The sequence below is a fragment of the Agrobacterium sp. 22117 genome (assembly GCF_052045735.1).
In the GTDB taxonomy this organism is placed as follows: Bacteria; Pseudomonadota; Alphaproteobacteria; order Rhizobiales; family Rhizobiaceae; genus Agrobacterium; species Agrobacterium cavarae.
This window is the reverse complement of record NZ_JBQEPP010000004.1, coordinates 57,342-115,012: the sequence shown is the minus strand read 5'-3', so window position 1 is coordinate 115,012 and position 57,671 is coordinate 57,342. Positions and strand designations below refer to the sequence as shown.

Sequence of the window (57,671 nt, the reverse complement as noted above, 5' to 3'; positions counted from 1 at the left end):
ATTCGGCGAAAGCCGTCACGACATGGACCTTGAGCGCGTTTTGCGCGCCGGTTCGATTGCGAATTATTCGAGGATTGTCTCATGACCTGCAAACTCTCGCTTGCAACGCTTGATCAGGCAAAGGCCACCGCCCAGGTTCCCTCCTATGTGCGGAGCGACCTTTCGGCCGGCATCGTTCACTTCGGCGTCGGCAACTTTCACCGTGCGCATCAGGCCATCTATCTCGACGATCTTTTCAACACCGGTGCCGATCATGATTTTGCGATCATCGGGGCTGGCGTGCTGCCCTCGGATGCTGTCATGCGCGAGAAGCTCGCCGATCAGGATTTCCTGACGACGGTCGTCGAGCAGGACAATAACCGAACAGGCGCCCGCGTTACCGGACCGATGATCGACATCCTGCCGGTCGGCGACGCCAAAGCGATTATCGAGGCACTTGCCGACCCGAAGATCCGCATCGTCTCGATGACCATCACCGAGGGCGGCTACTTCATCGATGCGTCCGGCGCGTTCAATCCGCAGCATCCAGCCATTGCCGAGGACGGCAAGAACCCGGCAGCACCGAAGACGGTGTTCGGCCTCATCGTTGCTGGTTTAAGAGCACGCCGCGACAGAGGCATCCCGGCCTTCACGGTCATGTCCTGTGACAACATTCCTCACAACGGCAAGGTCACGAAGAATGCCGTGGTCGGCCTTGCGGCCCTGTCCGATCCAGCCTTCGCCACCTGGATCGGTGAGAACGTTTCCTTCCCCAATTCCATGGTGGATCGCATCACGCCGGCCACCGGCGATCGCGAGCGCTCCATTGCCCGCGACGACTTCGGCATTGAGGATAACTGGCCGGTCTTCTGCGAAGAGTTCAAGCAATGGGTCATGGAGGACAATTTCCCCGCCGGTCGCCCGGCGCTGGAGAAAGTTGGCGTTCAGTTCGTGTCCGACGTGGCGCCATATGAACACATGAAGATCCGCATCCTGAACGGCGGCCATGCGGCTATTGCCTATCCCGCAGCACTTCTTGATGTTCACTTCGTCCATGAGGCGATGGAGCATCCATTGATCCGCGCCTTCCTCGCGAAGCTCGAAAAGGAAGAGATCATCCCGATCATTCCGCCGGTGCCGGACACCAATCTCAACGAATATTTCGAGCTGATCGAGCGCCGTTTCCTCAACCCGAAGATTGGCGACACCATTCCGCGCCTGGCGCAAGACGGCTCCAACCGCCAACCAAAATTCATCCTGCCTTCGACTTCGGATCGTCTCGCCCAAGGCCTCGATATTGTCGGTCTGTCGCTGGTCTCGGCATTGTGGTGCCGCTACTTCTACGGCACCTCGGACAGCGGGAAGCAGATCGTCTTCAACGATGCGAGTGCCGAGCGCCTGCAGGCCGCAGCGATCAAGGCAAAGGACGACCCGATGGCGTTCCTTGCACTGAGCGACATTTTCAGCGACGTTGCCGACTCCGACCTCTTCCGCAAGCGCTTTGCCCATGCTCTAAAGACATTGTGGCAGCAGGGAACGGCAAAGACGCTGCAACTCTATCTGGACGATAAACTCATCGAAAGCTGACATCATGCCAACCGGAACCGGCCCCTTGGTGATCTTCGACTGCGATGGCGTTCTCGTCGATAGTGAGCCGGTCTCAGTTGCCGTGCTGATCGACATGCTGGCGCATCTGGGTGTTCAGATGACCGAGGAAGAGGCCTATCAACGGTTTCTCGGCCGCAGCCTCGCCAACATGACTGCAACGCTTTGGGAAGAATACGGTATCGAGACCGATATCGACTTCCTCGAACACATGCGAAGCGCGCTTTTCGAACGCTTTCGCCTCGAATTAAAGGCCATCGAAGGCATTGCCGAAACCTTGGACCGGCTCGACGTGCCTCGCTGCGTGGCCTCGTCCAGTCAGCCGGAACGCATACGCTACTCGTTGGGCCTTACGGGACTCATCGAAAAATTCGAGCCGCATATTTTCAGCGCGACCATGGTGAAGAACGGCAAGCCGGCACCCGATCTCTTCCTGCATGCCGCGCACGAAATGGGCGCGGAGCCCGCCAATTGCATCGTCATTGAAGACAGTCCGGCCGGTATTGCGGCAGCTAAGGCTGCTGGCATGTGCGTTTTTGCTTTTACAGGAGGCTCTCACGCACGCTTCCCCGCATTCCGCCAACAGATCGCAGCGCTTGAGCCAGATCTCGTGTTTGACGCGATGCCGGATTTGGTCCACCTTGTGCGCGACCGAAAGGGCCGCCAAGGCTCAAGAGCAGAGGCTGGTTGACGTGCAGGTGAAGACACGGAACGGTTCTCTCCCGGTTTTCGGCAAAACAGGGATGGGAAACTAGCTTCATGCGCCAATATCTCGTTGCGGTCGATGTCGGAACAGGCAGCGCGCGCGCCGGGGTGTTCGATCGTAATGGTGCAATGCTGTCTCGCGCCACTCATCCCATCCTGATGCAAAGGCCGAGGGAAAACCACGCCGAGCACGATTCCGAGAACATATGGAAGGCGGTCTGCCTTTCGGTGCGGTCTGCCATGGCGGACGCGGCGATCGATCCGGCGCGTGTGGCTGCTATCGGGTTTGATGCCACATGTTCGCTGGTTGCGCGCGGCAAGTCTGGCGAGCAGGTGTCGGTCTCGACCACCGGCGAAGACCGGTTCGACACGGTGGTTTGGCTTGATCATCGCGCCATCAACGAGGCGGATTTTCTCACCGCGTCGCATCATCCGGTTCTGGATTTCGCCGGCGGATCGATATCTCCCGAAATGCAGATACCGAAGCTTATGTGGTTGAAGAAACACCTGCCTCAAAGCTGGTCGAGAGCCGCTTACTTCTTCGACCTTGCCGACTTTCTCACATGGAAGGCAAGCGGCAGTGCTGCGCGCTCCAACTGTACATTGACGGCAAAATGGAATTTTCTGGCGCATGAACAGCAAGGCTGGCGCAACGACTATCTTGAAATTGCCGGTATCGGCGATCTGAAAGAACGTGCCTCGCTGCCTGCAAGCGCCGTAGCACCAGGTCAGGCCGTTGGTACCCTCTCGGCCAAGGCTGCCGATGAATTGGGGCTAGATACGCAATGCCGGGTCGCGACCGGCATGATCGACGCCTATGCGGGCGCGCTTGGTGCGCTTGGCGGGAGCCTCGACAACCATGTGGAAAACAACGTCGCGCTGATCGCTGGCACATCCAGTTGCCTTGTGGCGCTGACGCCCAATCGCATTCATGGTCGCAGCCTGTGGGGACCCTACTGGCAAGCTGTTTTGCCGGATCACTGGCTGGTCGAGGGCGGACAATCGGCAACGGGTGCGCTGCTCGACCATATCGTGCGCATGCATGCCGCGGGGGGAGAGCCGGATGCGGCACTTCACCGTCGCATCGTCGACCGCGTCATGGTGTTGCGGGCAGGGGAGGGAGAGGGATTTGCCAGCCGTCTGCATGTCCTACCGGATTTTCATGGCAACAGATCGCCGCTTGCCGATCCGCATGCCAGAGGTGTGATCAGTGGCCTGACACTCGATACCTCGTTCGACAGCCTCTGTGCACTGTACTGGCGCACGGCTGTGTCGATCGCGCTCAGCACGCGCCACGTTCTGGATGCGATGGAAGGGTTCGGATATCGCACCACCACGCTTCACGTCGCGGGTGGGCACATCCACAATCCGCTGCTGATGGAACTCTATGCCGACGCGACAGGCAAACGGGTCGTGGTGCCACAGACCAGCGATGCTGTTCTTCTCGGAACGGCCATGACCGCTGCTGCAGCGGGCGGCGTCTATGACAGCCTGGCGAAGGCGGGTGCTGCCATGTATCCCGGCTGTGAGGAGCGCCAGCCGGATCGATCACGCGCATCCGTCTATGAGCGCGATTACAATAAATTCCTCGCAATGTATCGACATCGCGAGGAACTGGATCGCCTTTGAGGGACGTGAGACTGCGCGGTTTTGGACGCGTCCCTCAGATCACCGGATAGAGCGACCAGAAGAACAGATCATGTTCCTGATCGCGATCGCGCTGCTCGGACTCGTCGCGCGTGACCTGGTCCTTTTTCGATCCGCTCTCACGCTTGAGCTTTTCTTCCTGTGCCCGACGGCCAAGGCCGAAGAGATCGAAGGAAAGCATGTTGAAACCAGCAACCATTTTCATTCCTCCTGTCACCAAACTTAACAATGTGTAAAGTTTCGCGCTTTGCCACGATTTCGTCAAGATTGCGGGAGGGATTCCTGTGTCACTGCTGTGGACGGGAGGGAAAGATCCTTCCAATAGCAGCGTTTCAGTGAGAGCATTTTTTCACAGGGCCTGGAAGGCGGTCCAACGCGCCCTCACAAAGAATAGATGGCATCCAGCGCCTTAAAGGCTTTTTCGACCGGTCTTGAGTGGCCCTGGAATTGCAGGGCGTGGGCGAAGGCTTTGATGTTGGCACGCACCGCCTCCTTGCTGGCACGCTGGCCGGTATGGTTGAGGCGGACCAGTCGATCTGAGCCCGGTCCGACCGCTGCGCCAATATCTGCCCCATTTAGCCTCGCGGCCTGGAGAAAATTGCTATGGTCGATGTTCGCCGGAAGCTTGACGGCTGTCACCAGTGCCGAAGCGAGATGGTCGTCGACCCAGACCTCGGCACCGAGCGCGCGCAAAGCGTCTCGCGTCGCCTTCGCCGCCAGACGATGCCGCGCTTCAACCGCATTGATGCCTTCGGCTTCCAGACGCTCGAGTGCGGCGTCTAGCGCGAAGAATTCGAGCGGCGAAGGTGTGCCGGGCAGAGCGCCTCTGCCGGTCTCGAGCCATTGCTCTTTCTGATCGAGAAGGGACAGCATCGAATTGCGTGGCGCGCCCTCATGCTGCAGCATCGCCCAGGCGCGGTCGCTGACCGAGATTGCCGAGACGCCCGCCGGCCCTGCGAGCGATTTTTGCGGACCGATCACGACGATATCGATGCCGTCTCCATCCACATTGAGAGCATGGCCGCCAATCGATGCGACCGCATCCACAATCGTAAGCACACTTCTTTCACTTGCAAGCCGAACGATATCTTCCAGCGGATTGAGAATGCCGGTGGCGGATTCGGCATGGACCAGTGACAGCACAGAGATATCGTGATGTTGGTCCAGGTGCTGTCGCACAGCCTCTATCGCGACCGGTCGTCCGGGCTCCGCCACGAGATTGATGACATCGCTGCCCCCGCGCTTCAGCCAGTTGCCGAACCATGCACCATAGGGGCTCGTCACGATGTTCAGCGCTTTCAGGCCAGTTCGCGCAAGGCTGGTGGCGACGGCTTCCAGCGCCAAGACTGCCTCGGCCTGAATGAGAAGCACATCGTTACGTGTCTTCATAAGGGCCGCCAATCGGTCTGCAAGCTTTGCGTAACGCTCCGAAGGAAAGGCGGGCACGTCGAGCAGATGGCTCCAGTTGCGATCAGGCATGGCTTTGGTCCTTACGAAGTGTGGGAACGGCGGCGATCAGCCGTCTTGCTGTATCCGACTGTGGGTTCGAGATCACGCTGTCCGTCTCTCCCTGTTCGACGACGCGCCCCATCTCCATGACGGCAACGCGATGGCAGACGGCACGAATGACCGCGAGATCATGCGAGACGAACAGACAGGAAAGGCCGGTCTCGCTTTGAAGGGATACCAGCAATTCGAGGATCTGGGCGCGGACGGAAACGTCGAGCGCGGAAACGGCCTCATCCATCACCAACAGGGACGGGCGGCAGGCGATGGCCCGGGCGATTGCGACACGCTGTCGCTGGCCGCCCGACAGTTGGAGAACAGGACGTGCAGCGTAGTCCGCGCCAAGCCCAACCCGCTCCAACAGCCGGACGATCTCGGCTTGTCGATCGCGGGGCGCGACGATCCTGTGGATTCGTAACGGTTCACCGATCGCATCTGCCACCGTGGCGCGCGGATTGAACGCGCCATGGGTATCCTGAAACACCATCTGCACATGGCGACGGGCGGCTCTCAGCTCCTGACCCGAAAGGGCCAGCCAGTTCTGGCCTTGAAAGCGCACCTCGCCGCCATCTGCGGGCGAAAGCCGCATGATAATGCGCGCGAGCGTCGATTTCCCGCACCCGGACGGGCCTGCCAGCCCAAGCGTTTCGCCGCGCGCCAGCGTGAAGGAAACATCGTCGAGTGCTTGGACCGTTCGTCCGCGCGCTTGGTAGCGCTTGGAGAGGTGGTTGACGGAGAAGAAAGGCTCCATCAACTAGCCCTCCGGATCTGCGGTGGGGTGGTCAGATCAAGGTGCGATGAGAGGAGACGTTTGGTATCGCCGCTTGCCGGATTCGAGAGCACATCCTGCGCCTTGCCCGACTCTATAAGTCGGCCCGATTGGAACACCGCGATCTCGTCCGCAAGGCTGGAGGCCAGCGCGATATCGTGGGTAATGAAAATCAGCGTCATGCCATTGGCGCTGACAAGGCGGCCGAGAAGCCGGGCGATCGCCGCTTGCGTGATTGTGTCGAGCGCGCTGGTGGCCTCATCGGCAATAAGGATTTTGGGCGCTGCGGAGATGGCGGCCGCAATTGCCACACGTTGCCGCTGCCCGCCGGAGATTTGATGCGGATAGGCCGACAGCAAGGCATCAGGGTTCGGCAGTTGTACCTCTGTCAGCAAATCCCGGGCGTGAGCCCGCGCCTGTTTTCGGGTGAGGCGAAGATGACGGATCGCAGCCTCGGCCACCTGTTCGCCAATCGTCAGTACCGGGTTGAGGCTGGCGCTCGGGTCTTGAAAGATATAGGCGATATCGCGGCCCGGCGTTGGGAATCGTGCTTGGTGGCTCTTATCGGGGTGTCCATTCCAGATCAGCTGACCTTCGGTTTTGGCTCCGCGCGGCAACAAGCCGGCGATGCAGCGTGCCAACGTGCTTTTGCCCGATCCGCTTTCGCCGATGATCGCCAGGCGCTGCTTTTCCTGAAGCTGAAGCGATACGTTGCGCAAGGACGGTTGCGCGGCGCAGTGGTAGGTGACGCTGAGCCCTTCGATTTTCAGAAGCGGGGCAAGGCTCATCGCGCAGCCCCTTGACCGGCGAACGCCTTGTTGATGCCCTCACCCAGCAGATAGACCCCAAGGACAGTAGCGAGCAGAGCCATGCCGGGGATAATGGAGAGGTAGGCCGCCGAGCGAAGCACGTTTCTCCCCTCGGCAATCATCCCACCCCAGGTCACGATGTTCGGGTCTCCAAGTCCGAGAAAGGAGAGCGCGGCTTCGGTGAGTATTGCCGCAGCGACGATGATGGCGGCGAGCGCCATAACCGGCGGCAAGGCGTTGGGGAGAATTTGGCGGAAGGCAATTTCCATTGGGTGCATGCCGATGGTGCGCGCCGAGGCCACATAGTCGCGCTCGCGGATCGACAGCACCTGCGCGCGTGTCAATCGCGCCGGGTCGGCCCAGGCGCCGAGCGCGATGGCAATGACCACGATGGGCAGCGATGGACCGATGGTGCTGACGAAGGCAAGTGCCAGAAGAAAGCTCGGCACGATCTGAAAGGCATCGGTGATCCGCATCAACGCCTCATCGATGATACCGCCAGCAAAGCCCGCAAGCGTTCCCATGACGGTGCCGATCAGAAGGGCTGCGGCGGCAGCGCAGAGACCGACGAGCAGCGAACTGCGCGCAGCGTGGAACAGGCAGGCCAGAACATCGCGTCCAAGCGTATCGGTTCCGAGCGGCAGGGCGCGGTCGGTGAATGGCGGAATGAGTGGCGCGGCGACGATGGAAAGCGGATCGTTGGGAAAGACAAAAGGCGCTGAAAGGCCAGAAGCTGCCACGACGAAAAGGATTGCGAGACCGACCAGGCCTTCGCGGCTGCGGAACACTTGGCTAAGAACCGTCACGCCGTTTCCTCCCCGGCGCCGATACGCGGATCGAGAAGCGCGTAGAGCAAGTCGACGATCAGATTGACGAGGATGACGAAAACGGCGCTGACGAGGATGATTCCCATCAGCAAGGGTGTATCCCGCCCTGCCACCGCCTCCTGCGCCAATCTGCCGAAGCCCGGAATGGCGAAGACGCTTTCTATCACAACGGAGCCGCCCAGCATCATAGCGGATTGAAGGCCAAGCACGGTGAGAAGGGGAAGGGCGGCATTGCGGGCAACATGACGCAGCACCACCCGCGCGCGTGACAGTCCTTTCGATTGGGCAAAGGAGACGAACTCCATCCGCCAGATCTCGCCCATGGCGCTTCGCATCACGCGCAGGAAAAGACCGAGATAGATCAGGCCAAGGCTCGCAACGGGAAGAACGAGATGCCGCGCAATGTCGAGGGCGCGTGCGAAACCTTGCTTACCGGAAGCGATGGTTTCCAGACCGGATGTAGGGAGCCAGCGAAGCTTGACTGCGAAGACGAGCACCAGGACGAGACCGAGCCAGAACCCTGGAACGGCATACAGTGCAAGTGATACAGATGATAGCGCACGGTCCAGCAGGCTTCCCGGCTTTGCTCCAGCGACAATCCCCAGAGCAGTGCCAAGAATGAAGGACAAGAGCGTCGCGCTTCCCATCAAAAGCAGCGTGTTCGGCAAACGCTCCATAATCAGCGACAGCACAGGGCGGTCGAAGGCGACCGACCAGCCGAGATCGAGTTTCAGGACGGAGGTGGCGTAAAGCCACAGCCGCCATAGGGCCGAGTGATCCAGCCCATATTGCGTCCGCAGGCTGTCTCGCAGGCTGGCATCTCCGCCACCAATCGACACCAGATAGGCGTCGACTGCGTCGCCCGACGCATTTTCCAACAGCAGGAAGGTGAAGAGGAGCACGATGATCAGCACCGGAATGGCGCTGATCAGCCTGCGACGGAGAATGCGGCCTGCGCCTCCCACCTCACTCCTCGATGGCGGTGTCCGCCCAGTTTGAAACCGCCCATCTTGGATTGCTGGCGACGTTCTTCACCGTATTGCGGGCCACGGTGATGAAGCCCCACTCGGCCACGTTGATGATCGGCAGGTCCTCTTTGACCTTCTGCTGGAACACCTTGTAGAGTTCGGTACGCTGCTTTTCGTCCACCGTTTGCGCCGCCTTGTCGATGATGGCGTCGAGTTCCTTGTTCTCGTAACCGCCCTGGTTGGAGAAGGGCACGCCGGCGGGTGTTCCTGATTTTACCAGGATGGTGGTGGATATGGCGGGATCGCCGCGGAAGACGGTGGGTGCTACCGCGAGATCGAAGGCGTGATCCGTATAGACCGCCTTCTGATGCGCGGCCGCATCGTTGTTCACCAGCTGCGCATCGATGCCAATGGCAGACAGTGCTTGGCGAAGATAGGCGCCGAACTGTTTGGTTTCGTTGAAATACGGCGCGGGCAACAGTTTGAGCGAGAAGCGGTTGCCATCGGCGCCACGCGGATAGCCTGCTTCATCGAGAAGGGCATTTGCTTTGTCGACATTGAAGTCGTAGAGTTTCACGTCAGGCGTATAGAACTGCGGCGCGTTCTTCGGCACGGGACCGGTGGAATTGGTAGCGTAGCCCAGGAACACCGTATCGACGACGAGCTTCTTGTCGATCGCATGGGCAATGGCCTGCCGAACCTTGAGATCGGCAAGCTCCTTGCGACGGTGGTTGATCTCCACCACGAGCTGGTAGGTCAGCGCCTCATAGCCATCGGCGATGACCTTGATACCGGGTTCCTTGGAAATGCGGGCAAGATCCGTCAGCGGCACGGCGGAGAAGGCCGCGAGCTGGATCTCGCCGGCTTCCAGCGCGGTTGCGGCACCTGCTCGGTCCGGAAGCACGCGATAGATGATCTCGTCCAGTTTCGGCTGACCCTTGCCCCAGTATTTTTCGTTGCGCGTCAACCGGTAATATTCGCCGGGCTTGTACTCGGCAAAAACAAAAGGCCCGGTACCGACCGGCTTGGTGTTCAATGGGTTGGTGGCAATATCGGTGCCGTCATACAGGTGCTTCGGCAGCACACTCGTCACCACCGGAAGCGCGTTGCGGATCAACTGGAACGACGTCGGCTTGGAGAAGTGGAAGATGGCGGTATGCTCATCTGGCGTATCGACACTCTCCAGATTGGCAAAGACCAGACGCCCGAGGTTCTGAAGCGGTTTCCAGACGGAGAGGGCCGAGAAGGCCACATCGGCCGAGGTGAAGGGTTTGCCGTCATGCCAGGTCACGCCCTCGCGCAGTCTAAAGGTCGCGCTCAAACCGTCCTGCGATCCTTCCCAGGACGTCGCAAGACGCGGTTCCAAACCGTTCCTGCCGCTGAACGATGCTTCCGCCAAGGGCTCCACGATCTTGCTGGAGATGTAGAATACGCCGTTGGAGGCAACGATCGCCGGATTGAGGTTCTTAGGCTCCGAATCTGCCGCCACGACCAGTCGTTCGCCGCTGCCTGCCGCCCAGGCCAGATCGGTCCGCATCAGCGTGGTGGAGGCTGCGAGCAAGGCTGCGGTTTTTAAAAGAGAGCGGCGCGAAAGGGGGGACGGCGGCATGAGGGACTCCGGGTTCGGATTGTGGGCGGCGTCAAGGTGCCATTTAGGACCATGACGGCTTCAGTGTCCATGGGAAGCCATTGCATTGACAGCAATGTTTTCACGCCGCCTCAAATCCGCGAGGCAAATCTTTTCATCATCATCCAAGAGGCCGCGAAAATCGTTCGCGGCATCAAAGAGGCATGGTCGAGGGCAGAAGGAGCCGACGCCTTATCGCGGCCCCGCTGTCTTGATGGCCAGTGCCTTCAGCACGCTGTCGGCTTCGTAAATCGCGCAGACGATATGATAGAAGGTGCTGGCCGGTGCCGGTTCGTCGATCATCGGTGCATCGGCGGGCCACTTGTCGAACCAGAGGCCTTTCACTGGTGTGTCGAGGAAGGGCCGGATCGCCATCACCGCCCGCGATGCGGAGGTGATATAGCGATGCCGCTCTTCGCCTTCGGTGGCACTGGCCAGGCGAACGGCGGCCTTCAGCCATTCGGTTTGCGGCCAGAAACGAGCCAGGCGATCATGCATGCTGAAATCGTCGAGAAGGCTCATCACCGCGACTTTGCGGCGTAGGCAGATGCCATGGTTCTCCCCGATGTCGAACATCCGCTTTGCCTTTTGAATGGCATCGAAGCTGTTGCGCAAAAGCCCCCATCTGACCAGAAGCCAGGCCCATTCGAACTGATGGCCAGGCTCCATGATGCGGCCTTTTTCGCCGGGTGCTGGGGTCCAATCCTTGTCGAAGAATTCGCGCAGGCCGCCATTCTCCTGATCGATGAAACGCGTCATCGCGAGATTTGCAATCTCATCGGCGACAGCCGTCCAGGGGCCGGTTGGATCGACCGTCTCCCAGGCCAGCATGGCCTCGAAAAGATGCATATGCGGGTTGGAGCAGAGCGGATAGCGAGACGGACTGTCTTCCTCGAAGCCCTGTTCGGAATGGGCATAACGCTCTTTGAGGAGCGAGAGGATGCCGAGCGCGCGCTCGCGCATCTCGTGCTTCCTCTCCGGCAACGCCATCGCCGTTTGGGCCGCAGCAAAGAGGGCGAAAGCCTGATTGTAAAGATCGAAGGACGGATCGATCAGCTTTCCAGATGCATCGGCAAGATTGCCGTAAAGTCCGCTCTCCAGAAGATAGACTTTGTCAAACCAGTCGAGACCGTGATTGATGGCGCGCTGCCAGTCGCCGGTCCAGCCGTTTTCGCCGGCTGCCGCGTAGCAATAGGCCTGGCGGGGCTGCACGCGGGCGCGACGATTATCGCCAAGAACCGGCTTTCCGTCCTGATCGACCCTTTCATGAAAGCCGCCGTCGGGTTTTGCTGCTCCGGCCTCCCACCACAGCGGCAAAGCAGCCTCCTCCAGCCATCGACGCAATGCGGTGATTTCGTCCGTCAGTTGTGTTGTGGCGCTCAAGGTCTGCTCTTCCATGCTGTTTCTCTTTCCGTATTTTGATTCCCTCGCGCCGTCCGTCAAGTCGTCATAGCGGCCGTCGCCCAAGTAGAGAACCATCCGCCCAATCTTGGTCAGACGATAAAGTTCCCGTGAGCCGATCGAGGATCGCGCCGCGACATGCGGCATCACTCTATGCCATCGACAATTCGGATTGCTAATTCATCGCGCTCACGTATTTCGTAACTATGATTGTGCCACATGTGATTCGCGATGTTCGATCCCGGTCAAAGGGGCGTGGTGGGGTGATGAACACCGCCACTGCGACAGCATTGGCATGTGGCATGGCGCTGGCGCTCTCAGGTTGCAATACGCCGGCCGGCGTGCAGCAATCCGGCGGGCCGAAGATGTTGGCGCCGGAAGAAGCACTGATCTTTCCGCCGCCCGGCGGCCCGGAAGTCCTCACCGTTATCAACCGCAATTACGCCAATGCCGTTCAGCAGGACGTGATCCTGCGCTCGGATGCGGCGACCCCTGGTCAGAACTATCTGAAGGTGCAGCTTTTCGGGCCGCAAAAGGCAGAGGATACCGGAAGGGGCGGGCTGTCGGAAAGCAGTCTGCGTGTTTCTTCGATCTCGCGGGAGATCAGGAGCGCATTTCCCGGTGTGGCGATGGCGACGTCTGCCGAATATCTGCAGAACAATTACGGCACGTTTTCCTATGCCTCAGGCAGAGGTTATGGCAACGATGCCTGCATTTACGGATGGCAGCAGATCAGGTCGCCGGAAAGCGCGCGCCAAAGCTTCAAGAATCTCGGTCGCATCAATGTGACGCTGCGGCTCTGCCAGTCGGGTGTCACGACGCGCGATCTCCTGGCGGTGATGTATAACTACACGATTACCGGCAATTATCTGTCCACCAACTGGAATCCTTACGGAACCGCACAGGACCCAGACAAGAGCCTCGGACGTGCCGGCAATCCTATCTATCCCGTATCGGGTGCCGTGCCCATGCAGCCGGGAACGCAGACGCCCATCTCGGCTCCGGTTCGTTCGCAGCCGCGACCTGCGGTGACAGCCTCGCCCGCAGCGGCGCCGGTCGTTGTGCAGCCGCAGCCCACCGTATCCTCCAGGCCGGCTGTCCTCATCCCGTCGCCGGCAGCGCCAAGGGCGGCTGGCAGCAGACCGGCAGACGTGCCCCCGCCAGCGCGGCGTATCGAAACGAAACAGGTCGCCATTCCTTCGCCTGCCTGCGTTGCCGGTCAGGCGAACGGACAAACCTGCAATTAACTGTTTCAGGTGTAACTGATCCACTTGGTCTCTTCGTCGCAGTCAGGGGCCAGTGGCATGAGGCCAGGGAGCGGTCCGCTTCTTATCGACTTGATGTAAAGGTTTGCTGATGAGCAAGGTCATCGCTTTCACCCTCTGGCTGTTCGTGTCAGCCTGTGTCTTGCTGATCATCACATTGCCCGTCAGCTTACAGACGCATCTCATCGCCACGGCGATTTCGCTGGCCTTGCTTGCCACCATCAAGTCTCTGAACGGCAAGGGCGCCTGGCGGCTCATCGGTCTTGGCTTCGGTACGGCCATTGTTCTGCGCTACGTGTATTGGCGCACGACCAGCACCTTGCCGCCCGTCAACCAGCTCGAGAACTTCATCCCGGGCTTCCTGCTCTATCTCGCCGAAATGTACAGCGTGGTGATGCTGGCGCTCAGCCTTGTCATTGTCTCGATGCCGTTGCCGTCGCGAAAGGGCCGTCCTGGTTCGCCCGGCTATGTGCCGACGGTCGACGTATTCGTGCCAACATATAACGAGGATGCGGAGCTTCTCGCCAACACGCTGGCGGCTGCGAAGAACATGGATTATCCGGCGGACAGGTTCACCGTCTGGCTGCTGGATGATGGCGGCACGGTGCAGAAACGCAATGCGCCGAACGGGCTGGAAGCGCAAGCCGCGACCCGGCGCCACGCGGAATTGCAAAAGCTCTGCGCCGATCTCGGCGTCAACTATCTGACGCGTGAGCGCAACGTCCATGCCAAGGCTGGCAATCTGAACAATGGTCTGGATCATTCGACGGGTGAACTGGTCACCGTTTTCGACGCCGACCATGCGCCCGCGCGCGATTTTCTTCTCGAAACGGTTGGCTATTTTGGGGAAGATCCAAGGCTCTTTCTCGTCCAGACGCCGCATTTCTTCGTCAATCCGGACCCGATCGAGCGCAATCTGCGCACCTTCGAAACCATGCCGAGCGAGAACGAAATGTTCTACGGCATCATCCAGCGCGGCTTGGACAAATGGAACGGTGCCTTCTTCTGCGGATCGGCAGCGGTTCTGCGGCGCGAGGCGCTCAAAGAAACCGATGGCTTCAGCGGCGTCAGCATTACCGAGGATTGCGAGACGGCACTTGCGCTTCATTCGCGCGGCTGGAACAGCCTTTATGTCGATAAGCCCCTGATTGCCGGTCTGCAGCCCGCGACCTTCACCAGCTTCATCGGCCAGCGAAGCCGCTGGGCGCAAGGCATGATGCAGATCCTGATCTTCCGCCAGCCGCTTTTCCGCCGAGGGCTCTCCTTCCCCCAGCGGCTCTGCTACATGTCCTCGACATTGTTCTGGCTCTTCCCGTTCCCGCGCACCATCTTCCTCTTCGCGCCGCTCTTCTATCTCTTCTTCGACCTGCAGATCTTCGTTGCATCCGGGGGCGAGTTCCTGGCCTATACGGCGGCCTACATGCTGGTGAACCTGATGATACAGAACTTCCTCTATGGAAGTTTCCGCTGGCCGTGGATTTCCGAGCTTTATGAATATGTGCAGACGGTGCATCTCTTGCCTGCCGTGGTCTCGGTGCTGTTCAACCCCAGCAAGCCGACCTTCAAGGTGACGGCGAAGGACGAATCCATCAGCGAAGCCCGCCTGTCGGAAATCAGCCGGCCGTTCTTCGTCATCTTCTTCGTGCTGGTCATCGCAATGATCTTTGCGATCTATCGCATCTATGCCGAGCCCTATAAGGCGGACGTCACGCTCGTCGTTGGCGGCTGGAACCTGCTCAACATCATCTTTGCCGGCTGTGCTCTCGGCGTTGTGTCCGAACGCGGAGAGAAATCCGCGTCGCGGCGCATCACCGTCAAGCGCCGATGCGAATTGCAGTTGCAGGAAGACGGCCCCTGGTTGCCGGCAACGGTTCAGAACGTGTCCGTCCACGGCATGCTGATCAACATTTTCGAAAAGGATCTGGATGTCGTCGAGAAGGGCCGCCCCGCGATTATTCGCGTCGACCCCTATAGCCCTGGGGCGCCCTCGTCGATGACGATCGATATCGTCCGAACCGTCAAGCAGCAGGGCTTTACCTCGGTCGGCTGCACCTTTGCGCCAAAGGAAAATATCGAACACCGCCTGATAGCGGATCTGATCTTCGCCAATTCAGAGCAATGGACCGAATTTCAGCGCGCACGCAGGGGTAATCCCGGCCTGATCCGGGGCACGATCACCTTCATGGGCATCGCGCTTTTCCAGACACAACGCGGCCTGTTTTATTTCATGCGCTCCTTCCGATCGAGAGCGCGACAGAAGGCTGCGGCAGGAGTTGCCAAGTGATGAGAAAGCCGCTCCTCCTCGTAAGCTTTTACGCCATGTTGTCGGCAAGCGCGTTTGGGCAAAGCGCACCCTTTGACATGTCTCCCGAGCGCCCGGCGAACCCGCCTGCGGCAAGGTCGGCTCCGGTGCAGCCCGCGCCACAGCCAGTGCCAAACGCACCGTCCATGCCGCAAATCCCGGCTGCGCCGCCCGCTGTTTCGCCGCCTGCAATGGTGCCTCCTGCACAGCAGCCGGCACCGGCACGGCTCTCGCCCGTTCCGGTCACTCCCGCGCCATCTCCACCATCTTATCCCCAAGGTGCGCCATCACAACCGCAGACCCAGGCTCAGCCGACGCAGGCGCCATCGCTACCCGTCCAGACATCCGTCGATCCGCGCCGCCGTTACATATTGCCGTTCAGCGAACTCAGCCTGTCCGGTGAGATCGATCAGCGGCAATGGACGATCTACCTGACAGAGCAGCAGGCGCAGGCGGCGCAGGCCGTCACGATCGCGTATCAAAACGCCGTGGTGGTTGCGCCGGAAAGCTCGAGCCTGGAGATCGCGATCAACAATGTGCCGTTGGAGAAAAAGAGCATCGCGTCTCCCGATGCGGAGGGAAGCGTCTCGATTCCCATCCCGCCAGGCACGCTTCAGGCGGGCGCCAATGTCGTGACACTTGGCGTCAAGCAGCGTCACAGGACCGATTGCACGGTCGAATCCACCTATGATCTGTGGACTGATATCAATCCCGCCGGCACCTTCATCACGCTCAATGCCGATGTTGCCAACCGTTTCGAGACGATCGAGGACATCCAGGCGATCGGCGCTGGCAGCGAAGGCCTCACCTCCATCGATATCGTGGCTCCCGGCCTGGCGAACCCGGTGATGGCGGAGTCGTTGCTGAAGCTGTCGCAGGCGCTGGCGCTGCGCACGCAGATGCCCAATCAGCAAATCGCCTTCCACACGACGGTGCCGAAGGAGCGGAAGGCGGGTTCGCTGATCGTGCTGGCCGGCACATCGCGCGAAATCGCCGCTGTCGCAAGTTCCGTTCCGCCGGAAGTCCTGGCTGGCCCGTATGCCGGCTTTGAGAGCAACATCGTCAGCAATCTTTCAGCATTGATCGTCGGAGGCCCGACACCTCAAGCGCTACAAACGGCGATCGACAGTCTCGTTGCCTCGGCCGAACGTCCGGCCGGATCGGTGCGTTCGTTTCTGTCTACACGCAACTGGCACACCCCGGATGCGCCACTGGTTGTCGGAAACCGCCGCCTGGTGCTCTCGTCGCTTGGCGTCAAAAGTGCGGAATTTTCGGGACGGCGCTTCCGCACCGATTTCACCATTGGCATTCCGGCTGATTTCTACGCTGCCGCCTATGGTGAAGCGACGCTGCTTTTGGACGCGGCCTATGCCAGCGACGTGCTTCCCGGGAGCCATATCGATGTCTATGTGAACGGCAATATTGCCTCCACCGTGCCGATTTCGAACCGCGGCGGTGGCATCTTCCGACACCTGCCGATCAAGGTCACGTTGCGGCATTTCGTGCCGGGCGCCAACACGGTTGCCATTGAGGCCGTCATACAGACGCAGGCGGATTCGGATTGCTTGCCGGGAACGACGGCAAGCGGGACACCGCGTTTTGCGCTGTTCGACACGTCCGAATTCCACATGCCCAATTTCGCGAGAATTGGTCGCGCCCCAGATTTGGCCGCCAATCGTGGTGTGATACAGCCCTATCACGCCTCGCAGCAGCCCGTTGCGGTCTATATGGAGCGGATCGATCCGGACGTCATGTCGTCTGCGGCGACGCTTCTCGGCCGTATGTCACTCGCTGCCGGTCAGCCACTCGCGATCGATCTCGTCAGCTCCATTGCTGCCGTGGGAGACAGAGACGCGGTCTTCATCGGTACGCTGGCCCAGATACCGCCAGCACTGGCTGCCCAATTCAACATCGCTCTGGCCAGCCAGACGAGTTGGGGTGAGGGAGGGCGCGCAACGCCACCCGTCGAGCAGACCGATCAGTTGTTTGAAAACTGGCGCGAGCGCGTGGATGGCGGTGTCTGGCAAGGGCAGATATCCTCCTTCGAGGAGTGGATCAGGCGCAACTTCGATATCAGCAGGGACACTCTCCGGTTTCTTCCAGGCGCGGAGCAAGTCTACACACCGCCAGGAAATGTCAGCTTCATGCTGGCGCAGGGGTTGAGCCCCGGTGGCGAGGGTGTGTGGACGCTTGCCACGGCACCGGCCATCGACACTTTGAGATCCGGCGTCAAATCGATGACGGAACTGAAGCGATGGAGCGGGCTCTCTGGACGTATTGCCACCTTTGATCCTGCTGCCGACAAGGTTGAGACGATCGTCGCCCAACAGCAGACCTTCTTCGACACCGGCCCGGCGACGTTTTCCAATTGGCGGCTGATTGCAGCCAACTGGCTGTCCAGCAACACGCTTTCCTACGCGCTGGTGTTCATCGGCTTTTTGTCAGTGCTCGGATGGGTTACCTTCATCCTTCTGAGGCTGTTGGGACGCAAGCCGTGATGACATTTGCCAGATCACTGACAAGAATGGTGTTGTTGCTGGGGGTGCTGATGATCCCGCTGAGCGTCAAGGCAGCCTCCATCAACGCGGCGGACTGGCAGAGCTATCGAGCCGCCTTTCTCGACCCGTCCGGGCGCATCATCGATACAGGCAATAACGGGATCAGCCACAGCGAAGGCCAGGGTTACGGCATGTGGCTCGCCGTTCTTGCCGACGACCAGGCGAATTTCGAGCTGATCTGGTCTTTTACCAAGACCGAACTTCTGGTGCGAGACGATGGTCTTGCTGCCTGGAAATGGGATCCGCAATCGACGCCCCATGTCTCGGACATCAACAATGCCACGGACGGCGATATTCTGATCGCGCAGGCGCTGGCGCTCGCTGCCCGACAATGGGGACGCCAGGACCTTGCAGACGCCGGTCGAGGAATCGCCAAGGCGGTGCTCGACAAGGCGGTGGTGGAGCGCGGCGGTCGAACCCTTCTTCTTCCAGCCGCCTCCGGCTTTGCCGATAGCGACCGGCCGGATGGGCCTGTCGTCAATCCATCCTACTATATTTTTGAAGCCTTTCCGCTTCTCAACGAGCTTTCGCCGTCACCTCTATGGGGCAAGCTTGCGGCCGATGGTCTCGTCGCGATCAACGGCTTTGCCTTCGGCCCGCGAAAGCTACCGGCTGACTGGGTATCCGTGCGCACCAAGCCGCGTCCGGCCGATGGTTTTGCGCAGGAGTTCGGCTACAACTCCGTTCGCATTCCGCTCTATCTGGTCAGAGGGGCGTCAGGCTCGCCCGATCTCTACGCCAGGATGGCGGCTGGCATGTCGCTCGAGGACGGCAATATCGCGACCTTCGATCTGAAGTCCGGTGCAGCCAAGGATGTGCTTTCGGATGCAGGCTATCGCATCATGCCCGCACTTCTGGCCTGCAAAGCCAGCAAAAAACCCATTCCACAGGAACTGAGAACCTACGCGTCAACACTTTATTATCCATCTACGTTGCATCTCTTGGCTTTGTCTTTCGTAGCGCAGGCGAATCAGGAGTGCCTATGAACAAGAAGCCACTGTTGCTGTCCGCTGCCGTCTTGGCACTGTGCGCCGCTGGCATCTTCCAGTCGCGCGATGCGCTTCTCGGCCACGTCAGCGCCGTTCATTCCGCCCCGATGCAGGCAGTCGGGACGCACGCCTTCGCCGCGGGCATGAACAATGCCGACGTCCAGAAGGGTGACAGCCCGCTTTCCCTCGGCACCAAAGAGCCGCAATCCCGCGCTGCCCCCTCGACCAATCTTGCGCAGACACCGAGAACGCCGCAGCAGGCGCCTCAAAACACAAATCCGGCCCCTCAGACCGGCACGGGCGATGCCGCACCGGTCGTCGATGAAAGCGCTCTCCGTTACTTCGCCACACGCGGCGACACGGCGCGTCTTCAAGCTGAGATCGCACGTCTGAAAGCGCTTTATCCAAATTGGACACCGCCTGCCGATCCTACCGCTGCCGCACCCACGGGCGATCCGCAGTTGGACGGGATCTGGCAACTTTATGCCACCGGTCGCTATTCAGAGGCGCGCAAGGCTATCGCCGACCGTCAGGCTGCGGAAGCTGGTTGGCAGCCGCCCGCCAATCTGACCGAGATGCTGGATCTTGCCGAAGCGCGCCAGCGTCTGGTGAACGCCTCTGATCTGAAACAGTATAATGCGGTGCTCGGCGTGGCGGCCGAAAACCCGGGCCTGCTGACCTGCAGCGAAGTCGATGTTCTCTGGCGCGTGGCGGAAGCCTTCGCGCGGACGGAGAAGCCGGCGCGTGCACGCGATGCCTATGGCTACCTGCTGACCAATTGCCAGAATCCGGCGGAACGTCTGGCAACCGTGCAAAAGGCCTCGACGCTTCTGCCAATCGAGATGATGGAAGACCTCCTCTCGCGGGAAAAACCCGGACCGGATGGCCAACTCGAGTTCGAGCCCGTCAAGGACGATCTCGCGCGTCAATTCGTTGCAAAGGCGGGTGAAGACCCCAAGGTCACAGTACCGCCTGCCTATCTCTCCCGCATGGAACGGCTGGCGGAAACCAACAAGCTTGCAAGCGATGCGCTCTTGCTTGGGTGGTACAATGTCGGCCGTGAGAAGATGGACGACGCGGAAAAGTGGTTCCGCCGCGCAAGGGATGTGGAGGATTCCGCCTCCGCCTCGGAAGGCTTAGCGCTTGCGCTGGTTGCGCGTGGAGAACCCCGCGAAGCCGAAGACATCATGTTCAAATGGCGTAGTTCCTCCGATGGTGCGCGCGCAACTTATCTCGCTGCAGCCGCCAACCTCCTGGCACTTGATCCGCCTGTCGCGCTGGAGCCCGATATTCTTCAGCGCATTGCAACGGAAACCGTAGCGCAGAAAGATGCCGCGACCGCACAGGAATTTGGCTGGTATTCTCGCGCCTTCCAGCAGCCGCAGATGGCGCAGCAATGGTTCTCCACCGCATTGCAGTGGAAGCCGGAGGATGAGCCATCGGCCTATGGTCTGGCTCTCACCTACCAGGAGCTCAACAATCTGGCGGAGGTTAGTCGGCTTCAGAGCCAATGGGGTAACCAGTCGCAGCGTATCTTGGAGATCGGCCGACCGACCGCTCAGGCGGGCGTGATCGCTGCCGCGCCCGCAGTCACGACACCTGCGCCCGTACAGCCCCAATCTCGCGCAATGACCACCGCACCGCGCATGGTCTCTCCGCAAGCGACCACCGTCGCTTACGAGCCTTCGCCGCCGCGCCAAGCGGGCGCCGTTCGGGGTGCGCGCCAGTCCGGCCGTTGCTCTGTGAGCCTCAATCCGGACGCGCTTTCTGCGCAGAGTGCACTCCAGCAAGGCTGGTGTCTGATGGAGGCTAACCGGCCTGCCGAGGCGGTGAAAGCTTTCTCCGCGGCTCTCAAGAACGGCGATTCGACGGTTCGCAGTGATGCGGCCTATGGCCAGAGCCTTGCCTATCTTCGCATGGGTCTGACGGACAATGCCGCCGTTTCCGCAACAAAATCTTCGATGGATCGCCAGAAGGCCACCGAGCTTCAAGTGGCAATCCTCACCGACCGCGCGCTGGCGGCCTATGAGAGCAAGCACTACGAAGAGGCGCTGATCCTTCTTGATCAGCGGGCGAGATATGCCACCGAGCGTATCGATCTCATGGTTATTCGCGGCTACGCCTATCTCAACATGAAGCGTTACGGTGAAGCCGTACAGGTCTTCGAGGCTTCTGCGGCAACCGGCAATGCGGATGCGATCCGGGGCCTTGCCACGGCGCAAAATGCCCGGCCGAGCCGCGGCCCGCAGGGCGGCTAGCCGTTTGGCTCGAATAGAACGTTTTCGAGTTACCGGGGCCGTTCTATTCGATAATTTTCATGGAATTCATTGAAAGTTCAGGTGCCGAGCAGTATGTCCGGTCAAGCTACTGCTTGATGAAACGCGACCTGCTGGATGTGAAAGACGCCGATGCTGACGAAAAAGGGTAAATACGGTCTCAAGGCCATGATCGACCTCGCGAGCCTCGATAAGGGGCAGACCGCGTTCGTCAGCGACATTGCCGCGCGCAACAATATCCCGAAGAAGTTTCTCGACGCGATTTTGCTGGAGCTTCGCAATGAGGGCATGCTGCGGTCCAAGAAGGGACCGGGCGGCGGCTATGCGCTGTCAAAGCCGGCATCCGATATCTATATCGGCCAGGTCATTCGCGCGCTGGATGGGCCGCTCGCCCCTATTCGCTGCGCCAGCCGCACGGCCTTTGAAGCCTGCGAGGACTGTTCCGATCCGGCGGCCTGTCAGGTCCGCCGGTCGATGACGGATGTCCGGGATGCCATGGCAGCCGTTCTCGACACGATGACGCTTGAGCAGTTTGCGGCGAACACCGGTGAAGAGCCGGTGAACAAGACAGCGTGATGCAATCGCGCTGCGCAAGCGTCACTCTCGTCAGATCTGAAGATATTGTCCGGCGTGGTAGAGAAGCGGGCGTCCGTCTCCACGGGTAACGGAGAGAACCCGGCCGATGACGATGGCGTGGGTGTGACGCTCCACGACATCCTCTACGGCACAGTCGATGACCGCGAGCGCGCCGTGTAAGCCCGAAGCGCCGCTTTCCAGATCGAACCAGTCGGCTCCTTCATAGCGCTCCGCACCCTTCAGTCCGCCAACGCCTGCAAAGCGGGATGCGACATCCTCCTGTTCGCCGGACAGGATGTTGACGCAGAAGTGGTTGAAGCGCGCGATGACCGGCCATGTCGAAGACGACCGGTTGATGTTGACGATCATCGTTGGCGGCTCCATCGAGAGCGCAGTGGCTGACGTGACGGTCGCTCCCGTGCGATGGACGCCATGACCAGCCGTGATGATGCTGACACTGCCTGCGACCTGGCGCATGGCCGTTTTCAATTCCGCAGCTTCCAGGGCGAGTTTCTCCCGCTCCTCGTGAATGTAAGTCACTGTCGCTGTCATCGTTTCCACCTTTCAGCGCGTGTTCCCCAAGCAGCTCAAACGTAGCAATGCCTTTGCCCACACCACAGCCAAAAGATTTTATTGTTGATCAATTTTGTAGAATGATCCTGGCGTTGTCGTTGCTCAAACAGCGCCTGCATGCCGCGACCGCGGAGTAACGGTCATAGCTGGCTTGTATCGTCGCGGATCGTCGACACGCACGAAGTCATGAAAAATCGCAAGCCGGACTCGACATTGGAGACGGTTTCCACTAGCTTGCTTAAACGATTAAGCAAGGGCGCAAGATCATGGCTTTACAAAAGCCCGCCGCAAATCTGCACGGAATTGCCGCTGCTCTCGGTGTCTCGAGCGCGACGGTATCGAACGCCCTTTCCGGTAAAGGGCGTGTTTCGGCGGAGCTTGGTGAGCGCATTCGTAAGATGGCAGCGGAGATGGGCTATGTGCCCAGTCCTGCCGCCCGCGCGCTTCGCACGGGGCGCAGTGGCGTTCTTGGCCTCGTGCTTCCCGATATCGGCAATCCGCTCTTTCCACAAATCGCTCAAGCCATCGAGAAGGCCGCGGCCGATGCCGGCTACGGTGTTCTGATCGCCGACTCCCATGGGGAGATTGCCAAGCAGACGGATGCAATCAACCGGCTGATCGAACGTGGGGTCGAAGGCATGGTCGTCGTCCCCCGTCGTGGTACGCGGATTGCCGATGTGGATTGCCCGGTCGCTGTGATCGACTCTCCTTCCACGCCCGGCAACACGGTGGCCGCCGACCACTGGGATGGCGGCGTGCAGATCGGTCGGCATCTTGCTGGGCTCGGACACAGCAATGTCGTGATGATCGCCAGAAATTCGGATTCCAATGTGCAGAACGATCGCATCGGCGGCATTCGCGCCGGACTGACTGCTTCTGCCCGAACTGAAACGCTCTGGATCGCGTCGCTCGAAGAGCGCCATGGTGAAGGCTGCCGGCTCGGCGTGGCGGACAAGGTGCGCCAGGGGTTTACCGCCTTTGCCGCTGCATCGGATCTGCATGCCTTGCGTGTTCTCACCGAACTTCAGGATGAGGGTATTGCCGTGCCGGACGAGGCAAGTGTCACCGGCTTTGACGACCTCATCTGGGCATCCGTGGTCACGCCGTCCCTCACCACCATTCGCATGGATATGGCACGCATTGCGGAAGTCGCCGTTACCGCTCTTGTTCGCGCCATTGATGGTGATGACCCTGCGAACCGGCCCGCCGCGGGCGGCGTGGTCGCGGATATTTCCAAAGTGGCGATGGAGCTCGTCATTCGTCGCTCCTCCGCCGCCAATAACGAGAAGCAGACTGAAGATAAAAAACCCACAGCTGGAGAACATACATCATGAAAAAGATCCTTTTCGCATCCGGCACGGCGCTGATGCTGTCGCTCGGGGCCGCGCAGGCACAGGACAAGACCTTGACGATCTCCGTCTATGCCTTCGCGCAGGACGAGTTCAAGGAACTCGTCTACACCCCCTTCGAGCAGAAATGCGGCTGCAAGCTGGTCGTGGAAACCGGCAACAGCGTTGAGCGCCTGGCGAAGATGGAGGCCAACAAGACCAACCCGGTCATCGACCTCGCCATCGTCTCCATGGCGGATGCGCTTTCCGCCGCCCGTAAGGACCTGATCCAGAAGATCGATACCGCCAAGGTGCCGAATATCGAGAAGCTTTACGACATTGCCAAGGATCCGAATGGCGATGGCATGAGCGTTGGCGTCAATCTCTATGCGACGTCGATCGTCTATCGAACCGACAAAATGAAGATCGACAGCTGGGGTGATCTCCTGAAGGACGGTATCGTCGATCACATCGCCTTCCCGAACGTCACCACCAATCAGGGTCCGCCTGCGCTCTATATGCTGGGCAAGGCGATGGACAAGGACACGCCTGATCTCGCGGCGCCTATCGAGGCTGTCGGTGCCAAGAAGGACGATATTGTCACCTTTTATGTGAAGTCTTCGCAACTCGTGCAGTTGATGCAGCAGGAAGAAATCTGGGCCGCACCCATCGGTCGCTTCTCCTGGGCGCCTTTCACCAAGCTCGATCTTCCACTTGCATGGGCAACACCGAAGGAAGGTCAGACCGGCGGCATGAACGTGCTTGTCGTGCCGAAGGGGACGAAGAACGAGGATCTTGCGCTGCAATTCATGGATTTCTGGCTTTCGACCGATGTTCAGAAGGCACTGGCCGACAAGCTGGTGGATAGCCCCACCAACAAGGAGGTCAAGGTCTCCGAAGAGGTGGCGAACAACATCACCTATGGCGAGGAGACCGTCAAAAGCCTGCAGCTCATCCCGTCCGCCGTTTCGCTCGACAACCGCGACAAGTGGCTGTCGGAATGGAACGCCAAGGTCGGTCAGTAATCTTGCGTCGCGCGTCATCCTCGCACCCAACGGTCGAGGATGACGGCTCATCTGTGATCGACCAGCCTGTCGAAGGATAGACCGCCATGTTTCAAAATCGGACCGAGGCTCTGGCGCTGGCCCTGCCCGCCGCAATCTTTGCGGCGGCGGTCTTTCTCGTGCCGGTCTTCATTCTTCTCTCGGAGGGCTTTCGCACCGCCGATGGGTGGACGCTGCAGGCTTACACCACTTTCTTCTCCGACCCGCTAAACCAGGCGGTATTCCTGCGCACGCTGAAACTTGGCGCGCTGGTCACGGTTGTGTCCGCCGTCATCGGTTATGCTGCCGCCTTTGCCATCGTCAGCCTGCCGCCGGGTTCGAAGGGGCATATGATCAATCTGGTCATCCTGCCGCTGATGATCTCCCCGGTGGCGCGCACCTATGCCTGGATCGTCATTCTGGGGCGCACGGGCATTGTCAACGAAGCGCTGAAGTTTCTTGGGCTGACCGATAGCCCGATCCGCATTCTCTTTAGCGAGACGGCTGTGTTCATCGGCCTGTTGCAGCTCTTTCTGCCCCTGATGATCATTTCGCTGATCAGCGCGCTGGAAAACATGCCGCGCGATGTGGTGGCCGCCTCGCGGGTTCTCGGTGCAAACTGGTTCCAGGTCTTCTGGAAGGTCATCATTCCCCTGACGAAGGAAGGCCTCGTCGTCGGTGGCACACTGGTCTTCACCGGCTCGCTCACCGCCTATATCACGCCCGCCATTCTCGGCGGTTCCAAGGTGCTGATGCTGGAAACGCTGCTTTATCAGCAGGTCACGGTTTCCAACAATTTCGTCGCTGCAAGCGTCATTGCCTTCATTCTGATCGTCATGAGCTTTGCGGCCAATATCCTGCTCAAGCGCATTGCAACGGCAAGGAACAGGAAATGACCCGCCATCTCTTCATTCCCCTCACGCTGATGCTGGTCATCGGCTTTCTGATCGGGCCGTTCCTGATCATCGTTGCCGCCTCGTTTTCGGCCGGCGACACGTTGGCCTTCCCACCGCAGGGCTTTTCGCTGAAATGGATCGCCAAGGTCTTTACCGTGGAAAGCTTCCGCAACAGCTTTGCCATGTCGATGTTTCTTGCCATCGGCGGCACGTTTGCGGCCCTCCTCCTCGGCATACCTGCTGCTTACGCCATGTCGCGCTACAAGCTGCCGCTTTCCGAAACGATCCGCACCATTGTTTCGGCACCAATCATCGTGCCCGGCATCATCGTCGGTCTCGCGTTGCTGCGATACTTCGTCGTGCCCTTCGGCATCGGCATCACGCTGGCTCTCTTTCTCGCGCACACCGCCTTGATACTGCCCTATGCCGTGCGCGTGGTCTCTGCCAGCCTCACCAATCTGCGTTCGGATATCGAAGAGGCGGCGGTTCTGCTCGGTTCGTCCCGGCTTGGCGCCTTCTTCCGCGTCGTTCTGCCGAACATCCGCGGCGGCATTCTGTCGGCCTTCATTCTTGGCTTCGTCACCAGCTTCAATCAGGTGCCGGTATCGCTCTTCCTGTCGGGTCCTGGCGTTCGCACGCTGCCGATCGATATGCTGGGCTATATGGAAATCGTCTTCGATCCGTCCGTCGCGGCGCTCTCCTCGCTCCTCGCCTTCCTTTCCATCGGCATTGTTTTCATGGCCGAACGTTTCCTGGGGTTCTCCCGCTATGTCTGACGCACAGTATCTCTCTCTTCAAAATCTTTCGCTCGCCTATGGTGCCACCATGGCCGTCGACAAGCTCAATCTCGATATCCGCAAGGGCGAGCTTCTGGCGCTGCTTGGACCGTCCGGCTGTGGCAAGACCACCACGATGCGTGCCATTGCGGGGTTGATGCCGATTGCAGGCGGTCGTATCGATCTGGATGGTGCCGATATCACCCGTGTCTCCGCCAACAAGCGTGCCGTTGGTCTGGTCTTCCAGTCCTATGCGCTCTTTCCGCATCTGACAGTTTATGAAAACGTTGCCTTCGGTCTGCGGCTTAAGGGCCTGACCGGTGCAGAGTTGGATGCAAAAGTGGCGTCGGGACTTAAATCCGTCGGTCTCTCCACCTTCGCCTCGCGCAAGCCGGCGGAACTATCCGGTGGCCAGCAGCAGCGCGTAGCGCTTGCGCGCTCCATGGTCATGGACCCCAAGGTTCTCCTGCTCGATGAGCCTCTCTCCAATCTCGATGCCCGGCTCCGGCTGGAAATGCGCACCGAGTTGCAGCGGGTGCAGAAGGCGACCGGTGTGACGATGATCTTCGTCACCCATGATCAGGTCGAGGCCTTGGCACTGGCTGATCGCATAGTTGTGATGAAGAACGGCGCAATTGAGCAGATTGGCACGCCGGAAGAGATCTATAATGCACCTGTCTCTTCCTTCGTCGCCGACTTTGTCGGCTTTGAAAACATATTCCGTCTGGAGGGCGCAGAGCTGAAGACGGACGCAGGACGAGTTACGCTTTCTGGCCAGGTTCCGAGTACGGCGGGACTGGCATGGAGGCCGCGCATGGTAACCCTCGGTTCAGGTCCTTTTGAGGGCACCGTGCGCGGCACGTCTTTTGCAGGCAACACGCGGGAATATCTGCTCGACAGCCCTCTCGGGGCCATCAAGGCCGAGGTGGATGCGAGCCTGCCGTCCTATGAGATCGGCGCGACGCTGCCCTTTGATCTGCCCGTCGAAAAGGCGGCATCTCTCAAGGTGTTCAACTGAGATGGGGATGTGGATCGATACCGATATGGGTTTCGACGATATCGCTGCCATTCTGGTGGTGGCAGCGTCCGGTCAGGTTATCGACGGAGTCTCTCTGGTTTTCGGCAACGCGCCGCTCGATCAGGTGCAAAAGAATGCCGCGGGTGCGGCCTTGGCCTTCTCTTGGTGCTTTCCTATCCACGCCGGGCGGGCAAGCCCTGTTCTCGGAGAGATCGAAACAGCGCAACGCATTCTGGGTGAAACCGGCATCCCGACAGTGGGAGCGACGCTTCCAGCATCGGACGATCTGCCCTTGTCGAATGCTTTCGATGCCCTCTGCCAGTGGTTGGCAGAGGGGGCAGGGGAAAAGAAGATTCTGGCCCTTGGTCCTCTGACCAACATTGCTGCAGTCTGCCTCGCCCGACCGGATCTCGCCGCGCGCATTACCGACCTGACCTGGATGGGCGGCGGGGTGACGCTTGGCAATCACACGGCCTCTGCCGAATTCAACGCCTTTGCCGATCCTGAAGCCGCGGCCATCGTCATTGCCCATGGGCTTCCGCTGCGCATGGTCGATCTCGACTTCTGCCGCAAAGTCACCGCCTCTCTTGGGGATGTGGCGCCTATCCGGCAGGCGGGTGGAAAGAACGCAGCGCTGGTAGCCGATATGCTGGAAGGCTTCATCAACATCGCCGTCAGCCGGGGGCGTGATGCCATGGCGCTTTACGATCCTTGCGCGGCGGTGGCCGTGGTTGATCCTGAGAGCGTAACATGGAAACCGGCTCGCATCGATGTCGAACTGCAGGGCAGTCTAACGCGTGGGCGAACGGTCGTGGAAGCGCGGCTTGCCCATGCCGATCGTTTCAATGCTCATTATGCAGAGGACATCGATGCCGAATATGCGCGCAAGATCATCCTTGGTGCACTTGAAGCAGAGGCAAGCCGATGAGTGAAAAGCCGATCATTGCCGATCGCGACGGCATGAATGACGCCGCGCTCCGCGCCCGCGCGGTTGCGGCGGCAAGGGGCGATGCGCCTTTCGATGTTCTGATTTCCGGCGGAACTTTGGTGGATGTGGTGACGGGCGAATTGCGTCCCGCCGATATCGGCCTCGTTGGTCCGCTGATTGTAAGCGTCCACCCCACCGGCTCAAGACAGGACGCCACGCAGGTCCTGGATGCCAAAGGCGGATATGTCGCGCCCGGCTTGATCGATACGCATATGCATATCGAAAGCTCCATGGTCACGCCGGCTTCCTATGCTGCTGCGGTCGTCGCCAAGGGTGTGACCACTGTTGTCTGGGATCCGCACGAATTTGCCAATGTCCATGGACTGGACGGCATGTCCTGGGCATCGCGGGCAAGTCGCAATCTGCCGCTGCGAACAATCTTGCTCGCGCCTTCCTGCGTGCCGTCGGCACCGGGGCTTGAACGGGCGGGTGCTGATTTCGATGCGACGGTGCTTGCCGAAATTCTCTTCTGGCCGGAAGTCGGCGGTGTTGCCGAAGTCATGAATATGCGCGGTGTCATCGAGCGCGACCCGCGTATGAGCGCCATTCTCCAGGAAGGACTGCATGCCGATAAGCTGATCTGCGGCCATGCGCGTGGGTTGGAAGGTGCCGATCTCAACGCGTTTATGGCAGCCGGTGTTACCTCCGACCACGAACTCACATCAGCGGACGACCTGATGGCGAAGCTGCGCGCCGGGTTGACCATTGAACTGCGCGGCTCCCACGATCATCTGCTGCCGGAATTTGTCGAGGCCCTGAACAGGCTCGGCCATCTGCCGCCGACGCTGACGCTTTGCACAGACGACGTCTTCCCTGACGATCTGTTGAAGGGCGGCGGGCTGGATGATGTGGTGCGCCGGCTGGTTCGCTACGGCCTTCGGCCGCAATGGGCATTGCAGGCCGCGACCTTGAACGCAGCAGCACGCCTTCAGCGCAATGATCTCGGCCTGATTGCTGCCGGTCGAAGGGCCGATATCGTGGTTTTCGACGATCTGACGCAGTTCTCCGCCCGCCATGTCCTGGTCAGTGGAACGCCCGTTGCCGAGCAAGGCCGAATGATCGTCGAGATCCCCGAGATCGACGCGGCGCCTTTGAAAGGCTCCATGAAGCTGCCGCTTCGCTCGCCTGAGGATTTTCGGGTGAAGAGCAACGGCAAACGCGTCCGGCTCGCCACCATCGACAGGCCGCGCTTCACGCGGTGGGGCGAAATCGAGGCTGACGTGGTTGACGGCTTTGTCGTGCCGCCTGATGGTACGACGATGATCTCGGTGACGCATAGGCACGGCAAGGCAGATGCCATCACCCGAACCGGCTTTTTGACGGGTTGGGGCGAGTGGAAAGGTTCCTTCGCCACCACCGTCTCCCACGACAGCCACAACCTGACCGTCTTCGGCGGCAACGAAGCGGATATGGCGCTCGCCGCCAATGCCGTGATCAAGGCGGGCGGCGGAATGGCCGTCGCCTCAGGCGGAAAGGTGACCGCCCTGCTGCCTCTCCCGCTTTCCGGCCTCGTATCCGATGCACCTCTGACGGAGGTGGCCGCGGGCTTTGAGGCGGTGCGCGAAGCCGTCGGCAAGGTCGTCGAATGGCAGCCGCCCTACCTCGTCTTCAAGGCCTGCTTCGGCGCCACGCTTGCCTGCAACACAGGTCCCCACCAGACCGATATGGGTATCGCCGATGTGCTGACGGGAACGGTGCGGGAGCCACTGTCAACTTGATGTCGGTTGGGGGACGGGATCTCGGCCCACATTCTCAGGGCTGCTGCGCGCCGGCAAGGTAGCGCGATGGCGTGGTACCAAGCGCCTTCTTGAACATGACGATGAAGGCCGTCGTGGACTCGTATCCCAAGTCGCTCGCCACCTTCTGGACGGTTGCGCCACCCGCCAGTTCCCGTAGCGCGATCACCAGATGCAGCTGGCGTCGCCAACGGCCGAAGCTCAATCCGGTCTTTTCGATCATAAGCCGTTTTAACGTTCGTTCACTGACGGCGACATGCTCAGCCCATTGGCAGAGGGTTCGGCGGTCGCTCGGATTTGCCAGGAGCGCCCTAGCGATCAGGGCGATCTTTGGATGATCAGAGACAGGGAGCTCCAGCCTTTGACGCGGCATCAGCGCGAGCTCATCGAGCATCACTCGCATCAAGCGTTCTACATGCGCGTCGCGCCGGTCCTGTTCTGGAAGCTCCGCTAACCGATGGATCATCTCCCGAAGCATGGGCGAAACCGACAGCGTGCAGCACTCGTCTGGAAGCGTGGCCGCGCCGGGCTCGACGAATAGATACGTCAGACGAGCATTGGGTGTGACCTGATTGCTGTGATGAACGCCGCCGGGGACCCAGAGTCCGCAGTCGGGCGGAACGATCCAGACCCCGCTTTCCGCAGTGCAGGTGACCGCGCCATGGAGCGCCAGGATCAGTTGACCCTGTGGGTGCTGATGCGGGTCTGCCTCGGCCTCATAGTCGGCGAAGTCCATCCTTATGGCCATCGCCGGTCCATGCGCGAGTCTGAGATCGCAAGCGGTACTACAAGGAGGTCGCTTATTCGGAGATTGGCCTGATTTCGATATCATATGGCATTATCTCCAATTCTGCCACGCCACGCAATCCTTTAGTGTCCTGGTCAAACAACTTCAGGAGATAAGCCATGCGTATTGCCGTGGTTGGTGCGACCGGCAGGATCGGCACCAAACTGACCGAAAACCTCTTGGCCAAAGGCCATTCCGTCAAAGCCCTGTCCAGAGGAGGGCCCGCCCTCGATGCGCTTGTCGCGAAAGGCGCAGAACCGTTCATCGGCAGCTTCGACACGGGTGATGGTGAACTTTCCAAGTTCTTCGAAGATGCTGACGCTGCGTTCCTCATGGTCAAAACCCTTTGGACGGCGGAGGATTTTCATGGGCACTATCCCGCGGTAGCGCTCAGGTTCTTCGACGCACTTCGGGATTCCCCGGTGAGATTTGCGGTGAGCCTGACCGGAATGGGATCCGAACTCACTGGCAACACCGGCCATTTCCAAGGCTTCCATATTCTTGACCAGATCCTCAACCGGTTACGGGACATCAAGCTAGTGCACCTCCAAGGTGGCTGGTTCATGGAGGACCTGTCCAGATGGGCGGAGGCGATTGCCAAACATGATAGGATCGGCTTTACGCTTGCGCCCCACGTCAAAGCGCCTTGGGTTTCCATTCAGGATCTCGCTGATTTTGCCGCCAGGGAGTTCGACACGCCGCCTGAAGAGCACCGGTCCGTGAAACAACTGGGCATCGATTACACGATGTCCGAGATCGCCGCGATCATCGGTCGGGCGCTCGGTCGAGAGGTGGATTATCGCTTCGTCGATCCCACCAGTCACGAGGTCGAGACGGTCTTCCGGGAGAGGTTCGGGACGCTAGATCGGTGGGTCTATGACAAGAACACCGCGGCGGCTCTTAATGATGGGCGGGTTAAGTTCCGCGATGATCGCCCGGTGCTGCCCACGACAATGGAAGAGTTCGTCAAGGACACCCTCGGGCCGCTGATCGAGAAAGCACGGACGGATGGTGTCAGACCAGAGACGTTCCTGACCTGGAGTTCAAGACGATAACTGCCTCGTGACAAAAAATAGTCTGCCCAGAACGGTGATCGGCAGCGGCGCTTTCCACGATGGCAGATGCGGTCCGAGCCCGTAGAGCTTACATCTCTTCAGGCTCCGCCCCCAATATGCTGCTACCGGTTCGGCGTCAGCGGGCGCCGAAGCTGCCACGTCTTCTTCCAAATGCACCTCGCCTTCTTGCCGCGTTTGCAGAAGCTTGAGGATTTCCTTCATCAACGCTCGCCCCCGAGGCTCTCGCGCAAGACCAGCTATTCCGCTGCCAGTTCCTGCTTCACCAGGGTCTTCCAGAAAGCAACTCCGGAGGCGATCGCGTCATCGTTGAAGTCATAGGAGGTGTTGTGATGCAGCGCGCCGTCCACCGCAGGGCCGTTGCCTAGCCAGACATAGCAGCCGGGTGCTTCGCCGGCAAAGAAGGCGAAGTCGTCGCCAGCGGTGGAAGGCGGAAAGGCCGTCCGGACTTTCGCCCCAAAGACGCTTCGCGCCGCGTTTAGCGCCCGCTCTGTCGCATGGGCATCGTTGACGACAGGCGGAATACGACGGGTGAACTCGTAGCTTGCTTCGATGCCGAACATGGATGCTGTGCCGCTTGCCAGGCGACCGATTTCTTCCTCCAGCTGATCGCGCACATGGGCAGCATAGGCGCGCGCCGTGCCGCCGATATGCACGAGGTCGGGAATGACGTTCAGTGCATTCGGGTCTCCTGCCTGAAGCGAACAGGCACTGACGACGGCGGGCTGCAGCGGATCGATGACACGTCCGACGATGCTCTGCAACGAGGAGAGAAAGCTTGCCGCAGCGGTGATCGGATCGCGGCCAAGATGCGGTTTCGCCCCATGGGTCCCGACGCCCTTGAAGACAACGCGCCAGCTATCGGACGAGGCAAGCTGCGGTCCTCCGACCACTGCCATTTCGTCCGTATCGAGACCCGGCATATTGTGGAGACCGTAGACCGCATCGCATGGGAAAAGTTCGAAGAGCCCGTCTTCGACCATCTTCTTCGCTCCGCCACGGCCCTCTTCCGCAGGCTGGAAAATGAAATGCACCGTGCCGGAGAAACCGCGATCGGCAGCAAGCGCGCGGGCAGCACCGAGGAGCATGACGGTGTGGCCGTCATGGCCGCAGGCATGCATCTTTCCCGGAACCGTCGACTTGTAAGGTCTCTCCGCCAGTTCCGGCATGGCAAGCGCATCCATGTCGGCGCGCAGTCCGATGCGGCGCGTGCCGTTTCCCACCTGAAGTGTGCCGACAACGCCTGTGACTCCAAGACCGCGATGGACAGCAATGCCCGCCTCCTCCAGAAGAGAGGTGACGATCTGGCTGGTGCGTTCTTCCTCGAAGCCGAGCTCTGGATGCGCATGCAGATCGCGACGCAGCGCCGTCAAAAGGGAGAGCTCGTCGGCGGTCATGGTCGAGGCGGTCATAAGGGAAATCCTTGGGATCTGTGCATTAAAGCCGAGGGACACGGCTCGTCTGTCGATCTCATTTCTAGTGCAAAAGCGCTTTGGATTTAATAGGGCATTTAACAGGAATCGGACGATGGTTCGGAAAAGAGTGATGAGGAAGGACGCGCGATGAAGCCCCACGAGTTCTGGCAAGATCTGCATGAGCCCGGCAGCTTTCCCGAAGACGGGACCAAGGTCGGCTTCTACCCAGTTACGCTGGATGATGGCCGCCAGCTTCGGCTGCCGATCCGGCCGCTGAGCGATGGAGACCATGCGCTCGCCTCGCTGATCATCAATCAGGCTTCCTTCACGGTGCTGGGCGCTCTGGCAGACGATCTTACGGCCAAGCTGAAGTCCTTCGAGCCGGGTGTGGTGGTGGGACTGCCGACACTTGGCCTGACGCTGGCAAGCGAGGTGGCCCGCCGCCTCGGTCATTCGCGCTATGTACCGCTCGGGACATCGCGAAAGTTTTGGTATCTGGACGAGCTGTCAGTGCCGATGTCGTCCATCACCACGAAGCAGGAAAAGCGGCTCTATATCGATCCGCGCATGTTGCCGCTTCTGAAGGGGCGGCGCGTGGCACTCATCGATGATGTCATTTCCAGCGGAACATCGATCCTCGCCGGGCTCTCCCTGCTCCAAGCCTCCGGCATCGAGCCAGTCGTTATCGGTGCGGCCATGTTGCAATCGGAACGCTGGCGCGACGCGTTGGAAAGCCTAGACTCCAAATGGCCGACGCGCGTGCGCGCGGCGTTCTCCACACCCTTGCTGCGAAAAAATGGAGATGGCTGGATCTGACGCCTGGGAACTTCCTGTCTCCTCCGTGGATTAGAGAAGGTTGCTGCAACCCAGCCTCGCACCTCAAGGAGTTTCCATGCCGAGACAGACATTCTGGAAAGGTCATCTGAGGCTGTCGCTCGTGACGGCAAGGGTCTCGCTCACGCCTGCCATTTCTCAAAGCGGCAAGATCCGCTTCCACGTCATCAATCGGGAGACGGGCAATCGCGTCGAAAGCCGCTATGTGGACAGCGTCACCCATCGTCCGGTTGCGGATAGAAATCAGGTGAAGGGCTTTCCCAAGGAAGACGGCGATTTCGTGCTGCTGGAGGAAGACGAGATCGATGCTGTTGGTCTGGAAAGCACCAGAACCATCGATATTCAGACCTTCGTTCCCGCAGGCTCCATCGACTGGATCTGGTACGATCGTCCGCATTTTCTCAAACCCGAGGACAAGATCGGTGCCGAAGCCTTCAGCGTTATTCGCGAAGCGATGAGGGCCAGCAAGGTCGTCGGCATCGCCCGACTGGTCCTCTATCGCCGCGAGCACGCTGTTCTGCTGGAGCCATCCGGCAAGGGCATCATCCTATGGACGCTGCATTATGGCGACGAGGTGCGCGACGCTGTCGATACGATCGATAAGAAGGCGAAGACCGATAAGGAATTGCAAACGGCGCTGGATAAGCAGATCGACAAGCAGTTGACGAATTGGAAGCCGTCGCTGGTCCAGGACACGGTGCAGAAGAAAGTTCAGAAGCTCTTGAAGACGAAGGCCAAGGACGCGCCTAAGTCCAAAGCCAAGAAGCAGCCCGCCGCGGCAAAGCAGGGCGGCAATGTCATCAACATCATGGATGCGCTGAAGAAGAGCCTGCAGTCCTAACGTGTCCCTAAAATGAGGGCGATGCTCTCAACACCTCAGCCAGGAAGCGGCTTGGCGGAAGCCCGGAAATCCGCCCATGGGTCAGACATCCTCGCCTTTATATGCGCGGGTGTGTTCTTCGCTGTGAACTCCGCCGGGCCTTTAATCTTCGACAACTCCGACCATTCGAGCGGCATGGAAACCGTAGCGCCCGCTCTGGCGCGGGTGGAGTAGGGGGCGACGGCCGTGCTTCCGCGCCCATTGCGCAGGTAGTCGACGAAGATACGGCCACTGCGCTTGGCCTTGGTTGCCACAGCGAGATATTTATCCGGCTCATCTTTTCCCATGTCGGTCGCGAGTTTCTTCGCAAAACCTTTCACCTTCGCCCAGCCGGCCTTCGGCTCCAGTGGCGTGACGACATGAAGGCCCTTGCCGCCAGACGTCTTAACGAAGGCGGCAAGTCCCGCTGCTTCCAGCCGGGATTTAAGCTCGAGCGCGGCTTCGACGACAGCGCCCCACTGCACGTCCTCACCCGGATCGAGGTCCATGGTTATCAGGTCCGGCTTCTCCCAGGCCTTGGTGGTCGAACCCCAGGGGTGAATTTCAAGCACGGCGGATTGAACGAGCGCCATCATGCCATCGAAATCGCTGATCACCACCAACGGTTCGCCCGATCGATCCTTCGGGTCCTTGATAGCACCAATGGCTTTGTTCATTCCGCGCCACGGGTGCTTCTGGAAGAACGTTTGGCCGTCGATCCCTTCCGGGCAGCGTAGCAGGGAGAGCGCGCGATTGGTGACGTAGGGTGCAATATGCTCCCAAACCTGTGCATAATAATCGGCGAGGTCCGCCTTGGTGATTTTCTGATCCGGCCAATAGACGCGCTCAGGGTGGGTGAACTTGATCTTCGTTTGCGGCGTCTTTGCTGCGTCACCTGTCTCGGGCTTCGTCACGTGTTCCACCTCCCTGCTGATCTCCTTGGGTGCCTTGTCTTCCCGCAACCCTTTGAAGGAGGCATGGCGAAGGTTGCCATCGCCGGACCAGCCGCGAAACTCGACTTCCGCGACAAGCTCTGGCTTGACGTAATGAAGATCGCGCCGGGCAAGCGCTGTCAGCTTCTGCGAGAAGGGACTTTCTGTCTGCGTCAGGGGCTTTAGCCTGTCGAAGATCATCTCTGCGGTGGCGCCGGTAAAGCCTGTTCCCACCCGGCCGACATGCCGAAGCTTGCCATTCTCATAGACGCCGAGCGCCAGAGAGCCGATAGCCTGGTCCGATGAGGACGAGAGGGCATAGCCACCGATGACGAATTCCTGGCCGCTGCTGCACTTGGACTTGATCCACTGCCCCTTGCGCCCGGAGACGTAGGGAGACTCGGCGACTTTGGAGATAACGCCCTCCAGTCCAAGCGAGCAGGCATGCTGGAGAACCTTTTCTCCGTCCTCCTGAAAATGCGCGCTGTAGCGCAGCACAGGGTCGTCGGAGGGTAGCAGTTTTTCCAGCAACGCTTTGCGATCCACAAGTGCAGCGCCCTGCAGGTCCCGGCCATCCAGATAGAGAAGGTCGAAGACGTAGTAGCGGAAACGATCCTGCCGACCCTCGCTGAGATCGGCCTGGAGTGCGGAGAAGTCGGAAACGCCACTTTCCTTTTCGACGACCAGTTCGCCGTCGATGATCGCAGTTTCCACCGGCAGTGCCGCGAGCGAATGTTGGATGGCCTCTCCGAATTTCTCCGTCCAGTCCAGACCGCTGCGGGTCAGCAGAACGACCTCTCCCTTCTCGATCCTCGCCTGGAGGCGATAGCCGTCAAACTTGATTTCATGCAGCCAGCGCGATCCCTCCGGCGCATTGTTCTTCAATGTCGCCAAAGCGGGTTTGATGAAAGACGGCATTGCCGCCTTATGGCTTGCCTTGGGAAAATCATGCACCTGCTTGCCGGTCGTTTTCGCACTTTTGGCTTTGGACGAGACGTCTCTCGAGTTCCAGGTGTCCTCTGGATTCTCTGCCACCTGCTCGATGCTTCGCCCCGTCTTGACAGAGTTTCCCGCCTCCTCGATCAGGTCGATGGTTTCGCTGGCTTCCTCGTCATGGGCCTTGATCAGCAGCCAGTTTTCGCGCTTCTCCTCAGGCTTGCCTTTCATCCGCACCAGATGCCAGCGGCCTTTCAGCTTTTCGCCGTCGAGTTCGAATTCCATATGGCCCTTGCGGTAGGCCTTCTTCGGATCGCCGATGGGGGACCATGTGCCACGATCCCAGACGATGACTGTGCCGCCACCATATTGGCCCTTGGGAATGATACCTTCGAAGTCGGCATAGCTCAGAGGGTGATCCTCGACGTGGACCGCAAGCCGCTTTTCATTCGGATCGAGGCTCGGGCCTTTGGTCACGGCCCAGCTTTTCATCACGCCGTCCATTTCCAGGCGGAAATCATAGTGCAGCCGCCTTGCATCATGTTTCTGCACCACGAAACTGTTGCCGGCCGTTGCCGCCGCTTCGCCCTTCGGCTCCGGCGTCTTATCGAACTTGCGCTTCTGGTTATAGGTTTGAAGGCCCATGGGTCAACTTGCCTTCTTGCGTTTGGTGGTGCCGGAAGACTTTGGCTTGGCCGTCTTCTTGTCTGAGACACCGGCGCTTTGGCGCAGGGCTTCCTTCAGGTCAATGACGTTGTCGCGCTTCTCGGGCTCGCGCTTCTTGATCGTCTTTCCTTCGATCTTCGCCTGCACCAGTTCCGTCAAAGCATCATTATAGCGGTCGCTGTATTGCGACGGATCGAATTTGCCGGCTCGCTTCTTGATGATGTGGCCTGCGAGTTCCAGCATCTCGTCATCAAACTCGATGTCGGGGATTGATTTGAAGGCAGCGGTCTGCGAGCGCACCTCGTAGTCATAGTTCAAGGTCGTGGCAATTACGGCGTCCCCGTCGAGCCGGATCAACAGCATTCTGTTGCGACGAAAAAGGATTGCTTCTGCAAGAGCTGCGACCTGACGCTCCCGCAGCGCCTGCGCCAGGAGTGAAAGCGCTTCGCGGTCCTCGTCGGTCGAAGGCGAGAGATAATAGGGCTTGTCGAAATAGAGTTTGTCGATTTCATCGCATTCTAGAAAGTTTTTCACCCGAATGACCTTGTTGCCGTCCGGCATCAACTCAGAAAGCTCGTCGCCTTCGATGACGATGTGGTCGCCATTCTCAAGCTCATAACCCTTGACCTGCTGATCGCGCTCGACCTTGTCGCCGGTCTCGCTGTCGAGATACTGTCGCTCGACGCGGTTGCCGGTCTTTCGATTGATGATGTTGAAGGAGATTTTTTCCGACGATGAGATCGCGGTGTAGAGTCCGACATCGCACTGAAAATCAGCGAATTTGATAGTGCCTCTCCACACGGCTCTTGGCGCCATCGCCAGCCTCCTTTTTACGCTCTAACTTTTACTGGAACGCTCGCGGTCGATTATCCGCTCGACGGCCACGATATCTTCCTGCGAAAACACCGGAACAGGGTCGGACGCCATGGCCTCCATCACATCCGGCGAAAGCCCACCGTGCCGCGCGACCCACTCCATGGCCTCACGCGTCTCCCGTTCCGCTTTCAATTGCGCATAAAGTGCCACAATCAGCCTGTCGCGAGTGTCGGGCTGTTGATCCTGTCGGGGTGTGGTTTTCGCAGTATGTGCCATCGTTCTTAAATTCGAGACAGGCACGAAAGTTCCAGCACGGGCGACACGATGGCATTCTGGTCGCACTGGATGGCCGGAAGTCGCAAAGATACGACGGCCTAGCTTCAGGCAGCCGCCACGGGAAATTTTTCCTGGAGGGAAGGCAGTTCTTTCTCCACGCCACCGCCGTTGCGCTTTGCCCGGTAGGAAGCAGCGTCCGCCAGGCGTATCATGGTGCTGAACTCCGCATCCTTGGCCGCTTCAGCCGTATATCCGAGGCTGACGCCCACGCGGACCGGTTCATTTGAGAGGTTAAATGGCGTTGTCAACGACCGCACGATGTCATGGGCCATGCGCTCGACATCTGCTGCGTTGCGGACCTCAGTCTGAACGACGACGAACTCATCGCCGCCAACACGTGCGGCGATGTCATGGGGCTGAAGGAGGTCCCGAAGCCGGGCGCCGACGCCGATCAGCAGGTCATCGCCCGCGGCATGCCCGAGGCGATCGTTGATAGCCTTGAAGCCATCCAGATCAAGGCAATGAACGGCAATCATCGTGCCCGTCATGCGCGAAATACCGCTAAAGCCTTCGCGAAGCGCAATGCGATTGGCAAGGCCGGTCAAAGGGTCGGCACGCGCAAGGCGCTCCATCTCAAGCCGCAGCAGGATCTGCTGTGACGCCGTTCGATACACATGCGACACGCTCTGCATCGCCGCGAGCAGGAAGACAGCGAACATCGTGGCCAGCAACCAGTGCGCCGCGTCGCCCGCGAAGGCGGCCGAGATCGTGGTCGGCACGGCCGCGATAGTGAGTGCGGTCACTGATATGAGAGGTCGAACCGACATGCGGCTGGCGACGCCGGCTGCATAACCGAACAGCAGCGCCGTTGCCAGCACGTGCAGGGAGAAATCGGAGGACCGGAAGATCAGTGCGGAGATCGCGCCGACCGAGGCGGCGACGAGAAATGTGAGAAGAGCATGCGCAAGCTCCCAGTCTTTCGGTGTCAAAGAGGTGGGGTGACCGGTCTTAGTCCAGCGCCGGTGGCGCAGCATCACGCAGATCTTGGTGAAGGACGCCAAGCCACCGCACACCATGGCGACAAAAATCCAGGTGTCATGCAGGGTTGTCGCGGCGAAGTAGCCAATGGCGACGATGGTGAAACCCATGACGGTCATCGGTGCAACCGTGTAGGCCAGTTGGGCAACAAGTGCCTTATAGAGGTCGTCCGGTTCTCTTATTCGCATCGATCAGCCCTTGCCACGGGGTAGCGGTTATTGAGCGCATATAATCTATGCGGAAAATTTAAACGACTCTCTAATCAAGGCCTCAATGGTTGTCAGCTGTCCTCAGCGCGATCAACTGACGGACCAGCGAATGATCGGCAGGAGCTTTAGGACGGCCTTCGAGGCGCTCTTTCTCTTAGACTTGACGCCTCGAACTACCCGAAAATCGGTTCCGAGTTTCGGGTCGATGCTGTCGCCTCTTGAAGGTTACCCTCTAAAGTCGCCTTCATTCGTGTCGCGCTCGTCGTAATTCACGTCCCAATCCTTTTCGGGCTTTTTCTTGCTCGGCGGCAGTTTGTTGACAGTCGCGTCTTCGGAACCGGTGATGACGGTGGGTTTGGCGCTTGCCACGCCATTATTGTCGGACGTCTTTTTGCCCGGCGCAAATTGCGGCTTTGCGTCTGCATGGATCTTGTCGATGTCTTTTTCAGAGCTCATGGGAACCTCCATTGGTTCATGAGCTAACCTCGAAGCAGGAGGTGTGTTCCGTCAGCAGACATTCTGCAGCATGTGGTGGCACCTCTAAATGAGCGCAACACCAGCGTGATGACCGGAGCAGGCGCAGTTCTCGCCTGCTCTCAAAGGGCGATCAGTCAATCGTCATCAGCGTGTGGCCAGCCTGAAGGTAGTCGCCTTCCTTGACGAGAAGACGGATCGTACCGCCCTTGGTGGCGAGGATCTGGGTTTCCATCTTCATGGCTTCCATGACGGCAACCAGATCGCCTTCGGAAACGGTCTGGCCGTCTTCGACCTTGAAGGATTGCAGCGTTCCTGACACTGGTGCGGCAATCTCGCCGTCATTTTTGGTGGCCGCGCCACTTGCCGCACCCGATGCTCCGCTACCGACGCTGCCCAGGGCAGAGAGCAGAAGCGTGGGCAGGCCGACCGAAACGCGCTTGCCGTCGATTTCCAGATAGGTGCGGTGGATGGAAGGGTCATCTTTCTGGGCAGGGCGCTCCATCGCGTCCGGCATTGCGGCGAAATCGGTCTCGATCCAGCGGGTGTGAACCTTGAAGCCGTCTTCACCGGTGAAGTCTTCCGCCTCAAGGGCTGCGCGATGGAAGGGCAGGACGGTTGCCACGCCTTCGATACGGAATTCCTTCAGCGCGCGGCGGGCACGTTGCAGTACCTGCCGGCGATCCTCGCCGGTGACGATCAGCTTTGCCATGAGAGAGTCGAACACGCCGGGCACGCTCGAACCACTGACGACACCGCTATCGAGACGAACGCCGGGACCCGACGGCGGATCGAAAACTGTGATCGTTCCTGGCGTTGGCAGGAAGCCGCGGCCTGGATCTTCGGCATTAATGCGGAATTCCATCGAATGGCCGCGAGGCTCCGGCGTCTCCAAAACGCGAAGCGTCTTGCCTTCGGCAATGCGGAACTGTTCGATCACCAGATCGATGCCAGTCGTTTCCTCGGTGACGGGGTGTTCGACCTGCAGGCGGGTATTGACCTCCAGAAACGAAATCGTGCCATCGACGCCCAGCAGAAACTCCACCGTGCCGGCACCGCTATAGCCCGCGGCGGCACAGATTGCTTTGGCGGACGCGTGGATTTTTTGCCGTTGCTCGTCCGAGAGGAAGGGGGCAGGGGCTTCTTCGATCAGCTTCTGGTTTCGGCGCTGCAGCGAGCAGTCGCGGGTGCCCAGCACCAGCACGTTTCCATGCTTGTCCGCCAGAACCTGTGCCTCGATATGGCGCGGCCGGTCGAGAAAGCGCTCGAGGAAACACTCGCCGCGACCAAAAGCGGCGGTCGCTTCTCTGACGGCCGACTCGTAGAGATCGGCGATCTCTTCCATTTTCCAGGCAACCTTCAAGCCGCGTCCGCCACCGCCATGGGCAGCCTTGATGGCAACAGGCAGGCCGTGTTCTTCTGCAAAGGCGATGACTTCGGCCGCGGTTTCTACCGGACCGTCGCTGCCAGCAACGAGCGGCGCGCCGACGCCGGTCGCAATACGGCGTGCCTCCACTTTGTCGCCCAGCGCTTCGATGACCTGCGGATCTGGACCGATCCAGGTCAGGCCGGCATCGAGCACGGCTTGTGCGAACTCGGCGCGTTCGGACAGAAAGCCGTAGCCGGGATGAATAGCATCCGCACCCGAACGCTTTGCGATGGCAATCAGCTTGGGGATGTCGAGATAGGTTTCTGCAGGACGCACGCCCTCCAGCGCATATGCTTCGTCCGCCATGCGAACGAAGACCGCATCCTGATCGGGATCGGCATAGACGGCGACCGATCGGAGCCCATAATCCCGGCAGGCGCGGATAATCCGGACAGCGATTTCGCCGCGATTAGCAATCAGGACTTTCTTCATCGCTCTTCTCCTCGGATTTAAGTGTTCTTGGCCGTGATGTCGGCGAAAGGCCCGATCGGGCGAAACTGGATTTTGGCGTTGACGGGGATCTGACCCGCAAGATCGAGATGGTACTCCGCCACCGCTCCGATGACGGGGTAACCGCCCGTCAGCGGATGGTCCGCAAGGAAGAGCACAGGCTGGCCGCTATGGGGGATCTGGATGGCGCCCGTTGCAGTTCCCTCGCTCGGCAGTTCTGCGCTGTCGCGCCGTTCCACCGGCACCTCGCCCGCAAGGCGGATGCCCACGCGGTTGGATTGCGGCGTGACCTGCCAGAGTTGGTTCGTCAGCGTCTCAATGCCCTTTTGGGTGAACCAGTCGGTGCGCGGTCCAAGAACAACGTCGAGCGTGACGACCTCATCCATGGCCGGTGGCTCGAAGGCGGGGACCTCATCGATGGCGACGCTCGAAAACTCCTTCGTTTCGGTCTTGAGCGGCAGGATCGTACCTGCCGTGACCGGCTCTGGACCGACGACGGCCAGCGTATCGGTGGCGAAGCTGCCGAGCACAGGCTCGACATCGAAGCCGCCGCGCACGGCGAGATAACAACGCATGCCTTTTGGCGGCTGGCCGAGCGTGACGGTGTCGCCCGCCTCAAGCGGGATGGGCGCGTAAGTCTTTGCGGTGAAACGCCCCTCTGCCGTTTCGATGGTGACGGGACAGGGCGCACCGGTGAGACCGATAACGGTGCGGCTCGCAGCACGGAAGGAAAAGCCGCCGAGCGTCAGTTCCAGGCAGGGCGCGTTGTGCGGATTTCCGACGATGCGGTTTGCTGCGTTGAAAGCGCCGCGATCAAGCGCGCCGGACGCAGAGACGCCCTGTCCGGTCTGTCCGAAGCGACCGAGATCCTGAAAGAGAGCGGGCATAGGAGCCGCCAGCACTTCGAAATGCGGCCCTTGGCGCGACGGCTCCTTGCGCGGCTTTGCCTCGGAGATTGGCAGGCTGATCTTTCCTGACGCCTTGTCCATGTTGAGGAAGCGAACGCGGTAGCCCGGCTGGAAGAGCGCGCCGGGCTCGCGATCGATGTCCCACATCTTCAGGGGTGTCGTACCAATGATCTGCCAGCCGCCCGGGCTGTTTTGCGGATAGACGCCGCTAAAGGCGCCCGCGAGCGCCACAGAGCCGGCCGGGATGCGGGTGCGTGGGCTCTGTCGCCGGGGAACATGGAGTGCGGGATCGCCGCCTACCAGATAGCCGAACCCCGGTGCAAAGCCGCAAAACGCAACGGTAAATTCGCTCTCGGTATGACGACGGATCACCTCGTCGACGCTAAGCCCTGTCAGCGTCGCGACGTCCCCAAGGTCTTCGCCATTATAATGGACCGGGATTTCGACCAGCTTGTCGGAAGGCGGAATCTTCGCCGTCAGGTCGCGACGGGAAAGCTCTGCGGCAAGAGCCTGCCCGTCGATCTTTTCTGGTCGAAAGCGGATCATCAGGGTGCGTGCGGCCGGTACGGTTTCCTCGATGCCCTCGACAGGATCGTTTTCGAGCGAGGCGAAAAGCGCGAGCGTTTCGTCCAGATCGGCAAGTTCGACAAGGATCGTCGTGAGACTGACGGGGAGAAAGCGCATCATGTCCTCACGCGTGATAGGCAGAATCGGGAATGTCGGTGATGAACATATGACCCGGTGCATGGGTGATGGCAAATGGCACGCCAGACGCCATGACCGCCGCCTGCGGAGTCACGCCGCACGCCCAGAAGACCGGGACTTCGCCGGGCTCGATGCGCACGGCATCGCCAAAGTCGGGCTTGGCGAGATCAGCGATGCCGAGTTCCTCCGGCATGCCGATATGCACCGGTGCGCCGTGAACGGCCGGAAACCTTCCGGAAATCGTCGCCGCATCCGCAACCCGCGATGCCGGGATCGGACGCATGGACACGACCATGTTGCCCTTCAAACGGCCTGCCGGGCGGCAGGGACGGTTGGTCAGATACATGGGAACATTGCTCTTATCCGTCATATGACGGATTTCGATGCCCGCTTCCACCATCGGCGTTTCAAAAGTGAAGCTGCAGCCGATGAGGAAGGCCACCATATCGTCGCGCTCGGCCCAGGCCGACGTGGCATCATGTGTTTCCTCAGCGAGCTTGCCATCACGCCAGATCCGGTAGAGCGGCAGATCGGTTCGTAGATCGGCACCCGGCGCAAGAAGCGTGGTGGGTGAGCCGGGATCGGAGACGTCTAATACAGGGCAAGGCTTTGGATTGCGCTGCGCATAAAGCAGAAAGTCGAACGCCCAGTCGCGCGGCAGCACGATCATGTTGGCCTGGGTGAAGCCCGGCGCGATACCAGAGGTCGGCTGCACGAGGCCGGCGCGGTAGCTGGCGCGTGCTTTTTGGGCAAGCTCGACGTTCTTGGCGGTGTGCGATGTGGGGATGGTCATTGGCCGCTCCTATCGTTCAAGAGGTGAAAGGGCGAACGGCAATACCGTCCGTTTCAAACCGGCGGCGAATTTCGCGTGCAATATCGACCGCGCCTGGGCTGTCGCCATGAACGCAGATGGACTGCGCCTCGATCTTGATGACGCTGCCGTCAATGGCTTCCAGCGTTCCCTGGCGGGCCAGTTGCACCATGCGGTCGGCAATTTGTCCGGCATCATGCAGGACAGCGCCCTTTTCGCGACGGGACACGAGTTGCCCGTCCGGCGTATACGCCCGGTCAGCAAAGGCTTCTGCCACGATCGAAAGTCCCGCTTTGCGTGCCAGTTCAAGGATCGGCGCGTTGGCGAGCCCCATCAGCACCAGCGACGGATCGATGGCTTTTATGCCGTCAATGACAGCCTGACCTTGTTTTGCGTCATGGGCGATGCGGTTGTAAAGCGCGCCATGTGGCTTGACGTAGCGCACCGTGGTTCCGGCTGCTGCGGCAATGCCCTTCAGTGCGCCGATCTGGTAGATGACGTCGGCGATCAGATCCTCCGGCGTCACATCCATATCCCGGCGTCCAAAACCGACGCGGTCCGGATAGGAAACGTGAGCCCCGATCGTAACGCCATTTGCGGCGGCTGCCTTCACCGTCTTGTAGATGCCTGTCGGGTCTCCGGCGTGAAAACCACAGGCAATGTTGGCGCTGGAGACGATGGAAAGCATGGCCTCGTCGTCGCCCATGCTCCATGCCCCGTAACTTTCGCCGAGATCGCTGTTGAGGTCGATATGCGCCATGTCGTCTTTCTCCAAATGTGGTTGATCTCCGTGGCCACGCTCAGGTGGCCACGATAAATGCTTGCTTGTGCTTCTTACAGTCCAAGCAGAGCGAAGATCGGGCCGACAGACTTGTAGGCCATGTACCATGTCAGGCAGCAGGTGAGCGCGCCGAGGATGAGCAGCCAGCGCGGATAGTGGTAGCCGCGCATCAGGTCCGGACGCTTCCATGCGGCAAAGAGCAGCATGGAGAGGCCGATGGGCAGGACCAGACCATTCAATCCGCCGACGAAGACGAGCATGGCGGCCGGGGGCGTGGTGATCAGGATGTAGGACACCAGCGAAACGCAGATGAAAGCGACGGTCGAAAGATTGCGCTGGCGCTCGGTCATTTCTGGCTTGAACGCGGTGAGGAAGGACACAGAGGTGTAGGCCGCACCGATGATGCTAGTGAGTGCCGAGGCGAGGAACACTGCACCGAAGAGCCGGAAGCCAATATCGCCGGCGGCCGCATGGAAGGCCTGGCCTGCAGGGTTTGCCGCCTTGCCAGAGAGGTCGATGACGACACCGCTTGCAACAACGCCGAGAATGGCGAGGAAGAGAATGTAGCGAAGAACGCCCGTGATCGCGATGCCGCTCAGTGCCGCACGATTGACGGCACCGATATTCTCGACGCCTACCGTGCCCTTGTCGAGAAGGCGGTGTGCGCCCGCATAGGTGATGTAGCCGCCGACGGTGCCGCCAACAATGGTGGTGATGGTGGCGAAATCGATCGTGTCGGGGAGGAAGGTCTGGTGGAAGGCTTCAGCCACAGGAGGGCCGGATACGATCGCCGCGTAGAGGATGAGGGCGAGCTTGACGAAGGCTGCGACGTAGACGACACGGTCCATGGCAACACCAGCGCGTCGCGACAGGAAGATGCCGATGGCGACGAGTGCACCGATGGCACCGCCAATCTTGGGGTCGAGGTCAATCATGGCGTTGAAGCCAAGACCGGCACCGCCGATATTGCCGATGTTGAAGAACAGGCCGCCGATGATGACGAGGACTGCCAGAAGATATCCGGAGCCTGGAATGGCGGCGTTCGCAATCGCCGGAGCCCGCATCTGTGTGACGGTGACGATACGCCAGACATTGGCCTGGACAACGAAGTCGATGATGATGGAGACGATGATGGCGAAGGCAAAGGCTGCACCCAGCTTCACCGTGAAATTGGCGGTTTGGGTGATGAAGCCAGGGCCGACGGCGGCCATGGACATCAGGAACATCGCCGATAGGAGCGCGTAGCGCTGGCTCTTCGGGTTAAACGCAGCCGCGTTCGTGCGGCCGGGCGTTTGCTCGGTCTGCTGCATGAGAGTTTTCCTGTTCTTATCGTCACCCGCCCCTCGCGGATGCTTATGAGGTCATCATGGATGGTTTGTTTGTGATGTCAATATTGTTCAACAATTTTTTTGTTTTGTTCATTCATGCTTATATTCTTGGCGTCGAAAACAGCCTTCGGAGGGGACTTTGCCGTCCCGGCAGAGGCGTGGTTAAAGCCGTTGAAACTATTGCTTGATTCCGCCAGTCTTTTGTTATCTGAAGACGCCGCAAGAAGAAGCGAGGAAGCCTGTGACAGACACACGTGAAAGCATGCCGCTGTCCGACTGGATCGCCAAGCGCATCCGCCTCATGCTGATTTCGGGCGAACTGAGACCCGGCCAGCGCATATCCGAAGCAGCCTTCAGCGAGCATCTGGAAGTGTCCCGCAACTCTCTGCGCGAAGCCTTCCGCATCATGACGAAGGAAGGCCTGCTCCGGCACGAAACCAATCGTGGCGTCTTCGTCCAGACGCCAACCATGGCTTCGATCATGGATATTTACCGGGTACGCCGCATGCTCGAATGCGGAGCGTTGCGTAAGGCGTGGCGCCTGCATGAATCGGTCAAGGTCATGCGTCAGGCCGTGGAGGAAGCCAAGCAAAAGCGGGAGCAGGAGCTTTGGGTCGATGTCGGCAGCGCCAATATGGCCTTCCACTCGGCCGTCGTCGCACTTGCCGATAGCGAGCGTTTGAGCGAGCTTTACGAAAGGGTGTCGGCCGAGCTTCGCCTGGGCTTTGCCCTCATTGAGGATCCGCGTCTGCTCCATTCACCCTTCGTCGATATGAATGACGAGATTGTCTCTTTGTGTGAAGAGGACAGGTTTGCAGAGGCAAGCGAGAAGATGGAAGACTATCTGCTGATCTCCGAGAACGGTCTTCTGAAAGCGTTCGGAAAGCTCTCAGGCAAGGCGCGGTAAAGCATATGGCCTTTCTGGAGTTGGCTTCTGCTCTTCCGCTTATCTAAGCTTTAAATCTGTCCGTAGAAACAAAAAGGGGACCGCGCAGAACGCGATCCCCTTTTTTATCATAGTCGATTGTCGATCAGAACTGACGACGGAAGCCTGCGGTAATCGCGTGGCTCTTGAAATCCGTGCTGGAGACGGTGCCGTCAGTAGCAGTGAAGTCGAAGTTGTCGGCGCCTGTGTAACGATAGCCGATATCGAAGGTGGTGTTGGCAAACAGCGCGTTGTCACGCAGGAAGGAAATGGTGTTCAACTCGATGCCGACGCCTGCATCCAGATGGTATGCGAATGCGGTGTCGCTGTCGTTCATGATCACGCCGGCACCAGCCGTGCCCTGGCGACGAAGCTTGAGGTTCATCGCGCCGATACCGCCACCGAAGTATGGCGTGAAGGCCGTGCCTGTCGGAACGTCGATGTAACCGTTGACATAGCCCTGGAAGTTGCGAGCCGAGCCGAACGAACCCGCAGCGTCCACGCCGTTTACCGTGTGGGTATCGACATCCGAGCGGCCGTAACCGACTTCGAGCTCGAGGCGTGGGGAAACGAAGTCGTAGGAACCGAAGCTGTAACCGACGCGGAATCCGCTGTAGTACCCGACATCGTAATCGGTGTTGACGCCAGCGCCGATAGTCGAGAAGTTCGTATCGTCCATAAATGTCAGGCTGTTCAGGCTACCGATGTAGAAGCCGCCTGGATCGGCAACAACTGCGGGTTCGGTCTGAACGGCAAGGTCAGCCGCGTAGGCGGTGGTGGAAGCAAGCGCTGTCATGAGTGCAGCAAGCTTGAAGACGTTTCGCATTAGAAAACCTTTCTGAATCGGCCCCCGCCGGTGTCCAGAGACTGCTTGCAACCTCCTCCAATGTCCACGCCGCAGCTTTGATTTAGCACTTGATCGCGAGCTGAAACCGTCATCCCGTTGCAACATGGCAACGAATGGATGAAGTGACGTTAGGGAAGGACATTGACCAACTGCGGGCGACATAATGTGGTTGTTTTTTCATTAGATGGCCCCTTCCGACGATTGCGCGGTAACAATCAGGACATCCTTGGGAGACGCAGATGGAAGAGATCAGAACGGACCGCTTGGTGCTAAGAAACTTTCGGGCCGCAGACGCGCATGACCTTTTTTCCTATCTGCACGATCCGCGACCGAGTTGCTTTTTCTCCCAGCGACTTCAAAATCTGGACGAAGCCGAGGCAGAGGCGATCAAGCGTGGCGGCTCGGATGAGTATATCGCCGTTTACTCAAGCGAGCACCACAGAATGATTGGCGATCTTTTCGCCACAGCCGATGAGGAGGGCGATACGCTGTCCGTCGGTTGGAATTTCAACAGCGACTATGCAGGCCGTGGCTATGCTTATGAAGCGGCACGCGCCATGTTTCGCTGGCTCTTCGATGAAAGGCAGATACGACGCCTCTACGCCTATGTGGAGGACAACAACCTGGCTTCTCAGCGGCTGTGCGAGAAGCTTGGAATGCGTCGCGAAGGGCTTTTTCTCGAGTTCATCTCTTTCACCAAGGATGAGGCCGGGCACCCGCTTTACGAGAATACGATGCAATATGCACTTTTACGCCGGGAGTGGCAGCACCAGATGCAAGGCTCCGTTGACAAAGAAGCTTGAATAGGACCAAAGTCGCGCCGATCATTGTGTTTTCGGGGAGAGACCGATGTCCTTTCGCGTCGTTTCGCACGCTTTTGCCCTTGTTCTTGCAGCATTTTCCGTCTCGCCGCTTCTGGCTGAGGATGCGCCGCGCAAGGTGGTAACAACCGCAAATGGCGACTATTTCGGTTTCGATCTGCGCACGGAACAGGATGTGTCTCTCGATCAGTGCAAGACCATCTGCATCGATGACAAGGGCTGCAAGGCCTTCACCTACAATCCCAAGGTGAAGTGGTGCTTCCTCAAATCGGACTATAATCAGCTCAATGCGTTTCCTGGCGCCGTTGCCGGAAAGATTGTGGAGGCGGCAAGCGAACCTGATCTCGGCGCGCCACAGCGTCTCTCCTTCGTCGAGGACAGCCTCTACCAGCAGGCCCGCAAGCTGAAGGCGGATTTGCCTGAGGCGGATAATACCCAAGGCCTCGAAGCCTTGCTATCGCAAGCACGCCAACAGGCGGTGCTCGATATCCCCCAGGCGGTGGAAATCTACAAGTCGGCACTATCGCTCAACGCTGAGAATGGCGCCTTGTGGGCCGAGCTCTCTTCCGTCGAGGCGAAGGTCGAGAACAACTACCAGATTCTCGGCGAGGCACCGGCCGCAGCGCTCAACGCCTACCAGCTTAGCCGGACACAGAGCGCCCGCCTGGCTGCGCTCAACCGGTTGGCCCAAGCCTTCGAGAAAGGCCAGAATTACCGCGCGGCGCTGAACGCCTACAAGTCCAGCCTTGCCCTTTCGGATGTTGCCAAGACGCGGGCGGCCTATAACGACCTTCGCACCCGCCAGGGCTTCCGCGTCATCAACAACACGGTCGACACCGACAGCGTGACGCCGCGTGCCTGCATCCAGTTTTCCGAACCGCTGGTGAAGAATGCCGACTACTCGTCCTTCGTGACGCTGGACGGCGCTGCTCCGAAAGCGCTCGAAGCCAAGGGTAGCGAAATCTGCGTCGAAGGTCTGACGCATGGGCAGAGATACAAGATCGCCCTTCGCGCCGGTCTGCCATCCTCCGTGGAAGAGCCGCTGGAAAAGCAGGTCGATCTCGACATTTACGTGCGCGACCGCTCCGGCTCGGTTCGCTTTACCGGCGACAACTTTGTGCTTCCCGGAACCGCACGCCGCGGCATCCCGCTCGTGTCGGTCAATATCGATCATGCCGATCTGAAGCTCTACCGCGTGGGGGATCGCAATATCACCGCGCTCTTGGCCAATTCTCAGTTCCTGACCCAGATGGACGGTTATGGTGCGGAGAAGATCGAAAACGAGCTGGGCGAACTCGTCTGGCAGGGTGGCATTGACATTCAGACGGAACTGAACAAGGACGTCGTCACCAGCTTCCCCGTGGACGAAGCACTGCCGGACCGCAAGCCTGGCATCTATGTCATGACCGCCGTGCCGCCAGGCACAGCGCCAGAAAACTGGGACGCGCGCGCCACCCAATGGTTTCTCGTTTCCGATACCGGCATCACCACCTATGCCGGCACCGACGGGCTCAATGTCTTCGTGCGGGCGCTCAGCAATGCCGAACCGCTGAAGGGCGTTTCGCTCCAGCTTCTCGCCAAGAACAACGAGGTGCTGGGTTCCGCCACCACCGATGCGGAGGGACGCGCGACGTTTTCCGCCGGTCTGATGCGCGGTTCCGCCGGCCAGGCACCTGCCATCATCACGGCGCGCAATGGCGAGAAGGACTACGTCTTCCTCGACATGACACGGGCGGGCTTCGATCTTTCCGATCGCGGTGTGACCGGTCGCGCCGCACCCGGCGCCATCGACGTGTTCAGCTGGACAGAACGCGGCATTTACCGCGCGGGCGAGACGGTACATGCCGCAGCACTTTCGCGCGACATCGAAGGCAATGCGATCGAGAACCTGCCGCTGACCTTCATCTTCTCAAGGCCTGACGGCGTCGAGGATCGTCGCTTCGTCAGCGACGGCAAGGCGCTGGGAGGCCACGCGGTCGATCTGCCGCTGCAGGAAACCGCCATGCGCGGCACCTGGACGATGCGCATCTATACCGATCCGAAGGCAAGCGCGATCAGCGAAAAATCCTTCCTGGTGGATGATTTCGTGCCGGATCGCACGGAGTTCGACCTTACCAGCGCGGCAAAAGAGATCGATCCGGCAGGCGAGACAACAATTGATGTCGATGGTCGCTATCTCTATGGCGCGCCGGCAGCGGGGCTTGAGCTCGAGGGCGAAGTTGCCCTGAAGCCGTCGCGCACCAACCCGGCCTTCGAAGGATATCTCTTCGGCTTAGCGGATGAGGAGACCGAAGAAGAAAGCCGCACCACGCTCGATAATCTTCCCGTCCTGGATGAAAACGGCAAGGCAAGCTTCCCGGTGGAACTCGGCGATCTTCCCTCCACCACGCAGTTTCTCTCGGCCAGCATCACCGTGCGCATGCGTGAGGCAGGTGGCCGTGCGGTGGAGCGCTCGCTGACATTGCCGGTCAAGTCCGACAGCAACATGATCGGCATCAAGCCGCAATTCTCCGGCGATCTGGCGGAAAACTCCATCGGGCGTTTCCATGTGATTGGGCTTGCGCCAGACGGCAGCAGGCAGGCGATGAGTGGGCTTACCTGGAAGCTCATCAAGGTGGAGCGTAATTATCAGTGGTACAGGCAGGGTAATTCCTGGCGCTACGAGCCGGTGGTCCATACAAAGCAGGTGGAGACCGGCACGCTTTCGGTCACGCCGGATGGAGCAGACATCTCCGTGCCGGTGAACTGGGGCCGTTACCGGCTGGAGGTGGAAGCGCCGCAGAATGACGGTGCCGTCTCCAGCGTGGAATTCGATGCCGGCTGGTTCGTATCCGCAAGCTCGACCGAAACGCCGGATGCGCTCGAAATCGCGCTGGACAAGCAGAGCTACAAGGTGGGCGAGACGGCCAAGCTTCAGGTCACATCCCGTTATGCCGGCCAGTTGATGGTTGTCGCCGGTTCCGAAAAACTGATCTCGGTGCAGAATGTCGAGATCGGCGACAAGGGCGGCGAAGTCGAAATCCCGGTGACGGAAGATTGGGGCGCTGGCTCCTATGTAACGGCAACCCTGTTCCGCCCCGGCGACGCGCAGGAAAGCCGTATGCCGATGCGCGCCATCGGCGTGAAGTGGCTGGCGGTCGATCCGGGCGAGCGCAAGCTTGGCATCGCGCTCGATCTTCCAAAGCAGACATTGCCGAGGCAGGCGCTGAAGATTCCGGTGCATGTCTCCGGTGCGGGTGCGGGGGACAAGGCCTATGTGACGATTGCCGCGGTGGATGTCGGTATTATGAACCTCACCCGCTACGAGCCGCCGAAGCCGGACGAGTGGTATTTCGGCCAGCGCAGGCTCGGCCTCGAAATTCGCGATCTCTATGGCCGCCTTATCGATGGTTCGCTTGGCGCCACGGGGCGTCTGAGAACCGGCGGCGATGGCGGGCAGGTTGCGCTTCAGGGCAGTCCGCCGAAGGAGAAGCTCGTCGCGTTTTTTGCAGGCCCCGTAGAGCTGGATGCACAAGGCAAGGCGACGATCAGCTTCGATATCCCGCAGTTCAATGGCACGGCACGGGTTATGGCCGTTGCCTGGACAAAGACCGGCGTTGGCCACGCGGTCTCGGATGTCGTCATTCGCGATCCGGTGGTGGTGACGGCAAGCGCGCCGAAGTTCCTGAGCCCAAGCGACGTGTCGCAACTGCGCCTCGATATCGCCAATACCGATGGTGAGGCTGGCGATTACAAGATCGATGTCACCAGCAACATGGCCGTGACTGTGGATCAGGGCGAGTTTTCTCAAACGACGAGGCTGGAAAAGGGCGGCAAGACGTCCCTGACCGTGCCTTTGACGGGCGAGTTTCCCGGTGAAGGGCAGATCGCGATCAAGGTCAGCAATAGCAGCGGCGTTTCGCTGGAGCAGGCGCTGACCATTCCGGTGCGTCCATCGGTGCTTCCGGTGACGACACGCCGCAACATCAAGATTGCGCCGAACAGCAGTCTGACGGTGGACGGCAACCTGCTGGCCGATAGCATGCTGGTCGGCTCATCGGTCTCGGTCAACGTTACCCGCTCTCCGGCGTTCGACGTCCCCGCTTTGATGATGATGCTGGACAAATACCCCTATGGCTGCGCCGAACAGACGACGAGCCGGGCTCTACCTCTGCTTTACGCATCCGAGTTGATGAAGGACAGCGGCGGCAAGGACGATCCGGAATTGCGCAAGCGGGTGCAGGACGCGATCTACCGGGTGCTCTCCTTCCAGTCGAGCGCCGGCGGCTTCGGTCTATGGTCTCCCGGCGAAGGGGATTTGTGGCTGGACGCCTACATCTCCGATTTCCTGACGCGGGCACGTGAGCAGTCCTATGATGTGCCGGAAACAGCGATGGTGCAGGCACTCACCAATCTGCAAAACGGTCTTGCCTATGACAGCAACGTCAAGGACCGCGGCAACGAGATCGCCTATTCGCTCTATGTGCTGGCGCGCAATCGAAAGGCTGCGATCAACGATCTGCGCTACTATTCCGATACGGCCTTGAACGAGTTTCCGACGCCGCTCGCCAAGGCACAGGTCGCGGCAGCCCTCTCGCTTTATGGCGATGCTGCGCGCGCCAAGTCCGCGTTCGGGGCATCCTTGGGCATGGCATCCTCAAGCGCGAACGTCACGCTGGCGCGTGCCGATTACGGTTCGGCTCTTCGTGACGGCGCTGCGTCCCTGGCGCTGGCGGCAGAAAGCCGTCCGGTCCCGGCAGTTGTGTCCCAGCTTGCGGGTGTCGTGTCCAAGGACTTCGAGTCCAAGCGCTATACCAGCACGCAGGAGCAGGCCTGGATGGTTCTCGCCGCGCGCGCCCTGAAAGGTGAGGACAAGGATATTCGCCTGGATGTGAACGGCACCCTGCAGCAGGGCGGCTTCAGCCAACGCATGAGCGGCGATGAGCTGCTTCAAGCGCCGCTGAATGTCACCAACGCTTCGGCAGACCCGGTCACGGCGGTCGTCACCACTGTTGCGCCGCCGTCCAAGCCGCTTCCGTCAGGCGGTGAGGGCTTCACCATCGAGAAGACTTATTACTCGATGGATGGCGAAGAGGTGAATGTCAGCGAGGTGGAGCAGAACCAGCGCTACGTCGTGGTGCTGAAGGTCATTCCGCAGAACGACTGGCAGGCGCGCATTCTGGTGACCGATCTTCTGCCGGCCGGTTTCGAAATCGACAATCCGAGCCTCGTCAACAGCGCGGCGCTCACAAACTTCGATTGGCTGCCGGAAACCGAAGCAGCGCATACGGAATTCCGCTACGACCGCTTCGTGGCCGCATTCGACAGAACCGCGGGCGACACCTCTGAAATCACGCTGGCCTATGTGGTTCGGGCCGTGACACCTGGCACCTATGACAACCCGGCGGCGAGCGTGGAGGACATGTACCGTCCGCAGTTCTCCGCTCGCACGGCAACCAGTAAGATGGAGGTTCGCGCAGCGCAGTAATGAGGGGTTGGCGCAGCTTCTTCTTCGGCTTTGCTCTAGCGGCGTCGGTAACCGGTGCCGCCATCTACGGGCTTGACCGTCTGGATCGCGCCTATCCGCCGCCGCTACACAATGCGCGTATCGTGTCTCAGGAACTGGTGGATGCCGATGGCAATCTTCTGCGCGCCTTCGCCACGCCCGATGGGCGCTGGCGCTTGCAGACGACCGCGGCCGAGGTCGATCCACAATTCATCAAGATGCTGATCGCCTATGAGGATCAGCGATTTTACGACCATCATGGCGTGGACATTCAGGCGCTCGGTCGCTCCGCCTGGCAGTTGCTGACCAATGGTCGCATCGTTTCCGGTGCCTCGACCTTATCGATGCAGGTCGCGCGCCTGATCGAGCCTCGGGCAGACCGCTCCTTCAGCGCCAAGTTTCGCCAGATGCTGCGCGCCGTGCAGATCGAACGCCGGCTCAGCAAGGACCAAATCCTCGAACTCTACCTTAACATCGCCCCCTATGGCGGCAACATCGAGGGCGTGCGTGCGGCGAGCCTCGCATGGTTCGGCAAGGAGCCACGGCGTTTGGATACGGCGGAAGCCGCGCTTCTGGTCTCCCTGCCGCAACTCCCCGAGAAGCGCCGACCAGATCGTTTTCCCGATGCCGCGAAAGAGGCCCGCGAGCGCGTGTTGCAGAGACTGGCCGTGGCGCGCGTCGTCGGAGAGGGAGAGGCCGAGCGCGCATCTGCCGCCGCCGTTCCCCGGGATCGTTTGGCGCTCCCGGCCTTCGCGCCGCATCTCGCGCAAGCCGCGCGGACGAAATTTCCGCGCCAGCATGTTATCGGCTCGACCTTGCGGCGTGGCATCCAAAGCGAACTCGAAGCCTTGGCGCGGCATGCCGCAGACAAGATCGGCGACAAGGTTTCGGTCGCTATTGTCATGGCGGATAGCACGACGGGCGACATTCTCGCCGATGTCGGCTCGGCAGATTTCCTCGATAGCTCCCGAAGAGGTTGGGTGGAAATGAGCCGCGCGATCCGTTCACCCGGCTCGACGCTAAAGCCTTTCATCTATGGACTGGCTTTCGAGAATGGCCTGGTTTCGCAGGAAACCATCATCGAGGATCGACCGGCAGATTTCTCCGGTTATCGACCGCGCAACTTCGATATGCAGTATCAGGGTGACGTCAGCATTCGGCAAGCCTTGCAACTGTCTCTCAACGTGCCTGCAGTGAAGCTATTGGATGCCGTCAGTCCCGCCGCTTTGATGGTGCGCTTCAGACGCGCCTCGGTCAGTCTCGCACTGCCGAAGTCTGAGCCACCGGGTCTTGCGATCGCGCTCGGTGGTGCTGGCCTGTCGCTTGTCGATCTCGTGCAACTCTATGCCAGCCTCGCCAATCAGGGGCAGCCGGTGAAACTCGGTGATGGCGTGAGAAACAAGCCGGAGGTTCTCGACGTCGAACCGATTTTTTCGCGCAGCGCCATCTGGAACATCACCGATACGCTTTCCGGCGTTCTGCCCCCGCTTGGCATGAAGCAGCGCGGCGTCGCGTACAAGACCGGAACCAGCTATGGCTACCGCGATGCATGGTCGGTGGGTTTTGACGGGCGTTATGTCATCGGTATCTGGGTCGGCCGGGCCGATAATGGTTCGGTCCCGGGAATTGCCGGCTACGCTACCGCCGCCCCCATTCTCTTCGATGCCTTTGCCAAATCCGGTGTGGCGATCACGCCCTTCGCAGCCGCACCAAGCAGCGTGATGCGCTTGAGCTACAGCGATCTGCCATCCAACCAGCGACGCTTCACCACGACAGCGAGCGGACTTCTCTCAGCGTCGCGACGCGAATCTTCGCCCGTGATCGTGTACCCGCCGGAAGGCGCACGTGTCGAACTTTCAGACAGCGCTGGCGCGCTCTCCCCGCTGGTTCTCAAACTCCAGGGCGGTCGGGCGCCGTTCCGCTGGCTCGCCAACGGCAAGCCGCTGCCGGACCTGACGCGGCGCCGCAGCAATGAGTGGACGCCGGAAGGCCAGGGCTTCTCGACACTTACTGTCATCGACGCCGATGGCCGGGCGTCGAGCGTGCGTATCTTCGTGCAATAGATCTCTGTACATCCTTTTGGACGCACTAAGGACGCTTCCCGCCCTTCAAATCTACAGCATCGTGCTTTGCGCACTACCGCCCGGGGGCCTTCAGAGCGACGGAGTCTTTGCCGGAAGAATGCGGTTCTTGACGCTATAGGCAAGCGCCAGCGCCGTCGGGAAGGGCCGGCGCAGGAAAGCGACCTTGCGAACATAATTGTCCACCCGCCACGTCGCCCAGGTGCCGGCCTTGAAGTAGGCGACATCGCCGGCGTAAAGATGATGCACGGAGCCATCGGCTGCCGTCACATGCACGTCGCCCTCGATGATATGAACGGTCTCATCCCACATGAAGAACCAACGGAATGTGCCTGCCGTGCAGTCCCATAGCGCGGTATAGGCAGCACGGTCGCCACTGCGGGAGTGATCCGCCATGCGCGCCTGCGGATCACCGTCGATAATCCACTCCGGATTGATGGGCGCCGCCTTCATCTCCATCCGATCGGAAGCAGCCGAAACCACCGGCCGGGTCCGTCTCCGCCCCATAGCAATCGGCATGAGCGGCACAGTCCGCGACGCCATCGCAATAGCGGTCGCAATCATCATCTTAACAACCATCTTCGGTCCCCACCTTGATTGCGAAGATCGTAGCAATGG

The 57,671-nt window shown here is 60.0% G+C and carries 46 protein-coding genes; 23 read left to right on the top strand and 23 right to left on the bottom strand.

The window, feature by feature from the left end:
- Positions 1-81 precede the first annotated feature (81 nt).
- The 3 genes from ACTJKV_RS12560 to ACTJKV_RS12550 all read left to right on the top strand — a co-directional run bounded on the left by ACTJKV_RS12560 (position 82) and on the right by ACTJKV_RS12550 (position 3,918).
- Positions 82-1,566, top strand: a complete 1,485-nt coding sequence (locus ACTJKV_RS12560; protein ID WP_440598767.1) for a mannitol dehydrogenase family protein — start codon at positions 82-84, stop codon at positions 1,564-1,566.
- A gap of 4 nt (positions 1,567-1,570) precedes the next feature.
- Positions 1,571-2,275 (top strand): HAD family hydrolase, encoded by a 705-nt coding sequence (locus ACTJKV_RS12555; protein ID WP_062423578.1) that lies wholly within the window; start codon positions 1,571-1,573, stop codon positions 2,273-2,275.
- A 68-nt stretch (positions 2,276-2,343) separates the two neighbouring features.
- The gene (locus tag ACTJKV_RS12550; protein WP_113227232.1) at positions 2,344-3,918 is read left to right on the top strand and encodes an FGGY-family carbohydrate kinase; all 1,575 of its coding nucleotides are present in this window, start codon (positions 2,344-2,346) and stop codon (positions 3,916-3,918) included.
- A 34-nt stretch (positions 3,919-3,952) separates the two neighbouring features.
- Here ACTJKV_RS12550 and ACTJKV_RS12545 read toward each other — a convergent pair whose 3' ends face one another.
- The 8 genes from ACTJKV_RS12545 to ACTJKV_RS12510 form a co-directional block, all read right to left on the bottom strand.
- Positions 3,953-4,135 carry a hypothetical protein gene (locus ACTJKV_RS12545; RefSeq protein ID WP_207773752.1) on the bottom strand — a complete coding sequence of 61 codons (183 nt, stop codon included), beginning with the start codon at positions 4,133-4,135 and terminating at the stop codon, positions 3,953-3,955.
- 182 nt (positions 4,136-4,317) lie between these two features.
- Positions 4,318-5,415 (bottom strand): pyridoxal-phosphate-dependent aminotransferase family protein, encoded by a 1,098-nt coding sequence (locus tag ACTJKV_RS12540; RefSeq protein WP_113227231.1) that lies wholly within the window; start codon positions 5,413-5,415, stop codon positions 4,318-4,320.
- The gene (locus ACTJKV_RS12535) at positions 5,408-6,193 is read right to left on the bottom strand and encodes an ABC transporter ATP-binding protein (RefSeq protein WP_113227230.1); all 786 of its coding nucleotides are present in this window, start codon (positions 6,191-6,193) and stop codon (positions 5,408-5,410) included. The genes ACTJKV_RS12540 and ACTJKV_RS12535 overlap by 8 nt, the downstream gene beginning before the upstream one ends.
- Complete coding sequence (locus ACTJKV_RS12530) at positions 6,193-6,999, bottom strand: ABC transporter ATP-binding protein (RefSeq protein ID WP_440598766.1); 807 nt, start codon at positions 6,997-6,999, stop codon at positions 6,193-6,195. The genes ACTJKV_RS12535 and ACTJKV_RS12530 overlap by 1 nt, the downstream gene beginning before the upstream one ends.
- Positions 6,996-7,826 carry an ABC transporter permease gene (locus ACTJKV_RS12525; protein WP_427929184.1) on the bottom strand — a complete coding sequence of 277 codons (831 nt, stop codon included), beginning with the start codon at positions 7,824-7,826 and terminating at the stop codon, positions 6,996-6,998. The genes ACTJKV_RS12530 and ACTJKV_RS12525 overlap by 4 nt, the downstream gene beginning before the upstream one ends.
- Positions 7,823-8,812, bottom strand: a complete 990-nt coding sequence (locus tag ACTJKV_RS12520) for an ABC transporter permease (protein ID WP_427929183.1) — start codon at positions 8,810-8,812, stop codon at positions 7,823-7,825. The genes ACTJKV_RS12525 and ACTJKV_RS12520 overlap by 4 nt, the downstream gene beginning before the upstream one ends.
- Before the next feature lies 1 nt (position 8,813).
- Positions 8,814-10,424 carry an ABC transporter substrate-binding protein gene (locus ACTJKV_RS12515; RefSeq protein ID WP_440598765.1) on the bottom strand — a complete coding sequence of 537 codons (1,611 nt, stop codon included), beginning with the start codon at positions 10,422-10,424 and terminating at the stop codon, positions 8,814-8,816.
- Positions 10,425-10,634: 210 nt separating this feature from the next.
- Positions 10,635-11,840 (bottom strand): AGE family epimerase/isomerase, encoded by a 1,206-nt coding sequence (locus ACTJKV_RS12510; protein ID WP_440598764.1) that lies wholly within the window; start codon positions 11,838-11,840, stop codon positions 10,635-10,637.
- 269 nt (positions 11,841-12,109) lie between these two features.
- On the opposite strand from ACTJKV_RS12510, the gene bcsN reads away from it, so the two are divergent.
- The 6 genes from bcsN to ACTJKV_RS12480 all read left to right on the top strand — a co-directional run bounded on the left by bcsN (position 12,110) and on the right by ACTJKV_RS12480 (position 21,809).
- On the top strand, positions 12,110-13,090 hold the full coding sequence (gene bcsN, locus ACTJKV_RS12505; RefSeq protein WP_440598763.1) for a cellulose biosynthesis protein BcsN: 981 nt from the start codon (positions 12,110-12,112) through the stop codon (positions 13,088-13,090).
- Positions 13,091-13,199: 109 nt separating this feature from the next.
- Positions 13,200-15,392 (top strand): UDP-forming cellulose synthase catalytic subunit, encoded by a 2,193-nt coding sequence (bcsA, locus tag ACTJKV_RS12500; RefSeq protein ID WP_440598762.1) that lies wholly within the window; start codon positions 13,200-13,202, stop codon positions 15,390-15,392.
- Complete coding sequence (locus ACTJKV_RS12495) at positions 15,392-17,908, top strand: cellulose biosynthesis cyclic di-GMP-binding regulatory protein BcsB (protein ID WP_440598761.1); 2,517 nt, start codon at positions 15,392-15,394, stop codon at positions 17,906-17,908. Before bcsA ends, ACTJKV_RS12495 begins: the two co-directional genes overlap by 1 nt.
- Positions 17,908-18,954: a glycosyl hydrolase family 8 gene (locus ACTJKV_RS12490; RefSeq protein ID WP_313590482.1), complete on the top strand. Its 1,047-nt coding sequence runs from the start codon at positions 17,908-17,910 to the stop codon at positions 18,952-18,954. Before ACTJKV_RS12495 ends, ACTJKV_RS12490 begins: the two co-directional genes overlap by 1 nt.
- Positions 18,951-21,215 carry a tetratricopeptide repeat protein gene (locus ACTJKV_RS12485; protein ID WP_440598760.1) on the top strand — a complete coding sequence of 755 codons (2,265 nt, stop codon included), beginning with the start codon at positions 18,951-18,953 and terminating at the stop codon, positions 21,213-21,215. The genes ACTJKV_RS12490 and ACTJKV_RS12485 overlap by 4 nt, the downstream gene beginning before the upstream one ends.
- Before the next feature lie 150 nt (positions 21,216-21,365).
- Positions 21,366-21,809: an RrF2 family transcriptional regulator gene (locus ACTJKV_RS12480; RefSeq protein WP_062423567.1), complete on the top strand. Its 444-nt coding sequence runs from the start codon at positions 21,366-21,368 to the stop codon at positions 21,807-21,809.
- Positions 21,810-21,839: 30 nt separating this feature from the next.
- Here the strand turns inward: ACTJKV_RS12480 and ACTJKV_RS12475 are convergent, their stop codons facing one another.
- Positions 21,840-22,361 carry a flavin reductase family protein gene (locus ACTJKV_RS12475; RefSeq protein WP_440598759.1) on the bottom strand — a complete coding sequence of 174 codons (522 nt, stop codon included), beginning with the start codon at positions 22,359-22,361 and terminating at the stop codon, positions 21,840-21,842.
- A gap of 287 nt (positions 22,362-22,648) precedes the next feature.
- Here ACTJKV_RS12475 and ACTJKV_RS12470 point away from each other — a divergent pair, with 287 nt between their 5' ends.
- From ACTJKV_RS12470 to ACTJKV_RS12440, 7 genes are all read left to right on the top strand, one after another.
- Positions 22,649-23,716, top strand: coding sequence for a LacI family DNA-binding transcriptional regulator (locus tag ACTJKV_RS12470; protein ID WP_113226030.1), 1,068 nt, complete (start codon positions 22,649-22,651; stop codon positions 23,714-23,716).
- The gene (locus ACTJKV_RS12465) at positions 23,713-24,735 is read left to right on the top strand and encodes an ABC transporter substrate-binding protein (RefSeq protein ID WP_062443566.1); all 1,023 of its coding nucleotides are present in this window, start codon (positions 23,713-23,715) and stop codon (positions 24,733-24,735) included. Before ACTJKV_RS12470 ends, ACTJKV_RS12465 begins: the two co-directional genes overlap by 4 nt.
- Positions 24,736-24,821: 86 nt before the next feature.
- Entirely contained in the window at positions 24,822-25,649 is an 828-nt protein-coding gene (locus tag ACTJKV_RS12460; RefSeq protein WP_062423563.1) for an ABC transporter permease, read from the top strand.
- Positions 25,646-26,425 (top strand): ABC transporter permease, encoded by a 780-nt coding sequence (locus tag ACTJKV_RS12455; protein ID WP_113226032.1) that lies wholly within the window; start codon positions 25,646-25,648, stop codon positions 26,423-26,425. Before ACTJKV_RS12460 ends, ACTJKV_RS12455 begins: the two co-directional genes overlap by 4 nt.
- Positions 26,418-27,443 (top strand): ABC transporter ATP-binding protein, encoded by a 1,026-nt coding sequence (locus ACTJKV_RS12450; RefSeq protein WP_440598758.1) that lies wholly within the window; start codon positions 26,418-26,420, stop codon positions 27,441-27,443. Before ACTJKV_RS12455 ends, ACTJKV_RS12450 begins: the two co-directional genes overlap by 8 nt.
- Position 27,444: 1 nt before the next feature.
- Positions 27,445-28,371, top strand: a complete 927-nt coding sequence (locus ACTJKV_RS12445; RefSeq protein ID WP_113226034.1) for a nucleoside hydrolase — start codon at positions 27,445-27,447, stop codon at positions 28,369-28,371.
- On the top strand, positions 28,368-30,149 hold the full coding sequence (locus tag ACTJKV_RS12440) for an adenine deaminase (protein ID WP_113267620.1): 1,782 nt from the start codon (positions 28,368-28,370) through the stop codon (positions 30,147-30,149). Before ACTJKV_RS12445 ends, ACTJKV_RS12440 begins: the two co-directional genes overlap by 4 nt.
- A 34-nt stretch (positions 30,150-30,183) precedes the next feature.
- On the opposite strand, the gene ACTJKV_RS12435 is transcribed toward ACTJKV_RS12440, so the two are convergent.
- Complete coding sequence (locus ACTJKV_RS12435; RefSeq protein ID WP_274103970.1) at positions 30,184-30,999, bottom strand: AraC family transcriptional regulator; 816 nt, start codon at positions 30,997-30,999, stop codon at positions 30,184-30,186.
- Positions 31,000-31,073: 74 nt separating this feature from the next.
- Here ACTJKV_RS12435 and ACTJKV_RS12430 point away from each other — a divergent pair, with 74 nt between their 5' ends.
- Positions 31,074-32,009 carry an NmrA family NAD(P)-binding protein gene (locus ACTJKV_RS12430; protein WP_113226037.1) on the top strand — a complete coding sequence of 312 codons (936 nt, stop codon included), beginning with the start codon at positions 31,074-31,076 and terminating at the stop codon, positions 32,007-32,009.
- Between the two features lie 257 nt (positions 32,010-32,266).
- Here ACTJKV_RS12430 and ACTJKV_RS12425 read toward each other — a convergent pair whose 3' ends face one another.
- Positions 32,267-33,439 carry a M20 aminoacylase family protein gene (locus tag ACTJKV_RS12425; RefSeq protein WP_440598757.1) on the bottom strand — a complete coding sequence of 391 codons (1,173 nt, stop codon included), beginning with the start codon at positions 33,437-33,439 and terminating at the stop codon, positions 32,267-32,269.
- Between the two features lie 150 nt (positions 33,440-33,589).
- Here ACTJKV_RS12425 and ACTJKV_RS12420 point away from each other — a divergent pair, with 150 nt between their 5' ends.
- Both ACTJKV_RS12420 and ku (ACTJKV_RS12415) read left to right on the top strand, forming a co-directional pair.
- The gene (locus ACTJKV_RS12420) at positions 33,590-34,258 is read left to right on the top strand and encodes a phosphoribosyltransferase (RefSeq protein ID WP_440598756.1); all 669 of its coding nucleotides are present in this window, start codon (positions 33,590-33,592) and stop codon (positions 34,256-34,258) included.
- Positions 34,259-34,334: 76 nt separating this feature from the next.
- Positions 34,335-35,117, top strand: a complete 783-nt coding sequence (ku, locus tag ACTJKV_RS12415) for a non-homologous end joining protein Ku (protein ID WP_440598755.1) — start codon at positions 34,335-34,337, stop codon at positions 35,115-35,117.
- Between the two features lie 35 nt (positions 35,118-35,152).
- Here ku (ACTJKV_RS12415) and ligD read toward each other — a convergent pair whose 3' ends face one another.
- From ligD to ACTJKV_RS12365, 10 genes are all read right to left on the bottom strand, one after another.
- Entirely contained in the window at positions 35,153-37,648 is a 2,496-nt protein-coding gene (gene ligD / locus ACTJKV_RS12410) for a DNA ligase D (protein ID WP_440598754.1), read from the bottom strand.
- A 3-nt stretch (positions 37,649-37,651) separates the two neighbouring features.
- Positions 37,652-38,485: a non-homologous end joining protein Ku gene (gene ku, locus ACTJKV_RS12405; protein ID WP_440598753.1), complete on the bottom strand. Its 834-nt coding sequence runs from the start codon at positions 38,483-38,485 to the stop codon at positions 37,652-37,654.
- A 21-nt stretch (positions 38,486-38,506) separates the two neighbouring features.
- Complete coding sequence (locus ACTJKV_RS12400; protein WP_440598752.1) at positions 38,507-38,761, bottom strand: hypothetical protein; 255 nt, start codon at positions 38,759-38,761, stop codon at positions 38,507-38,509.
- A 104-nt stretch (positions 38,762-38,865) separates the two neighbouring features.
- Positions 38,866-39,987 (bottom strand): diguanylate cyclase domain-containing protein, encoded by a 1,122-nt coding sequence (locus ACTJKV_RS12395; protein ID WP_440598751.1) that lies wholly within the window; start codon positions 39,985-39,987, stop codon positions 38,866-38,868.
- 246 nt (positions 39,988-40,233) lie between these two features.
- Positions 40,234-40,464, bottom strand: a complete 231-nt coding sequence (locus ACTJKV_RS12390; RefSeq protein WP_440598750.1) for a hypothetical protein — start codon at positions 40,462-40,464, stop codon at positions 40,234-40,236.
- Positions 40,465-40,615: 151 nt separating this feature from the next.
- Positions 40,616-42,343 carry an acetyl/propionyl/methylcrotonyl-CoA carboxylase subunit alpha gene (locus tag ACTJKV_RS12385; protein ID WP_440598749.1) on the bottom strand — a complete coding sequence of 576 codons (1,728 nt, stop codon included), beginning with the start codon at positions 42,341-42,343 and terminating at the stop codon, positions 40,616-40,618.
- A gap of 17 nt (positions 42,344-42,360) precedes the next feature.
- The gene (locus tag ACTJKV_RS12380) at positions 42,361-43,953 is read right to left on the bottom strand and encodes a 5-oxoprolinase/urea amidolyase family protein (protein WP_440598748.1); all 1,593 of its coding nucleotides are present in this window, start codon (positions 43,951-43,953) and stop codon (positions 42,361-42,363) included.
- 7 nt (positions 43,954-43,960) lie between these two features.
- Complete coding sequence (locus ACTJKV_RS12375) at positions 43,961-44,767, bottom strand: putative hydro-lyase (protein ID WP_112520549.1); 807 nt, start codon at positions 44,765-44,767, stop codon at positions 43,961-43,963.
- 16 nt (positions 44,768-44,783) lie between these two features.
- Complete coding sequence (locus ACTJKV_RS12370; protein WP_440598747.1) at positions 44,784-45,545, bottom strand: LamB/YcsF family protein; 762 nt, start codon at positions 45,543-45,545, stop codon at positions 44,784-44,786.
- Positions 45,546-45,619: 74 nt separating this feature from the next.
- A complete protein-coding gene (locus ACTJKV_RS12365; RefSeq protein ID WP_112952788.1) occupies positions 45,620-46,876 on the bottom strand; it encodes an NRAMP family divalent metal transporter in 1,257 nt (418 codons plus the stop codon).
- A 259-nt stretch (positions 46,877-47,135) separates the two neighbouring features.
- On the opposite strand from ACTJKV_RS12365, the gene ACTJKV_RS12360 reads away from it, so the two are divergent.
- Positions 47,136-47,801: a GntR family transcriptional regulator gene (locus ACTJKV_RS12360; protein ID WP_062444172.1), complete on the top strand. Its 666-nt coding sequence runs from the start codon at positions 47,136-47,138 to the stop codon at positions 47,799-47,801.
- A gap of 124 nt (positions 47,802-47,925) precedes the next feature.
- Here the strand turns inward: ACTJKV_RS12360 and ACTJKV_RS12355 are convergent, their stop codons facing one another.
- On the bottom strand, positions 47,926-48,645 hold the full coding sequence (locus ACTJKV_RS12355) for an outer membrane protein (protein ID WP_440598746.1): 720 nt from the start codon (positions 48,643-48,645) through the stop codon (positions 47,926-47,928).
- 260 nt (positions 48,646-48,905) lie between these two features.
- Between ACTJKV_RS12355 and ACTJKV_RS12350 the strand changes: the two genes are divergently transcribed.
- From ACTJKV_RS12350 to pbpC, 3 genes are read left to right on the top strand one after another with little or no spacing between them, the layout of a single operon-like run.
- Positions 48,906-49,469: a GNAT family N-acetyltransferase gene (locus tag ACTJKV_RS12350; protein ID WP_440598745.1), complete on the top strand. Its 564-nt coding sequence runs from the start codon at positions 48,906-48,908 to the stop codon at positions 49,467-49,469.
- A gap of 46 nt (positions 49,470-49,515) precedes the next feature.
- Complete coding sequence (locus ACTJKV_RS12345) at positions 49,516-54,954, top strand: MG2 domain-containing protein (protein ID WP_440598744.1); 5,439 nt, start codon at positions 49,516-49,518, stop codon at positions 54,952-54,954.
- The gene (gene pbpC / locus ACTJKV_RS12340; RefSeq protein WP_062423542.1) at positions 54,954-57,035 is read left to right on the top strand and encodes a penicillin-binding protein 1C; all 2,082 of its coding nucleotides are present in this window, start codon (positions 54,954-54,956) and stop codon (positions 57,033-57,035) included. The genes ACTJKV_RS12345 and pbpC overlap by 1 nt, the downstream gene beginning before the upstream one ends.
- Positions 57,036-57,125: 90 nt before the next feature.
- Here the strand turns inward: pbpC and ACTJKV_RS12335 are convergent, their stop codons facing one another.
- On the bottom strand, positions 57,126-57,632 hold the full coding sequence (locus ACTJKV_RS12335) for a cupin domain-containing protein (RefSeq protein WP_113179214.1): 507 nt from the start codon (positions 57,630-57,632) through the stop codon (positions 57,126-57,128).
- Positions 57,633-57,671: the final 39 nt, after the last annotated feature.

What these genes read in the sequence shown, in the direction of transcription:
- ACTJKV_RS12535 (WP_113227230.1), bottom strand. Translation starts at nt 6,193, where the DNA reads ATGGAGCCTTTCTTCTCCGTCAACCACCTCTCCAAGCGCTACCAAGCG.
- ACTJKV_RS12550 (WP_113227232.1), top strand. Translation starts at nt 2,344, where the DNA reads ATGCGCCAATATCTCGTTGCGGTCGATGTCGGAACAGGCAGCGCGCGC.
- bcsA (WP_440598762.1), top strand. Translation starts at nt 13,200, where the DNA reads ATGAGCAAGGTCATCGCTTTCACCCTCTGGCTGTTCGTGTCAGCCTGT.
- ACTJKV_RS12555 (WP_062423578.1), top strand. Translation starts at nt 1,571, where the DNA reads ATGCCAACCGGAACCGGCCCCTTGGTGATCTTCGACTGCGATGGCGTT.
- ACTJKV_RS12425 (WP_440598757.1), bottom strand. Translation starts at nt 33,439, where the DNA reads ATGACCGCCTCGACCATGACCGCCGACGAGCTCTCCCTTTTGACGGCG.
- ACTJKV_RS12395 (WP_440598751.1), bottom strand. Translation starts at nt 39,987, where the DNA reads ATGCGAATAAGAGAACCGGACGACCTCTATAAGGCACTTGTTGCCCAA.
- ACTJKV_RS12365 (WP_112952788.1), bottom strand. Translation starts at nt 46,876, where the DNA reads ATGCAGCAGACCGAGCAAACGCCCGGCCGCACGAACGCGGCTGCGTTT.
- ACTJKV_RS12420 (WP_440598756.1), top strand. Translation starts at nt 33,590, where the DNA reads ATGAAGCCCCACGAGTTCTGGCAAGATCTGCATGAGCCCGGCAGCTTT.
- bcsN (WP_440598763.1), top strand. Translation starts at nt 12,110, where the DNA reads ATGAACACCGCCACTGCGACAGCATTGGCATGTGGCATGGCGCTGGCG.
- ACTJKV_RS12345 (WP_440598744.1), top strand. Translation starts at nt 49,516, where the DNA reads ATGTCCTTTCGCGTCGTTTCGCACGCTTTTGCCCTTGTTCTTGCAGCA.
- ACTJKV_RS12335 (WP_113179214.1), bottom strand. Translation starts at nt 57,632, where the DNA reads ATGGTTGTTAAGATGATGATTGCGACCGCTATTGCGATGGCGTCGCGG.
- ACTJKV_RS12435 (WP_274103970.1), bottom strand. Translation starts at nt 30,999, where the DNA reads ATGATATCGAAATCAGGCCAATCTCCGAATAAGCGACCTCCTTGTAGT.
- ku (WP_440598755.1), top strand. Translation starts at nt 34,335, where the DNA reads ATGCCGAGACAGACATTCTGGAAAGGTCATCTGAGGCTGTCGCTCGTG.
- ku (WP_440598753.1), bottom strand. Translation starts at nt 38,485, where the DNA reads ATGGCGCCAAGAGCCGTGTGGAGAGGCACTATCAAATTCGCTGATTTT.
- ACTJKV_RS12460 (WP_062423563.1), top strand. Translation starts at nt 24,822, where the DNA reads ATGTTTCAAAATCGGACCGAGGCTCTGGCGCTGGCCCTGCCCGCCGCA.
- ACTJKV_RS12490 (WP_313590482.1), top strand. Translation starts at nt 17,908, where the DNA reads ATGACATTTGCCAGATCACTGACAAGAATGGTGTTGTTGCTGGGGGTG.
- ACTJKV_RS12385 (WP_440598749.1), bottom strand. Translation starts at nt 42,343, where the DNA reads ATGAAGAAAGTCCTGATTGCTAATCGCGGCGAAATCGCTGTCCGGATT.
- ACTJKV_RS12545 (WP_207773752.1), bottom strand. Translation starts at nt 4,135, where the DNA reads ATGGTTGCTGGTTTCAACATGCTTTCCTTCGATCTCTTCGGCCTTGGC.
- ACTJKV_RS12380 (WP_440598748.1), bottom strand. Translation starts at nt 43,953, where the DNA reads ATGCGCTTTCTCCCCGTCAGTCTCACGACGATCCTTGTCGAACTTGCC.
- ACTJKV_RS12515 (WP_440598765.1), bottom strand. Translation starts at nt 10,424, where the DNA reads ATGCCGCCGTCCCCCCTTTCGCGCCGCTCTCTTTTAAAAACCGCAGCC.
- ACTJKV_RS12540 (WP_113227231.1), bottom strand. Translation starts at nt 5,415, where the DNA reads ATGCCTGATCGCAACTGGAGCCATCTGCTCGACGTGCCCGCCTTTCCT.
- ACTJKV_RS12510 (WP_440598764.1), bottom strand. Translation starts at nt 11,840, where the DNA reads ATGGAAGAGCAGACCTTGAGCGCCACAACACAACTGACGGACGAAATC.
- ACTJKV_RS12465 (WP_062443566.1), top strand. Translation starts at nt 23,713, where the DNA reads ATGAAAAAGATCCTTTTCGCATCCGGCACGGCGCTGATGCTGTCGCTC.
- ACTJKV_RS12560 (WP_440598767.1), top strand. Translation starts at nt 82, where the DNA reads ATGACCTGCAAACTCTCGCTTGCAACGCTTGATCAGGCAAAGGCCACC.
- ACTJKV_RS12430 (WP_113226037.1), top strand. Translation starts at nt 31,074, where the DNA reads ATGCGTATTGCCGTGGTTGGTGCGACCGGCAGGATCGGCACCAAACTG.
- ACTJKV_RS12370 (WP_440598747.1), bottom strand. Translation starts at nt 45,545, where the DNA reads ATGGCGCATATCGACCTCAACAGCGATCTCGGCGAAAGTTACGGGGCA.
- ACTJKV_RS12480 (WP_062423567.1), top strand. Translation starts at nt 21,366, where the DNA reads ATGCTGACGAAAAAGGGTAAATACGGTCTCAAGGCCATGATCGACCTC.
- ACTJKV_RS12530 (WP_440598766.1), bottom strand. Translation starts at nt 6,999, where the DNA reads ATGAGCCTTGCCCCGCTTCTGAAAATCGAAGGGCTCAGCGTCACCTAC.
- ACTJKV_RS12495 (WP_440598761.1), top strand. Translation starts at nt 15,392, where the DNA reads ATGAGAAAGCCGCTCCTCCTCGTAAGCTTTTACGCCATGTTGTCGGCA.
- ACTJKV_RS12445 (WP_113226034.1), top strand. Translation starts at nt 27,445, where the DNA reads ATGGGGATGTGGATCGATACCGATATGGGTTTCGACGATATCGCTGCC.
- ACTJKV_RS12355 (WP_440598746.1), bottom strand. Translation starts at nt 48,645, where the DNA reads ATGCGAAACGTCTTCAAGCTTGCTGCACTCATGACAGCGCTTGCTTCC.
- ACTJKV_RS12400 (WP_440598752.1), bottom strand. Translation starts at nt 38,761, where the DNA reads ATGGCACATACTGCGAAAACCACACCCCGACAGGATCAACAGCCCGAC.
- ACTJKV_RS12470 (WP_113226030.1), top strand. Translation starts at nt 22,649, where the DNA reads ATGGCTTTACAAAAGCCCGCCGCAAATCTGCACGGAATTGCCGCTGCT.
- ACTJKV_RS12390 (WP_440598750.1), bottom strand. Translation starts at nt 40,464, where the DNA reads ATGAGCTCTGAAAAAGACATCGACAAGATCCATGCAGACGCAAAGCCG.
- ACTJKV_RS12485 (WP_440598760.1), top strand. Translation starts at nt 18,951, where the DNA reads ATGAACAAGAAGCCACTGTTGCTGTCCGCTGCCGTCTTGGCACTGTGC.
- ACTJKV_RS12440 (WP_113267620.1), top strand. Translation starts at nt 28,368, where the DNA reads ATGAGTGAAAAGCCGATCATTGCCGATCGCGACGGCATGAATGACGCC.
- ACTJKV_RS12350 (WP_440598745.1), top strand. Translation starts at nt 48,906, where the DNA reads ATGGAAGAGATCAGAACGGACCGCTTGGTGCTAAGAAACTTTCGGGCC.
- ACTJKV_RS12475 (WP_440598759.1), bottom strand. Translation starts at nt 22,361, where the DNA reads ATGACAGCGACAGTGACTTACATTCACGAGGAGCGGGAGAAACTCGCC.
- ACTJKV_RS12455 (WP_113226032.1), top strand. Translation starts at nt 25,646, where the DNA reads ATGACCCGCCATCTCTTCATTCCCCTCACGCTGATGCTGGTCATCGGC.
- ligD (WP_440598754.1), bottom strand. Translation starts at nt 37,648, where the DNA reads ATGGGCCTTCAAACCTATAACCAGAAGCGCAAGTTCGATAAGACGCCG.
- pbpC (WP_062423542.1), top strand. Translation starts at nt 54,954, where the DNA reads ATGAGGGGTTGGCGCAGCTTCTTCTTCGGCTTTGCTCTAGCGGCGTCG.
- ACTJKV_RS12450 (WP_440598758.1), top strand. Translation starts at nt 26,418, where the DNA reads ATGTCTGACGCACAGTATCTCTCTCTTCAAAATCTTTCGCTCGCCTAT.
- ACTJKV_RS12375 (WP_112520549.1), bottom strand. Translation starts at nt 44,767, where the DNA reads ATGACCATCCCCACATCGCACACCGCCAAGAACGTCGAGCTTGCCCAA.